This window comes from Streptomyces sp. UF-297, from assembly GCF_058245575.1.
Map to the genome: position 1 here is coordinate 1 of NZ_JBSIBZ010000067.1, position 56,339 is coordinate 56,339.

Annotated in this window: 49 protein-coding genes and 1 pseudogene (1 of these 50 running past the window's edge); 23 read left to right on the top strand and 27 right to left on the bottom strand. The window is 73.0% G+C overall.

Annotation, left to right across the window (positions count from 1 at the left end):
- Positions 1-45: 45 nt before the first annotated feature.
- The 3 genes from AC4IJH_RS30285 to AC4IJH_RS30295 all read right to left on the bottom strand — a co-directional run bounded on the left by AC4IJH_RS30285 (position 46) and on the right by AC4IJH_RS30295 (position 3,941).
- Positions 46-618 (bottom strand): Rieske (2Fe-2S) protein, encoded by a 573-nt coding sequence (locus AC4IJH_RS30285; RefSeq protein WP_490855102.1) that lies wholly within the window; start codon positions 616-618, stop codon positions 46-48.
- A gap of 155 nt (positions 619-773) precedes the next feature.
- Positions 774-2,957 (bottom strand): S9 family peptidase, encoded by a 2,184-nt coding sequence (locus tag AC4IJH_RS30290; protein ID WP_490855103.1) that lies wholly within the window; start codon positions 2,955-2,957, stop codon positions 774-776.
- A gap of 87 nt (positions 2,958-3,044) precedes the next feature.
- The gene (locus AC4IJH_RS30295) at positions 3,045-3,941 is read right to left on the bottom strand and encodes a LysR substrate-binding domain-containing protein (RefSeq protein WP_490855104.1); all 897 of its coding nucleotides are present in this window, start codon (positions 3,939-3,941) and stop codon (positions 3,045-3,047) included.
- Positions 3,942-4,079: 138 nt separating this feature from the next.
- On the opposite strand from AC4IJH_RS30295, the gene AC4IJH_RS30300 reads away from it, so the two are divergent.
- The 11 genes from AC4IJH_RS30300 (at position 4,080) to AC4IJH_RS30350 (ending at position 13,634) form a co-directional block, all read left to right on the top strand.
- On the top strand, positions 4,080-4,817 hold the full coding sequence (locus AC4IJH_RS30300) for an acetoacetate decarboxylase (RefSeq protein ID WP_490855105.1): 738 nt from the start codon (positions 4,080-4,082) through the stop codon (positions 4,815-4,817).
- Between the two features lie 68 nt (positions 4,818-4,885).
- Positions 4,886-5,857 carry a 3-hydroxyacyl-CoA dehydrogenase family protein gene (locus tag AC4IJH_RS30305; protein WP_490855106.1) on the top strand — a complete coding sequence of 324 codons (972 nt, stop codon included), beginning with the start codon at positions 4,886-4,888 and terminating at the stop codon, positions 5,855-5,857.
- Between the two features lie 81 nt (positions 5,858-5,938).
- Complete coding sequence (locus AC4IJH_RS30310) at positions 5,939-7,426, top strand: CoA transferase (RefSeq protein WP_490855107.1); 1,488 nt, start codon at positions 5,939-5,941, stop codon at positions 7,424-7,426.
- A 119-nt stretch (positions 7,427-7,545) separates the two neighbouring features.
- A complete protein-coding gene (locus AC4IJH_RS30315) occupies positions 7,546-8,370 on the top strand; it encodes a HipA family kinase (RefSeq protein ID WP_490855108.1) in 825 nt (274 codons plus the stop codon).
- A 23-nt stretch (positions 8,371-8,393) separates the two neighbouring features.
- A complete protein-coding gene (locus AC4IJH_RS30320; protein ID WP_490855109.1) occupies positions 8,394-8,798 on the top strand; it encodes a DUF3037 domain-containing protein in 405 nt (134 codons plus the stop codon).
- 192 nt (positions 8,799-8,990) lie between these two features.
- On the top strand, positions 8,991-9,752 hold the full coding sequence (gene fabG, locus AC4IJH_RS30325) for a 3-oxoacyl-ACP reductase FabG (RefSeq protein ID WP_490855110.1): 762 nt from the start codon (positions 8,991-8,993) through the stop codon (positions 9,750-9,752).
- Between the two features lie 17 nt (positions 9,753-9,769).
- Positions 9,770-10,540: an SDR family oxidoreductase gene (locus AC4IJH_RS30330; RefSeq protein ID WP_490855111.1), complete on the top strand. Its 771-nt coding sequence runs from the start codon at positions 9,770-9,772 to the stop codon at positions 10,538-10,540.
- Positions 10,541-10,674: 134 nt separating this feature from the next.
- Positions 10,675-11,640 (top strand): aldo/keto reductase, encoded by a 966-nt coding sequence (locus AC4IJH_RS30335; protein ID WP_490855112.1) that lies wholly within the window; start codon positions 10,675-10,677, stop codon positions 11,638-11,640.
- A gap of 71 nt (positions 11,641-11,711) precedes the next feature.
- Positions 11,712-12,314, top strand: coding sequence for a hypothetical protein (locus tag AC4IJH_RS30340; RefSeq protein WP_490855113.1), 603 nt, complete (start codon positions 11,712-11,714; stop codon positions 12,312-12,314).
- Positions 12,315-12,367: 53 nt separating this feature from the next.
- Entirely contained in the window at positions 12,368-13,048 is a 681-nt protein-coding gene (locus AC4IJH_RS30345) for a uracil-DNA glycosylase (RefSeq protein ID WP_490855149.1), read from the top strand.
- A gap of 91 nt (positions 13,049-13,139) precedes the next feature.
- Positions 13,140-13,634, top strand: a complete 495-nt coding sequence (locus AC4IJH_RS30350; protein ID WP_490855114.1) for a hypothetical protein — start codon at positions 13,140-13,142, stop codon at positions 13,632-13,634.
- A gap of 25 nt (positions 13,635-13,659) precedes the next feature.
- Here the strand turns inward: AC4IJH_RS30350 and AC4IJH_RS30355 are convergent, their stop codons facing one another.
- Positions 13,660-14,118 carry a DinB family protein gene (locus tag AC4IJH_RS30355; RefSeq protein WP_490855150.1) on the bottom strand — a complete coding sequence of 153 codons (459 nt, stop codon included), beginning with the start codon at positions 14,116-14,118 and terminating at the stop codon, positions 13,660-13,662.
- A 181-nt stretch (positions 14,119-14,299) separates the two neighbouring features.
- Positions 14,300-14,905, bottom strand: coding sequence for a TetR/AcrR family transcriptional regulator (locus tag AC4IJH_RS30360; protein ID WP_490855115.1), 606 nt, complete (start codon positions 14,903-14,905; stop codon positions 14,300-14,302).
- A 122-nt stretch (positions 14,906-15,027) separates the two neighbouring features.
- Here AC4IJH_RS30360 and AC4IJH_RS30365 point away from each other — a divergent pair, with 122 nt between their 5' ends.
- Positions 15,028-16,239: an FAD-dependent monooxygenase gene (locus AC4IJH_RS30365; protein ID WP_490855116.1), complete on the top strand. Its 1,212-nt coding sequence runs from the start codon at positions 15,028-15,030 to the stop codon at positions 16,237-16,239.
- A gap of 138 nt (positions 16,240-16,377) precedes the next feature.
- The gene (locus AC4IJH_RS30370; RefSeq protein WP_490855117.1) at positions 16,378-17,283 is read left to right on the top strand and encodes a Gfo/Idh/MocA family protein; all 906 of its coding nucleotides are present in this window, start codon (positions 16,378-16,380) and stop codon (positions 17,281-17,283) included.
- Here the strand turns inward: AC4IJH_RS30370 and lnt are convergent.
- The 5 genes from lnt to AC4IJH_RS30395 all read right to left on the bottom strand — a co-directional run bounded on the left by lnt (position 17,255) and on the right by AC4IJH_RS30395 (position 23,636).
- Positions 17,255-18,793, bottom strand: coding sequence for an apolipoprotein N-acyltransferase (gene lnt / locus AC4IJH_RS30375; RefSeq protein ID WP_490855118.1), 1,539 nt, complete (start codon positions 18,791-18,793; stop codon positions 17,255-17,257). The two genes, AC4IJH_RS30370 and lnt, sit on opposite strands and share 29 nt — an antisense overlap.
- A gap of 145 nt (positions 18,794-18,938) precedes the next feature.
- Positions 18,939-19,409, bottom strand: coding sequence for a nuclear transport factor 2 family protein (locus tag AC4IJH_RS30380; RefSeq protein WP_490855151.1), 471 nt, complete (start codon positions 19,407-19,409; stop codon positions 18,939-18,941).
- Between the two features lie 61 nt (positions 19,410-19,470).
- Complete coding sequence (locus tag AC4IJH_RS30385; protein WP_490855119.1) at positions 19,471-21,375, bottom strand: ABC transporter ATP-binding protein; 1,905 nt, start codon at positions 21,373-21,375, stop codon at positions 19,471-19,473.
- Between the two features lie 141 nt (positions 21,376-21,516).
- A complete protein-coding gene (locus AC4IJH_RS30390) occupies positions 21,517-22,872 on the bottom strand; it encodes an NAD(P)/FAD-dependent oxidoreductase (protein ID WP_490855120.1) in 1,356 nt (451 codons plus the stop codon).
- 155 nt (positions 22,873-23,027) lie between these two features.
- Complete coding sequence (locus AC4IJH_RS30395) at positions 23,028-23,636, bottom strand: GNAT family N-acetyltransferase (RefSeq protein ID WP_490855121.1); 609 nt, start codon at positions 23,634-23,636, stop codon at positions 23,028-23,030.
- A 249-nt stretch (positions 23,637-23,885) separates the two neighbouring features.
- Here AC4IJH_RS30395 and AC4IJH_RS30400 point away from each other — a divergent pair, with 249 nt between their 5' ends.
- Positions 23,886-25,058 (top strand): L,D-transpeptidase, encoded by a 1,173-nt coding sequence (locus AC4IJH_RS30400; RefSeq protein WP_490855122.1) that lies wholly within the window; start codon positions 23,886-23,888, stop codon positions 25,056-25,058.
- Between the two features lie 172 nt (positions 25,059-25,230).
- Here the strand turns inward: AC4IJH_RS30400 and AC4IJH_RS30405 are convergent, their stop codons facing one another.
- Positions 25,231-26,922 (bottom strand): sensor histidine kinase, encoded by a 1,692-nt coding sequence (locus AC4IJH_RS30405; RefSeq protein ID WP_490855123.1) that lies wholly within the window; start codon positions 26,920-26,922, stop codon positions 25,231-25,233.
- 431 nt (positions 26,923-27,353) lie between these two features.
- Between AC4IJH_RS30405 and AC4IJH_RS30410 the strand changes: the two genes are divergently transcribed.
- Complete coding sequence (locus AC4IJH_RS30410; protein WP_490855124.1) at positions 27,354-27,749, top strand: STAS domain-containing protein; 396 nt, start codon at positions 27,354-27,356, stop codon at positions 27,747-27,749.
- 42 nt (positions 27,750-27,791) lie between these two features.
- Here AC4IJH_RS30410 and AC4IJH_RS30415 read toward each other — a convergent pair whose 3' ends face one another.
- Complete coding sequence (locus AC4IJH_RS30415) at positions 27,792-28,280, bottom strand: glutathione peroxidase (RefSeq protein WP_490855125.1); 489 nt, start codon at positions 28,278-28,280, stop codon at positions 27,792-27,794.
- A gap of 202 nt (positions 28,281-28,482) precedes the next feature.
- Between AC4IJH_RS30415 and AC4IJH_RS30420 the strand changes: the two genes are divergently transcribed.
- Positions 28,483-29,250 carry a PE-PGRS family protein gene (locus AC4IJH_RS30420; protein ID WP_490855126.1) on the top strand — a complete coding sequence of 256 codons (768 nt, stop codon included), beginning with the start codon at positions 28,483-28,485 and terminating at the stop codon, positions 29,248-29,250.
- Between the two features lie 211 nt (positions 29,251-29,461).
- On the opposite strand, the gene AC4IJH_RS30425 is transcribed toward AC4IJH_RS30420, so the two are convergent.
- Entirely contained in the window at positions 29,462-29,809 is a 348-nt protein-coding gene (locus AC4IJH_RS30425; RefSeq protein WP_490855127.1) for a zf-HC2 domain-containing protein, read from the bottom strand.
- 50 nt (positions 29,810-29,859) lie between these two features.
- Between AC4IJH_RS30425 and AC4IJH_RS30430 the strand changes: the two are divergent.
- Positions 29,860-30,393 (top strand): annotated as a pseudogene (locus AC4IJH_RS30430) (sigma-70 family RNA polymerase sigma factor); the annotation flags it as partial.
- A 389-nt stretch (positions 30,394-30,782) separates the two neighbouring features.
- Here the strand turns inward: AC4IJH_RS30430 and AC4IJH_RS30435 are convergent.
- The gene (locus AC4IJH_RS30435; RefSeq protein ID WP_490855128.1) at positions 30,783-31,289 is read right to left on the bottom strand and encodes a copper chaperone PCu(A)C; all 507 of its coding nucleotides are present in this window, start codon (positions 31,287-31,289) and stop codon (positions 30,783-30,785) included.
- Entirely contained in the window at positions 31,289-33,721 is a 2,433-nt protein-coding gene (locus tag AC4IJH_RS30440; protein WP_490855129.1) for a heavy metal translocating P-type ATPase, read from the bottom strand. The genes AC4IJH_RS30435 and AC4IJH_RS30440 overlap by 1 nt, the downstream gene beginning before the upstream one ends.
- 47 nt (positions 33,722-33,768) lie before the next feature.
- Here AC4IJH_RS30440 and AC4IJH_RS30445 point away from each other — a divergent pair, with 47 nt between their 5' ends.
- The 5 genes from AC4IJH_RS30445 (at position 33,769) to AC4IJH_RS30465 (ending at position 40,565) form a co-directional block, all read left to right on the top strand.
- Complete coding sequence (locus tag AC4IJH_RS30445; RefSeq protein WP_490855130.1) at positions 33,769-34,005, top strand: hypothetical protein; 237 nt, start codon at positions 33,769-33,771, stop codon at positions 34,003-34,005.
- Positions 34,006-34,463: 458 nt separating this feature from the next.
- Positions 34,464-35,957, top strand: coding sequence for an MFS transporter (locus AC4IJH_RS30450; protein ID WP_490855131.1), 1,494 nt, complete (start codon positions 34,464-34,466; stop codon positions 35,955-35,957).
- Between the two features lie 69 nt (positions 35,958-36,026).
- Positions 36,027-37,874 carry an asparagine synthase (glutamine-hydrolyzing) gene (gene asnB / locus AC4IJH_RS30455; RefSeq protein ID WP_490855132.1) on the top strand — a complete coding sequence of 616 codons (1,848 nt, stop codon included), beginning with the start codon at positions 36,027-36,029 and terminating at the stop codon, positions 37,872-37,874.
- 75 nt (positions 37,875-37,949) lie between these two features.
- Entirely contained in the window at positions 37,950-39,245 is a 1,296-nt protein-coding gene (locus tag AC4IJH_RS30460) for a cytochrome P450 family protein (RefSeq protein ID WP_490855133.1), read from the top strand.
- 66 nt (positions 39,246-39,311) lie between these two features.
- Positions 39,312-40,565 (top strand): L-tyrosine/L-tryptophan isonitrile synthase family protein, encoded by a 1,254-nt coding sequence (locus AC4IJH_RS30465; protein WP_490855134.1) that lies wholly within the window; start codon positions 39,312-39,314, stop codon positions 40,563-40,565.
- A 66-nt stretch (positions 40,566-40,631) separates the two neighbouring features.
- Here the strand turns inward: AC4IJH_RS30465 and AC4IJH_RS30470 are convergent, their stop codons facing one another.
- The 7 genes from AC4IJH_RS30470 to AC4IJH_RS30500 all read right to left on the bottom strand — a co-directional run bounded on the left by AC4IJH_RS30470 (position 40,632) and on the right by AC4IJH_RS30500 (position 49,337).
- The gene (locus AC4IJH_RS30470) at positions 40,632-42,278 is read right to left on the bottom strand and encodes an FAD-binding oxidoreductase (protein ID WP_490855135.1); all 1,647 of its coding nucleotides are present in this window, start codon (positions 42,276-42,278) and stop codon (positions 40,632-40,634) included.
- A 189-nt stretch (positions 42,279-42,467) separates the two neighbouring features.
- A complete protein-coding gene (locus AC4IJH_RS30475; protein ID WP_490855136.1) occupies positions 42,468-43,295 on the bottom strand; it encodes an ABC transporter ATP-binding protein in 828 nt (275 codons plus the stop codon).
- 61 nt (positions 43,296-43,356) lie between these two features.
- Positions 43,357-44,499: a FecCD family ABC transporter permease gene (locus AC4IJH_RS30480; protein WP_490855137.1), complete on the bottom strand. Its 1,143-nt coding sequence runs from the start codon at positions 44,497-44,499 to the stop codon at positions 43,357-43,359.
- On the bottom strand, positions 44,500-45,612 hold the full coding sequence (locus tag AC4IJH_RS30485; protein ID WP_490855138.1) for an ABC transporter substrate-binding protein: 1,113 nt from the start codon (positions 45,610-45,612) through the stop codon (positions 44,500-44,502).
- 125 nt (positions 45,613-45,737) lie between these two features.
- Complete coding sequence (locus AC4IJH_RS30490) at positions 45,738-46,874, bottom strand: bifunctional 2-methylcitrate synthase/citrate synthase (RefSeq protein ID WP_490855139.1); 1,137 nt, start codon at positions 46,872-46,874, stop codon at positions 45,738-45,740.
- Positions 46,875-46,902: 28 nt separating this feature from the next.
- Entirely contained in the window at positions 46,903-47,808 is a 906-nt protein-coding gene (gene prpB / locus AC4IJH_RS30495; RefSeq protein ID WP_490855140.1) for a methylisocitrate lyase, read from the bottom strand.
- Positions 47,808-49,337 (bottom strand): MmgE/PrpD family protein, encoded by a 1,530-nt coding sequence (locus AC4IJH_RS30500; RefSeq protein ID WP_490855141.1) that lies wholly within the window; start codon positions 49,335-49,337, stop codon positions 47,808-47,810. Before AC4IJH_RS30500 ends, prpB begins: the two co-directional genes overlap by 1 nt.
- Before the next feature lie 177 nt (positions 49,338-49,514).
- Here AC4IJH_RS30500 and AC4IJH_RS30505 point away from each other — a divergent pair, with 177 nt between their 5' ends.
- On the top strand, positions 49,515-50,972 hold the full coding sequence (locus AC4IJH_RS30505; protein WP_490855142.1) for a short-chain fatty acyl-CoA regulator family protein: 1,458 nt from the start codon (positions 49,515-49,517) through the stop codon (positions 50,970-50,972).
- 46 nt (positions 50,973-51,018) lie between these two features.
- Here the strand turns inward: AC4IJH_RS30505 and AC4IJH_RS30510 are convergent, their stop codons facing one another.
- The 5 genes in view from AC4IJH_RS30510 to AC4IJH_RS30530 are tightly spaced (at most 7 nt apart) and all read right to left on the bottom strand, a layout consistent with a single transcriptional unit that may run on beyond the window.
- Positions 51,019-51,801: an enoyl-CoA hydratase gene (locus AC4IJH_RS30510; protein ID WP_490855143.1), complete on the bottom strand. Its 783-nt coding sequence runs from the start codon at positions 51,799-51,801 to the stop codon at positions 51,019-51,021.
- Positions 51,798-52,760 (bottom strand): 3-hydroxyisobutyrate dehydrogenase, encoded by a 963-nt coding sequence (mmsB, locus tag AC4IJH_RS30515; RefSeq protein WP_490855144.1) that lies wholly within the window; start codon positions 52,758-52,760, stop codon positions 51,798-51,800. Before mmsB ends, AC4IJH_RS30510 begins: the two co-directional genes overlap by 4 nt.
- Positions 52,757-53,836, bottom strand: coding sequence for an enoyl-CoA hydratase/isomerase family protein (locus tag AC4IJH_RS30520; RefSeq protein ID WP_490855145.1), 1,080 nt, complete (start codon positions 53,834-53,836; stop codon positions 52,757-52,759). Before AC4IJH_RS30520 ends, mmsB begins: the two co-directional genes overlap by 4 nt.
- On the bottom strand, positions 53,836-54,972 hold the full coding sequence (locus tag AC4IJH_RS30525; protein WP_490855146.1) for an acyl-CoA dehydrogenase family protein: 1,137 nt from the start codon (positions 54,970-54,972) through the stop codon (positions 53,836-53,838). The genes AC4IJH_RS30520 and AC4IJH_RS30525 overlap by 1 nt, the downstream gene beginning before the upstream one ends.
- A gap of 7 nt (positions 54,973-54,979) precedes the next feature.
- On the bottom strand, positions 54,980-56,339 hold the 3' portion of the coding sequence (locus AC4IJH_RS30530) for a CoA-acylating methylmalonate-semialdehyde dehydrogenase (protein WP_490855147.1). Its footprint extends 140 nt past the window's final position; 1,360 of the gene's 1,500 nt are visible here — the last part of the coding sequence; its start codon lies off the right edge, out of view — the gene reads right to left on this strand; it ends in the stop codon at positions 54,980-54,982.

Genomic DNA, 56,339 nt, shown 5'->3' on the forward strand with positions numbered 1-56,339 from the left:
CGCTGACGGCGCCGCGCCCGCAGGAGGTCCGGGCACCGCCCCCGGTCAGTCGAGCTTCACGGTGCCGTTCTCGACGCGTACGTCGACCGCGGGCAGTCCCGACGTCGCCGGTCCCTTCTTCACACTCCCGTCGGTGATGTCGTACTTGCTGCCGTGGCAGGGGCAGTTGATGGTGCCGCCGCTGACGTCCCCGACGATGCAGCCCTGGTGCCGGCACACCGCGGAGAAGCCCTTGAAGGTGCCCGCGGTCGGCTGGGTGACCACCACCTTGCGGGCCTTGAAGACCGCGCCGCCGCCCACCGGGATCTGCCCGGCCCGCGCCAGCGCGCCGTCGTCCCGGCCGGTGCCGCCGTCGTCCCCGTCCCTGTCGCCGCCGTCGTCCCGGTCCTCCCCGTCCGGTGTGGGCGGCTGCCCGGACTGCGGGGGCGTACGGCCGTCCTGCGGCCCCTGCCCGTCACGGCCACCGTCGTAGCCGTTGCCGCCGTCCCCGTTGTCTCCCTCTCCGCCGTCGCCGCACGCCGCGAGCGCCGCGGCCAGTCCCGCCGCGCCCGCCGCCACGACCACGGCGCGGCGCGTGCTCCCCGCGCCGGCCCGCCCCCTGGATGCCTGATGCGTCATGGTGTGCCTCCGGATCCTTGCGTCTTACTGTTCCATGGGTGCCATGGACGCTGTGCAGGTTCCATACGGACCCAGCGGGGCGGGTATTCAACTCCGGCCATGCGTACGTGAGTTCAGTCACGCCACGTCCGTGCGCACGCGCACCGCCGGCCGCGTCACAGGTTCAACGCGCGGCGCAGATAGTCCCGCTGGAAGCGGAGCAGGTTCTCGTTGACCGCGTCGTCGGAGGGCGCGTGGCTGGAGCCGGGCAGCGGCAGGACGCTGTGCTGCTTTCCCGCCGCCAGCAGCTCGGCCGAGAATCGCAGGGCGTGCGCGGGCGCGACATTGTCGTCCGCGAGCCCGTGGACGAGCAGCAGCGGGCGGGTCAGCAGATGCCCCTTGCCGGCCAGGGAGGAGCGCGCGTAGTTCTCCGGTTCCCGGTCCGGGTGCCCCAGGAAGCGCTCCTTCCAGTGCGTGTCGTACAGCCTCTGGTCGGTGGGGGCCGCGCCGGCGACGGCCGCGTGGAAGACATCGGGGCGGTGCAGCACGGCGGCCGCGGCCAGGAACCCGCCGAAGGACCAGCCCCGGATGGCGACCCGCTCCAGGTCCAGCGCCGGGTGGAGCCGCGCCGCCGCGTGCAGGGCGTCGACCTGGTCCTCCAGTACGGGCGTGAGCTGGTCCCCGTGGATCTCCTTCTCCCACCGCGGGCCGCGCCCCGGAGTGCCGCGCCCGTCCACCACCAGCACCGCGAAGCCCTGCTCGGCGAACCACTGCGACACGCACGTGAACCACCCGCGCGCGGCCACGGCGAGCTGCACGCCCGGCCCCGCGTAGGAGTCGATGAGCACCGGCAGCTTCCCGCCACCGCGCGAGGCGTCCTGTGGGGCGTTCGCCCCGTACCACGACGGGAGATAGAGCGTGCCGCGCAACTCCCGCTCGCCGAGCGTGAGATGGGCGGGCCGCGGCCGGACGGACGGCTCCTCGGCGAGCGAGCCGATCTCCCCCGCGGGCCGGCCGCCGCGCACCACGCGCACCGTCGGTCCGTCCGGCGTCAGTCCGTTCAGCACGACCGTGTCCGCTCCGGCCACCGCCCCGTACTGCCCCGGTCCCTGGCTGAGTTGTACGGGCGCGCCGCCCGGCTCCCAGGACCAGACGTGCGTGTGGAGCGGGTCCTGGCTCGCGGTGAACAGCACCCGCTCGCCGTCGACGCCGAGGACCGCGCGCAACTGCAGGCCGGGCGGCGTCACCACATCACCGCCGACGCTCAAGTGCCGGGTGTCGCCCACGTCCGCGGGCAGCACCAGGGCCCCGGAGGCGGTGCGGGCGGGCGTGCCGGGGACGATCTCCACCCAGGCCGGGTCGGTGCGCTCGTGCAGCACCTCGGTCGCTCCGGTGTCCGGGTCGACGGCGAGGGTACGCAGGGTGCGCTGGTCGCGGCTCTGTACGGCGATGAGCGGCCCGTGCGCGTCCCACCCCGCGCTGACCAGGTACTCGTACCTCTCGCGGTCCCACGCCACCTCGGTCCGTGTGCCGTCCAGGGCGAGGACATGGGCGGTGACCTCGGCGTTGGCGGTGCCGGCCGCCGGGTAGGGCGTCATGCGCGGCGGCTTGGCGGGGTCGGACGGGTCGCTGATGTAGCGCCGCTGCACCGGAGTGGTGTCGACCCTGGCCACCAGCAGACGGCGGCTGTCGGGGGACCACCAGAAGCCGCGCAGCCGCCCCATCGACTCCGCCGCGGCGTACTCGGCCAGGCCGTAGGAGACCTCCGGGCCCTCGGCGGCGGCCAGCCGCCGGTCGGTGACCGCGTCCTGAGGGCCCTCGCCGAGCTCCACGACATGCAGCGAGCGGCCCGTCACATAGGCGATGCGGCGGCCGTCGGGGGAGGGGCGCGGGTCGGTCACCGGCCCCGCCGCAGGGACGGAGAAGGGCTCACCGCCCTGCGTACGCACCGCCCACAGCGCGCCCGAGAGCGCGAAGGCGGCCAGGGTCACCGCGCGGTCGGTGGCGTAGGAGACCACGCCCTCCGAGCGCTCGCGGGCCCGCTCCCGGCGCAGCCGCTCGGCCTCCGGCACCGCCCCCGACCCCGCACCCACCAGGGCCGTCGGGTCGGCGAGCAGCCGCTCCCCGCCGTCCTCGTAGGACCACAGGCCTCCTATGGGGTCGCGGCCCCCGCCGGTACGCGCGAACAGCACACGGCGGCCGTCGGGCGCGACGGTGAAGTGGTGCGGCACCCCCAGGGAGAAGCGGCGGGTGCGGGCGAACTGGCGGGGGAAGGCGGCGGACCCGGGGGATTGAGGGACTGCGGGGGACGCGTCGGGCCGTACGGGGACAGAAGCTCGGGTGGTGTCGGTGATCTCCATTGAGAACTCCTATCCCACTTCGCCCGCCGCCCGACAGTGGTTTTGGCGGGGCGGGGCGGAAGAGAGCAGGGCGGGAAGGGCGCGCGGTCACGGGTGCATGTGACGGGTTATCAGGTCGAGCAGGCGGTGGACGGCGGCGTCCGCGTCGGGGCGGTGCACGGCGGCGACGGTCGTTTCGAGATGAGGCGACGCTTCGCGCAGCGCTACGAAGGTGATGCCGGGGACGGGGAAGTCGCGCAGGTCTTCCGGCAGCAGGCTGACGCACAGTCCGGCGGCGACGTAGCCGAGCAGGCCGGTGAGGTCGTCGGCGTCGGCGCGGCATCGTGGGGTGAACCCGGCGCCGCGGCAGGCCAGTTGGGCCTGGTGGGCGAGGCCGGGCAGGGCTGCTGTGCTGGGGAGGACGAAGTCGTCGTCACCGAGGTCCTCCAGGCCGATCACGTCGGCTCCGGCGAGCCGGTGCTCATCGGGCAGGGCCGCGACGATGCGTTCCACGGCGAAGTCGTGGACGGCCAGGTCGTCCGATACGGGTGAGGGGTCCCGGACGAACGCCAGGTCCAGGGTGCCGGCCCGGAGCATTTCGGCGAGGGTGGCGGTGGTGTCCTGGTGCAAGTGGATGTGCAGACCGGGGAGTTCGCCGGCGGCCGCCCGCAGCAGCCGGGGCAGATGACGGTGGCTCAGGATGCTCACGTACCCCACCCGTACATCGCCCTCCAGGCCGTGCGCGACGCGCCGGACCCGTTCGACGGCCGCGGACTGGGCGTCCAGCAGCCGTCGCGCCTCCACCACGAAGGCCGCTCCCGCGGGCGTGGTGCGCACACCGCGGGGGCCGCGCTCCAGGAGGCGTACACCCAGGCCGCGTTCCAGTCGCTGGATGGCCTGGCTGAGCGGGGGCTGGCTCATCGAGAGGCGTTCCGCCGCCCGGCCGAAGTGCCTTTCCTCGGCCACGGCCAGGAACTGTTCGAGCAGGCGTTGAGGGAGTTCCATATGGCAGACCATATCGAATATGCCTGATCCATATATTGGACAGACATGCGCCCCGTGGAGTGCAGTGGTGGGCAGGCGCCGAGCGCAAGGATCCGCTCCCCGCCGGTACAGGTACAGGCATCTCCAAGGAAGCCACCCATGAACAAGCACGACGTCGCCCGGCTGTTCACCACCCCGCTGGACGCACCCGCTTTCGCCCCCACCCGATACCGGTTCACCGACCGCGAGTACCTGAACATCACCTACCGCACCGACCCCGAGACCCTGCGGCAGGTCGTGCCCGAGCCCCTGACGGTGCCCGAACCGCTGGTGCGGTTCGAGATCATGCGCATGCCCGACGTGACGGGCCTGGGCGACTACACGGAAGCCGGGCAGGTCGTCCCCGTCGAGTACGAGGGCGAGCGCGGCGAGTACAACCTGGCGATGTACCTCGACAGCGTGCCGGCGATCACCAGCGGGCGGGAGCTGAGCGCCTACCCGAAGAAGGCCGGCAAGCCCCGGCTCCACGTCGACTCCGACACCCTGGTCGGCACCCTCGACTACGGCTCGCTGCGGGTGGCCACCGCCACCATGGGCTACAAGCACCACCCGATGGACCCGGACGAGGCCCGCTCGGAGCTCTGCGTGCCCACGTACATGGTCAAGGTGGTGCCCGGATACGACGGCCGGCCGCGCATCTGCGAACTGGTCCGCACACAGATCACCGACATCACGGTCAAGAGCGCCTTTCACGGCCCGGCCCGTCTGGAGCTGTTCGCCCACGCGCTCGCCCCGCTCGCGGACCTGCCGGTGCTGGAGGTCGTCTCCGCCAGTCACATCCTCACCGACCTGACCCTGAGCCCGGCCGAGGTCGTCCACGACTACCTCGGCCACTGAGCGGCCTGCCGAGAAGACACCTGAGCAAGACCTCTGAGCAAGACCTCTGAGAAAGCGGTGTACGCACCATGAACGCACCCACCACGGACACCTCTCCCGTCTACCGGCGGGCCGCCGTCATCGGAGGCGGCGTCATCGGGATCTCGTGGACCGGCCTGTTCCTCGCCCACGGCCTGGACGTCACCGTCAGCGACCCGAGCCCCGACGCGAAGGACCAGGTCCTGGCGGGCCTGGCGGAGATCACCCCGGCCCTGGCGGAACTCGGCCTGCCCACCGAGGGCCTGACCGACCGCCTGCGCTTCGAGGCCGACCTGGCCACCGCGGTCGTGGACGCCGACGTCGTGCAGGAGAACGGCCCCGAGCGGCTGACGGTGAAGCAGGAGATCTGGAAGGTGGTCGAGCGGGCCGCCCCGGCCCACGCGCTGCTGGCCACCTCCACCTCCGGCATCCCCGCCACCGCGATCGCCGAAGCCCTGGAGCAACCCGAGCGGCTGGTGGTCGGCCACCCGTTCAACCCGCCGCATCTCGTGCCGCTGGTGGAAATCGTGCCGGGCGAGCAGACGTCCGCACAGACCCTCCGCCAGGCCCGTGACTTCTACGCGGCCATCGGCAAGAAGCCGCAGATCCTGCGCAAGGAGGTCCCCGGGTTCGTCGCCAACCGCCTGCAGTCCGCGCTCTTCCGTGAGTGCGTGCACCTGGTCGCCGAGGGCGTGGTGACCGAGGCCGAGCTGGACGAGATCGTCACCGCCTCCATCGGCCTGCGCTGGGCGGTCGCGGGCCCGTTCCGCACCTTCCACCTCGGCGGCGGGCCGGGCGGCCTGCCGCACTTCCTGCGGCACCTCGGCACCGCCATGGAGGCGAGCTGGCCGGGACTGGGCCGTCCCGCCTTCGACGAGCGCACCGTCGCCGTACTGACCGAGCAGGCCGAGGAGGCGTTCGCGGGCGGGACGGTCGGCGAACTCGCCGCCCGCCGCGACCGCGCGCAGATCGCTCTGATGCGCGCCCTCGGCACGACCCCGGACGCTGCCGCCCGCACCTGACCCGCTTCGCCGCCCGCTGCGCAGCACGTCGCAGTGCGTACTTCGTACTCGGAAAACGGAAGACTCGGAGAACGGAAGACCATGTCTCTCACCGACAAAATCAGCAGGGCGATCGCCGGCCCCGCCACCGACGACGCCTTCGACATCCACGCCGAGACAGCCGAGGTGCTGGCCGGCCTCGGGCTGCGGCCGCAGGACACCGGCGGCACGATCACTTTCCGGGGCGCGGACCCGGTGGTGCCCAGCACGCTGCGGCTCGGCGCCGCCTCCGGCATCGCCCTGGTCGCCAAGTCCGCCGCCGTCGCGGCGCTGTGGCGCGACAGGACCGGCCGGGGGCAGGACATCCACATGGACCTGCGGGTGGGGCCGCACCGGCTGTGCCCCTTCTACGAGCAGAAGTGGGAACTGCTCAACGGCTATCCCGGCGGTACGCCGTCCATCCCCAACATGGCCTACGCCAACGCCTTCTACCGCACGGCGGACGGCCGGTGGATGATGCCGTTCAACATCTATCCGAACATCAAGGACGCCGCCCAGAAGCTGCTGGGCGCCCCCGAGGTGCCCGAAGCGGTCGCCGCCGCCATCGCCAAGTGGAACGCCCGCGAGCTGGAGGAGGCCGGAGCCCGGGCCGGGGCGGTCATGCCCATGGTCCGCACACCCAGCGAGATCCTGACTGAGCGTCAGTACACCGACCACCTCGCCGATATGCCGCTGGTGGAGATCACCCGCGTCGGCGACAGCGACCCGGAGCCACTGCCCCAGGGCGCCACGGCCCCGCTCGACGGAGTGCGCGCGCTGGGCATGGGCCACATCATCGCCGGTGCCGGAGCCGGCCGAGCGCTGGCCCTGCACGGGGCCGACGTGCTCAACCTGTGGCGGCCCCAAGAGCTGGAGCACGACGTCACCTACCGCACCGCCAACGTCGGCGTCCGCTCGGCCACCGTGAGCCCGTACACCGCCGAGGGGCTGGCCCGTATCCACGCGCTCCAGGCCGGTGCCGACGTCTTCTTCGCCAACCGCCGCCCCGGCTACCTGGAGTCCATCGGCCTGTCGGAACAGGAAGCGATCGGCCGCCGGCCGGGCCTGATCCACGCCACCGTCTCGCTGAACGGGCGCAGCGGCCCGTGGGCCCACCACCTCGGCTTCGACCAGACCGCGGGCGCGCTGACCGGTCTGCTGCACCTGGAGGGCGACGGCGACCGGCCCGCCCTGCCGCCGATCACGGTCGTCAACGACTACCTGGTCTCGTGGTTCCTGACCGCCGGCATCACGGAGGCCCTGCGCCGCCGCGCCGTCGACGGCGGCAGCTACCGGGTCCATGTCTCCCTGTCCCGGGTCGCCCTGTGGATCCTCGGCATGGGCATCTTCGACCAGGCGTACGCCACCGAGATCGCCGGCACCGGCGGGGAGCACGCCTACCCCGACCCGGAGACCTTCACCGCCCAGACCCCGCTCGGCCACTACCAGGGCATCACCGATCAGGTGCGGATGTCCGACACCCCGGGCGCCTACCGCCACATCCTCCTCCCGCGCGGCGCCTGCCGCCCGGAGTGGCTGCCCCTCACCTGACGCGACACCCGGGAAACTCCCCGGGTTCTCCCCGGGGTTGGTCGCGGAGTTTCCCGGGCTGTACGCGCCTGGCCCCGGACGCCGGATGACCAGGGCATGAGGCCGTATAGCCTGGGAAAATGCTCACAGAAGTCATTGCGACCCGCTACGTCACGCCCCTGCGGGAGGGCGGATCGCTGCCGGGGATCGTCGAGGCCGACGATCTCGGGACCTATGTCATGAAGTTCACCGGGGCGGGGCAGGGCCGCAAGACCCTGGTGGCCGAGGTGATCTGCGGGCAGCTGGCCAGGCGGCTGGGGCTGCGCGTGCCCGAACTGGTGCGGATCTGGCTCGATCCCGTCATCGGGCTGAGCGAGCCCGACCACGAGGTGCAGGGACTCCTCAAGGCCAGTGGAGGGCTCAACCTCGGCATGGACTATCTGCCCGGCTCGCTCGGCTTCGACCCGCTCGCCTTCGAGGTGGGCGCGAAGGAGGCCGGGCAGGTGGTGTGGTTCGACGCGCTCATCAACAACGTCGACCGCTCCTGGCGCAACCCCAACCTCCTGGTCTGGCACGGCGAACTGTGGCTCATCGACCACGGCGCCACCATGATCTGGCACCACAACTGGCCCGGCGCCCAGGGCGCCGCCGCCAAGCCGTACGACGCCTCCGACCACGTCCTGGCCACCTTCGCGCCGGACATCGCCGCCGCGACGGCCGAGCTGGCGCCGCGGGTCACCGAGGAGCTGCTGACCGAGGTCGCGGCGGACGTGCCGGACGAGTGGCTGGTGGACGAGCCGGGCTTCGACTCCCCCGACGCGGTGCGCCGGGCCTATGTGGAGACGCTGCTGGCCCGCGCGCGGACCATCGGTGAGCGGATCACCATCGGGGAGCACACCAAGGACAAGCCGTCGCAGGCGCCGCAGTGGGTGGCGGAGCGGATGCCGCGGAGGGCAGTGAAGTGAGCGGGCAGCACCACGGTCTCGATATGCACCACGGTCGCGATACGCGCCACGGTCTCGACATGTACGAGTACGCGCTGCTGCGGGTCGTCCCCCGGGTCGAGCGCGGCGAAATGATCAACGCGGGGGTGGTCGTGTACTGCCGTGCCCGCCGCTTCGTACGGGCGCTCACGCACCTGGACACCGCACGGCTCCTCGCGCTGGACCCGAAGGTGGACGTGGCGGGCGTACGGTCCGCGCTGGCTGCCGTCGAAGGGCTCTGCGCGGGCGGCGAGGCGGCAGGCCAGGCGGCGGGCGACGACCCCGGACGGCGCTTTCGCTGGCTGATCGCACCGCGCAGCACGGTCGTGCAGCCGGGCCCCGTGCACACCGGGCTCACCGCCGACCCCGAGCGGGAGGCCGAGCGGCTGCTGGACCTGCTGGTCAGATGAGGGGCCGTGGCACGGCGGGGCGTTGACAGCGGGTGGCCGGGCTTCTAGCGTCTCGTCTGCTGAAGCTACTAAGCGGTTGCTCACCGTCGGGGACAGGCTGGTGGGGCCGCTTCCGGGGCGTCGGCCACGGCGCTGACCGCGGCCGCGCACAAGGCGATATCCGCTGCGATATCCGAGGCGAGGAGAACCCGCATGTCCACCACCGAGCAGCGCGTAGCCGTCGTGACGGGCGCGGCCCGCGGCATCGGCCGGGCCACCGCTGTGCGCCTGGCCGCCGAGGGCCGCGCCGTCGCCGTCCTCGACCTGGACGAGGCGGCCTGCGCGGACACCGTCGAGGAGATCACCGCGGCGGGCGGCAAGGCCCTGGCCGTCGGCTGTGACGTATCGGATTCGGCGCAGGTGACGGCGGCGGTCGCGCGCGTCGCGGCCGAACTGGGCGCGCCGACCATCCTCGTCAACAACGCCGGGGTGCTCCGCGACAACCTGCTGTTCAAGATGAGCGACGAGGACTGGGACACCGTCATGAACGTGCACCTGCGCGGTGCGTTCCTGATGTCCAGGGCCTGCCAGTCGCACATGGTGGACGCCGGATTCGGCCGGATCGTCAACCTCTCCTCCTCCTCGGCGCTCGGCAACCGCGGCCAGGTCAACTACGCGGCCGCCAAGGCCGGGATGCAGGGCTTCACCAAGACCCTGGCCAAGGAGCTCGGCAAGTTCGGCATCACCGCCAACTCCGTCGCGCCCGGCTTCATCGCCACCGACATGACCGCCGCCACCGCCGAGCGCGTGGGCATGGAGTTCGAGGAGTTCCAGGCCGCGGCCGCCACCCAGATCCCCGTCCAGCGCGTGGGCACGCCCGAGGACATCGCCAACGCGATCGCCTTCTTCACCGGCGAGCAGGCCGGTTTCGTCTCGGGCCAGGTCATGTACGTGGCCGGCGGCCCCCTCAACTGACGAGAAGGACAGCGGACATGAGCGAGCACAACGCAGCGCTCCCGGCGCCGTCCGGGAAGGTCGCGCTGGTCACCGGCGCCAGCCGCGGCATCGGCTACGGCATCGCCGAGGCCCTGGTCGCCCGCGGCGACCGGGTCTGCATCACCGGCCGCAACGAGGACGCCCTCAAGGAGGCCGTCGACAGGCTCGGCGCCGACCGGGTGATCGGCGTCGCGGGCAAGGCCCACGACGAGGCCCACCAGGCGCACGCCGTGGAGCGCGTGATGGAGGCCTTCGGGCGCGTCGACTACCTCGTCAACAACGCAGGCACCAACCCGGTGTTCGGCCCCATCGCCGATGTGGACCTGGCCGTGGTGCGCAAGGTCTACGAGACCAACGTCATCTCCGCGCTCGCCTTCGCGCAGCGCACCTGGCACGCCTGGCAGAAGGACAACGGCGGCGCCATCGTCAACATCGCCTCCATCGCCGGGGTCACCGCCTCACCGTTCGTCGGCGCGTACGGCATGAGCAAGGCCGCGATGGTCAACCTCTCGCTCCAGCTCGCCCACGAGTTCGCGCCCGTGGTGCGGGTCAACACCATCGCCCCGGCCGTGGTGAAGACCAAGTTCGCGGCCGCTCTGTACGAGAACCGCGAGGCCGAGGTCGTGGCGGGCTATCCGATGGGGCGCCTGGGCACCCCGCGGGACATCGGGGGCGCGGCCGCGTTCCTGCTCTCGGACGATTCGGGCTGGATCACCGGCCAGACGCTGGTGGCGGACGGCGGGCTGTTCCTCAACGCCGGGGTGTAGGCAGCCGGGATGCAGGCAGGGGTGCAGGCACCTGCCCAAGGGGCTTGCCTTGGTGTGCACTTCAACAGGCAGGGTGCCGGTGGCGCCGGTCCGCGGAGGCCGGCGCCACCGACGCTCAGCCGAGGAGTCGCGCCATGCGCTACCGCACACTCGCCGCGGGCCAAGGGCCCGAGGTCAGCACCCTGTGCCTGGGGACCCTGCCGTTCGGCACCACCGTCGACGAAGCCACGTCCTTCGCCATCCTGGACCGCTTCGCCGAGGCCGGCGGGACGTTTGTGGACACCGCCGACAACTACGCCTGCTGGGTGCCGGGCGCGACCGGCGACGAGAGCGAGCTGCTGCTCGGGCGCTGGCTGCGCAGCCGTGGCGCCCGGCAGCGCACGGTGCTGGCCACCAAGGTCGGCGCCCGGCCCGACCCCGCCCGCGGCCCCCAATGGCCCGGCAACCTCGAAGGACTGGGGGAGAAGGCGATACGGCGCGGCATCGAGGGCAGCCTGCGCCGCCTGGGCACCGACCACGTCGAGGTCTACTACGCCCACGTCGAGGACCGCTCCGTACCGCTGGAGGAGACCGTGCAGGCGCTGGGCGGGCTCGTACGGGAGGGCTCGGTGGAGGTCCTGGGGGTGAGCAACCACGCCACCTGGCGGGTGGCCGAGGCCCGCCGCGCGGCGCTCGACCTCGCCGTGCCCGGCTACCAGGCCGTACAGCAGCGGCACACCTATCTGCGCCCCCGCCACGATGCCGAGCCGGGCCTTGAGCAGGAGACGGACGAGGGGCTGCTCGACTACGCCCACGTCCACCGGGACGTGACGCTGCTGGGCTATTCGACCCTGATGCACGGCGGCTACGCCCGGCCCGAGCGGCCGCTGCCGGAGCGCTACGACCACCCCGGTTCGGTGGCGCGGCTGCGGGTGCTCCAGGAGGTCGCGGCGGAGACCGGGGCCACCGCCCACCAGGTCGTGCTGTCCTGGCTGATGGGCGGCCGCATCCCGGTGATCCCGGTGCTGGGCGTCAGCTCGCCGGCCCAGCTGGACGAGTGCCTGGCCGCCCTGGACCTCACGCTGGACGTGGCACAGCGGGCCCGGCTCGATACGGCCTGAGCGGGGTCACGGGTCCGTCGGCGAGCGAACCGCCGCTTGCCGCAGGAGAGTTGCGGGGTGACGCTGAGGGGATGACTCACCGGTCCTTGTCGTCGTCCTGGCGGGTACGGAGTGCCGGCGCGCTGGCGCTGCTGCTGGCCGTGGGCTGTACGTCGAGCCCCGCGACGCAGGAGCGCGGCGCCACGGAGGGGCGCACGCCGCCCGGCGGCTCCGCCACCCGTCCGGCGCCGGGCGGCGGCCCGGGCTGCCGCCCGCCCGTGGCCGTGCACCGCGCCCCCAACGGGTCCCCCGAACTGCGGGCCGAGGGCAGTGGAGGGGTGCGTACGTGGGGCCTGGTGTTCGGTGGCCAGGAGGCGGTCGCACGGGCCGGGAAGGACGCGGTGAAGATCGTCTGGCGGGTCACGGGGGAGGGGCCGCTGCGGGTGCGGATCACCGGGCCCGACGGCGCTCATCGGCCGCTCGCCTGGGGCCCCACCGCGCACGGCTCCTCCACTTACAACCGCCCGGGAGACGAGTGGGGGACCGGCATCCACTTCGCGGCGCCCGGCTGCTGGAAGGTGCGTCTGGAGCGGGACGGCGGCGGGGCGGACATCTGGCTCCGTATCGGCGCGGCCGGGGCCGGCGGTGCCGCGCGGCCCGGGCCCGTGGACGGCGATGTCAGTGGGCGCCGGTAGGTTCTCCCGTGAGAACGGATCGTTTACCGGAGGTTGTTGACGTGCTGACCGACATGCTGCCCGAGTCCTGGCGCGGCGTCCTCGGCGAAGAGCTGGACAAGCCCTACTTCAAGGAGCTGACCGAGTTCGTCGAGCAGGAGCGGGCGAACGGGCCGGTCTACCCGCCCCGCGAGGAGGTCTTCGCGGCGCTGGACGCGACGCCGTACGACCGGGTGAAGGTGCTGATCCTGGGCCAGGACCCGTACCACGGCGAGGGCCAGGGGCACGGCCTGTGCTTCTCGGTGCGGCCGGGCGTCAAGACCCCGCCGTCGCTGCGGAACATCTACAAGGAGATGAAGGAGGAGCTGGGCCACCCCGTCCCGGACAACGGCTATCTGATGCCGTGGGCCGAGCAGGGCGTGCTGCTGCTCAACGCGGTGCTCACGGTGCGCGCCGGTGAGGCCAACTCCCACAAGGGCAAGGGCTGGGAGAAGTTCACCGACGCGGTGATCCGCGCGGTGGCCTCGCGGCCCGACCCCGCCGTCTTCGTGCTGTGGGGCAACTACGCCAAGAAGAAGCTGCCCCTGATCGACGAGGAGCGGCACGCCGTCGTGCAGGGCGCCCACCCCTCCCCGCTGTCGGCGAAGAAGTTCTTCGGCTCCCACCCCTTCACCCAGATCAACGAGGCGGTCGCCGCGCAGGGCCACACCCCCATCGACTGGCGCATCCCGGACCTGGGCACCGACCGGGCCTGAGCAACTGCCGCACACCGCGCGGCGGCCCCCGCCTGCGGTTAGCGTCGGGACAAGCGCCGCAACGGCGGCGCACCGAGCGCGGGAGAGTGCGGTGGGCGAGCAGTGGCAGGGACGGACGTCCGGGGACGCCGTCCTGACCAGGATCGGCCAGGCGATCATGCTGCACCGCGCGGGCGACCGGGAGGAGGCCCGCAACCGCCTCCTGGCCCTGTGGGCCGAGGTCGGCCCGCAGGGCGACCCCTTCCACCGCTGCGCGCTGGCCCATTACATGGCCGACACCCAGGACGACCCGATGGACGAGCTGGACTGGGACCTCAGGGCGCTGCGGGCCGCGTATCCGGCCGACGGCGCGCGGCGGCCGGATACGCGGCCCTCGGCGGCGCTGCGCGCCTTCTTCCCCTCGCTCCATCTCAACCTCGCCGCCGACTACGCCAAGCTGGCCCGGCACGGCGAGGCCCGCGCCCAGCTGGTACGCGCCCGCGAGGCGGTGGGCGAGCTGCCCGACGATGCGTACGGCAGATGCCTGACCGAGGCCATCGAGCGGCTGGAGCTGCGGCTGGACGGGGCCGCGGGGCAGTTCCCGTAAGCCCGCCGGGACGGTCCTGCGCCCGTCAGAACCCGGTGGCGCCGTCGATGCGCTCGCGCAGCAGGTCGGCGTGGCCGTTGTGGCGCGCGTACTCCTCGATCATGTGGACGTAGATCCAGCGCAGGTTGTACGCGCGGTCCCGCGCCCGGTCGTGCCCCACATGCTCCAGCGACCGCCCGGCCGCGGCCCGCCGGGCCCGCTCGATCTCCGAGCGCCACGTGGCCAGAGCCTCCTGGGAGCTGTCCCGGCCGGTGATGTGCCAGTCGCGGTCGGGGTCCTCACGGGTGCAGTAGTGGCTCGTCGTGGGCTCGCCGGTCAGGATGCGGCCGAACCAGTGCAGCTCGCAGTCGGCCATGTGCCGTATCAGGCCGAGCAGCGTCATCCCGGACGGCTCGGCGGAGGCCGTGCGCAGCTGTGCGTCGTCCAGGCCCGCGCATTTGTCGGCCAGGGTGGCGCGGTGGAAGTCCAGCCAGTGCTCCAGCATCGCGCGCTCGCCGGCGATGCCGGGCGGGACGATGCGCGAGGAGCCGGGGACGCGGTCCACGCCGCCGTCGGGGGAGGCGGTGGGGCCGGGGAGGTCTGTGGGATCGGTGGTGCGGGAAGTCGTCATGCGCGCCAGCATGGCCGGGGCGGCGCCGTCGGGCCAGTGCCCATGGCGGCGGGTTTCAGCCGGACACCGCTGCCCGTGAGCCGAGCATGCCGTCGAGCAGCTCGTGGCAGCCGGTGCGCAGGTCGCCGCGGCTGGGCCGCGCGGTGTGGAACTGGCCCGCCGTACAGGAGAAGAGCACGCCGTCCAGCCAGCCGATCAGGTTCAGCGCGTGCCGCTCGGGCTCGGCGGACCCGGCGGCCGCCAGCATCTGCTCGACCGGCTCCCGGAAGGTGCGCCCGGCCCGGTCGAAGATCTCGCGCAGCTCGGGGCGGCGGGTGGCCTCCAGGGCCAACTCGTACCGGGCGATGGCCAGTTGGCGGTGCCGGGTCAGATAGCGGTGCATGGCCAGGGAGAGCGCGTCCGCCAGGCCGTGGGTGCCGCCGGTTGCGGCGGCCGGCATCTCCTCGGGCGTCAGGACCTGGGCGTCCCGCTCGGCCAGGCGCCGTACCGCGGTCTCCAGCAGCGCCGCGCGGGTGCGCGCGAGGTTGGAGGTGGAGCCCTGTGGCAGTCCGGCCGCCTCGTCCACGGCGCGGTGGGTCAGCCCGCGCATGCCGCGCTCGGACAGCAGGGCCAGGGCGGTGTCGGCGATGAGCTCGTGGCGGGGAGTGGTCCGGGCGTCCATGGCCGGTCACCCTATCGCGTCGACTACGGCTGTAGTAGCTTGAAACTACGCCTGTAGTTCGAGGGGCGCGCCGCGGCCGGCCGGGACGGCGGCGGCCACGCCTGCGCACATCCGGAGGAGACATGCAGCAGCACACCGCGCTCGTCATCGGCGGCGGCATCGGCGGACTGACCGCCGCCGTCGCCCTGCACCGCCGGGGCTGGGACGTCACCGTCCTGGAGCGGGCCAAAGCCCTGGAAGAGGTGGGCGCCGGCATCGGGCTGGCCCCCAACGCCCAGCGCGCCCTGGACGCCGTCGACGCCGGGGACGCGATCCGCGCCATGGCCGCCTGGCACACCCAGGGCGGGCTGCGCACCCCCGGCGGACGCTGGCTGGCCCGTACGGACAACTCCGCCGCCGTCGCCCGCTTCGGCGGCCCCCTCGTCGTCGCCCACCGCGCCGACGTGATCGGCCTGCTGGCGGCCCGCCTGCCCGAGGGGGCCGTACGCACCGGCGCCGCGGCCCGCCTCACCGACCCCGGGGACCCGGCCCCCGGCGGCCGCCCGGCCCGCATCGCCCTGGAGGACGGCCAGGAGCTGACCGCGGACCTCGTCGTGGCCGCCGACGGCATCCACTCCGCCGCCCGCCGCACCCTCTTCCCCGGCCACCCCGCCCCGCGCTACGCCGGATTCACCGGCTGGCGCTTCGTCGTCCCCGCCCCCGCCGCCGCCCACCGGGTCCTGCCGCACGAGACCTGGGGGCGCGGGCAGCTCTGGGGCACCCAGCCACTGCGCGACGGGCGGCTGTACGCGTACGCCACCGCCGTGTGCCCGCCCGGCGGCCGCGCCCACGACGACGAACGCGCCGAACTGCTGCGCAGGTTCGGCACCTGGCACCGGCCCATCCCCGACCTGCTGGCCGCCGCCGACCCGGCCGCCGTCCTGCGCAACGACATCCACACCGCGGCCCGCCCGCTGTCGGCCTACCACCGGGGCCGCGTCGCGCTCCTGGGCGACGCCGTCCACCCCATGACCCCGCACCTGGGCCAGGGCGGCTGCCAGGCCGTCGAGGACGGCGTGGTCCTCGCGCACCTGGCCACCCCCGAGGCGGACCTGCGCCGCGCCCTGGCGGCGTACACGGCACAGCGGCTGCCGCGCACCATGGACGTGGTCCGCCGCTCCGCGCGCATCGGCAGGGCCACCACCTGGACCTCCTACCCGGCCTACCTCCTGCGCTGCGCGCTGTTCGCGGCCGGCGCCCGGCTCGCCCCGGACCTCCCGCTGCGCGGCATGACCGGCATCGCCGACTGGCGCCCGCCGGCCGGCACGTATGCTTCCGGCACGACGGTTCGGTGAGGCGCCCCCCGGTGGGAGGCCGCTGCCGAACGGCCCGGAAGCCGAGCGCCCGACGGGTGCGGTGTCCCCGCTGACGCCGCTGCGCCCGGCCCGGCCACGGCCCCGGGCGCCCGGTTTGCGACGCGAGGAGAACCCCAGGTGAAGGTCGGCTGCATCGGACTCGGCGACATCGCCCAGAAGGCCTACCTGCCGGTGCTCGGCGCCCAGCCCGGGGTGGAGCTGCACCTGCAGACCCGCACGCCGGCGACCCTGGAGCGGGTCGCCGCCGCCCACCGCCTGCCCGCGCGCCAGTGCCACACCGACCTGGACTCGCTGCTCTCGGCGGGCCTGGACGCGGCCTTCGTGCACGCGCCCACCGCGGTCCACCCCGAGATCGTCACCCGGCTCATCGAGGCGGGAGTAGCGACCTACGTCGACAAGCCCATCGCCTACGAACTGGCCACCACCGAGCGGATCGTGCAGCTGGCCAAGGAGCACGACGTCAGCCTGGCGGTCGGCTTCAACCGCCGCTACGCGCCCGGCTACGCCCAGTGCCTGGAGCACGCCCGCGATCTGATCCTGATGCAGAAGAACCGCGTCGGGCTGCCCGAGGACCCGCGCACCCTCGTGCTGGACGACTTCATCCACGTCGTGGACACCCTGCGGTTCCTGGTGCCCGGCGAGGTCGAGCACGTGGACGTACGCGCCAGGATCCGCGACGGCCTGATGCACCACGTCGTGCTCCAGCTCTCCGGCGACGGCTTCACCGCGATCGGCACCATGAACCGCCTCAGCGGCTCCAACGAGGAGATCCTGGACGTCTCGGGCCAGGACACCAAGCGGCAGGTCGTCAACCTCGCCGAGGTCATCGACCACAAGGGCCAGCCGAGCGTGCGCCGCCGCGGCGACTGGGTGCCGGTGGCCCGCCAGCGGGGCATCGAGCAGGTCGCGCTGGCCTTCCTGGACTCCGTGCGCGCGGGCCGTCCGCTCTCGGCCGAGGACGCGCTGCGCACCCACGAGCTGTGCGAGCGGGTGGTCAACGAGGCCGTCGCGCACGCCGGTTGAGGCCACCGGCCAGGCGCGTCGCCTCCACGGCGCAGAAGACGGCCACCGCGGCCAGCGCCGCGTACAGCGCCCAGTCGCCGAAGCGGACGTAGAGGCTGGTGCCGCGGGCGAGCGGGATGTCGTACACGGCGGTCGCGCTGCGGTCGGTGCCCAGCCGCCCGCCCACCGGCTCGCCCGACGGCCCGTACACCGCGCTGACCCCGGTGAGCGTGGCGTGCACCATCGGGCGCCAGGTCTCCGCGGCGCGCAGCGCGGCCAGCGAGGCGTGCTGGCCCGGCGCCCAGCTGTTCTGGAACGTCGAGGTCGAGGACTGCGCGACCAGCAACTGCGCGCCCTGGCCCGCCAGATGGCGGCTCATGTCGGGAAAGGCCGTCTCGAAACAGACCAGCGGTCCGATGCGCAGCCCGCCCGCCGAGGCGACGGGCATCAGCACCTGTCGGGTGCCGCGCATCCGGTCCTCGCCCGCGGCCCGGCCCACACGGGTGGCCCACCCCAGCACCGAGCGCAGCGGTACGTACTCGCCGAAGGGGACCAGGCGCATCTTGTCGTAGCGGTCGCCCGTCGGCCCCTCGGGGCCGATCAGCACGGAACTCTTGTAGATGCCCGGGCGGTTGCCGTGCCGGGCGTCCACATTCACCAGCAGGCCGGCGCCCACCTCCCGGGACAGCGCGGTCAGCCGGTCGCGCACGGCCGGATGCCGGGTCAGATCGCTGGCGACACTGCTCTCGCCCCAGACGACCAGCTGGGCGCCGCTGCCCGCCAGCGGGGCGGTGAGCTGCTCGCCGCGGTCCAGCCGCGCGCTGGGGACCGGGAGGTCACCGGGCTGGACGACGGCCACCCGTACCGTGCCGGACACTGTCGGCCGCGGGGCCCACACCCAGCACGCCCCCGTCAGCAGCGCGCAGGCCAGCAGGCCCGCCACCGCGGGGATACGGGCGGCGCGCAGCGTGACCAGCTCGGCCAGCGCGGTGTTCACCGCCACCACCAGCAGGCTCACCAGCCACACCCCGCCCACCGAGGCCAGCCGGAGCGCGGGCGGCACCTGCCACTGCCCGGCGCCCAGCAGTCCCCACGGACCGCCCAAGTACTCCCAGGAACGGGCCAGTTCGACCATCAGCCAGCCCGCGGGGACCACGGCCAGCGCCGCCGCGCAGCGGCCCGCACCCGGCGCGCCGCGCAGCAGGGACCGCACGAGCAGCCCCCACGGCGCCCACAGCAGCCCCAGCAGGGCGGCCACCACGAGGGTGAAGACATGGAGGTTGGGCAGCAGCCAGTGGTGGACCGCCAGCATGAAGCCGGTCCCGCCCAGCCAGCCGTCCAGCGCCGCCCGGCCCGGCGTACGCGCCGTACGGGTCAGCGCGATCCACGGGACGAGGGCCACATAGGCCAGCCACCACAAGGAGGGCGCGGGGAAGGACAGGGCCGGCAGCGCACCGGCCGCGAGCGCGGCGCCGCCGCGCCACCAGGGCGCAGCGAGCAGCCGCCGCTGTCTGCCGGCCGGGTCGTCCATGCCGCCGCTCCCTCCTGCCGCTGATCACCGCGGCCCCGGTCGGCGCCGCCGGGCGCAGGACCAGTGTGCGCGAGCGGACCGATCACGGACAGCGCACGGCGGGCCGGTGCTCCACCCGGCCCAGTGCCCGCGGCACCCGGGCGGCTCACGGGGCCGCCGGGAGCAGTCGGCGCCACATCTCGTGCACCACCACCGAACTCAGCCGCCACCCCTCGCCGGTACGGCGCGCGGTGAAGACGTAGCGGCCCCCGCAGGTGATCTCCGGAGCCGCCGCGGTGCGGCTCCCGTCCGTGCGGCGCATCGGATTGAGGTAGTCGGCCCGTACGGAGGCGGTGTCACCGGGCGCGCCGTCGCGGGTGGCCAGTTCGATCCGCCGGTTGACGATCAGATGCTGGCGTACGGGAAAAGGGCGCAGCGCCTGGGACAGCCACTGCGCGATGGTCTCGCAGCTGCCCGCTGCGCCGCCCGCCGAGCGGTAGTCGGCGCTGCCGTCGGGGGTGAACAGGCTCCGGTAGGCGTCCCAGTCGCCGTCGTCCACGGCGATGGCGTATCCGGTGACGAGATCGTCGATGGCGAGGCGGTCCATGACAGTGGAGTGTTCCGCGCGCTGCGTCATCGCCTCAGTCTTCGGCATGCGAAGGTCCCCGCCAAGAGGCGGGGACCCGTCGGAAGGCCGGTCAGTGTGCCCCGGCCGGCTCCTTGACGAGCGTGGTGGCCGGGGTGTTCTCGGCGAACTGGGTGCGGTACAGCTCCTCGTAGCGCCCGCCGGCCGCCAGCAGCGACTCGTGGGTGCCGCGCTCCACGATCCGGCCCTCCTCGATCACCAGGATCAGATCGGCGGCCCGCACGGTGGACAGCCGGTGCGCGATCACCACCGACGTACGGCCCTCCAGGGCTTCCGTCAGGGCCTCCTGCACCGCCGCCTCGGAGGTGTTGTCCAGGTGGGCGGTGGCCTCGTCCAGGATCACCACCCGGGGGTGGGCCAGCAGCAGCCGGGCGATGGTCAGCCGCTGCCGCTCGCCGCCGGACAGGCGGTAGCCGCGCTCGCCCACGACGGTGTCCAGCCCGTCGGGCAGAGAGGCGATCAGCCCGTCCAGGCGGGCCCGGCGCAGCGCGTCCCACAGCTGCTCCTCGGCCGCCTCGGGCCGGGCCAGCAGCAGGTTCTCGCGGATGGTGTCGTGGAAGAGGTGGCCGTCCTGCGTGACCATGCCCAGGGTCTCGCGGATCGAGGCGGCGGACAGGTCGCGTACGTCCACGCCCGCCAGCCGTACGGTCCCGGCGTCCGCGTCGTACAGGCGCGGCAGCAGCTGCGCGATGGTCGACTTGCCCGCGCCCGAGGACCCCACCAGGGCGACCATCTGGCCCGGCTCGGCGCGGAAGGAGACCTCGTGCAGGACCTCGGCGCCGCCGCGGGTGTCCAGCGCCGCGACCTCTTCGAGGGAGGCCAGGGAGACCTTGTCGGCGGAGGGGTAGCCGAAGCGCACGGAGTCGAACTCCACCGACACCGGGCCCTCGGGGACCGTGCGGGCGTCGGGCTTCTCGGCGATCAGCGGCTTGAGGTCGAGCACCTCGAAGACCCGCTCGAAGCTGACCAGCGCGCTCATCACCTCGACATGGGCGCCGGACAGGGCGGTCAGCGGCGAGTACAGGCGGGTCAGCAGCAGGGCGAGGGAGACCACGGCGCCCGGCTCCAGGCCGCCGCCCAGCGCCAGGGTGCCGCCCAGGCCGTAGACGACGGCCAGCGCCAGGGCGGAGACCAGGGTCAGGGTGGTGACGAAGGAGGTCTGCACCATGGCCGTACGGACCCCGATGTCACGGACCCGGCGCGCCCGGGAGGCGAACTCGGCGGACTCCTGCTCCGGGCGGCCGAAGAGCTTGACCAGGGTGGCGCCGGGCGCGGAGAACCGCTCGGTCATCTGCGTGCCCATGGTGGCGTTGTGGTCGGCGGCCTCCCGCCGCAGCGCGGCCAGCCTGCGGCCGACCCGGCGGGCGGGCAGCACGAACACCGGCAGCAGCACCAGCGAGATCAGGGTGATCTGCCAGGACAGGCTGAGCATCACCACGAGGGTCAGCAGCAGGGTGGCGAGATTGCTCACCACGCCGGAGAGGGTGTCGCTGAACGCCCGCTGCGCTCCGATCACATCGTTGTTCAGGCGGCTGACCAGGGCGCCGGTGCGGGTGCGGGTGAAGAAGGCGACGGGCATCTTCTGTACGTGGTCGTAGACGGTGGTGCGCAGGTCCAGGATCAGCCCCTCGCCCAGCCGCGCCGACAGCCAGCGGGTCAGCAGCCCCAGGCCCGCTTCGGCCAGGGCGATGGCGGCGATGAGAGCGGCCAGTACGAGGACGGTGCCCGCGGCCCCGCCGTGGGTGATCACATCGACGACCCGCCCGGCGAGCAGCGGGGTGGCCACCGTCAGCATCGCCAGCAGGGTGCTCAGCACGAGAAACCACGCCAGGTGCCGCCGGTAGGGGCGGGCGAAGCCGCCGATCCGGCGCAGGGTGCGGCGGGAGAAGGGCCGCCGGTCCTGCTGGGCGTTCAGCGTGGTGTGCATCGCGTGCCAGGCGGTGACTTCCATGTCCATCGCGGTCCTCCAGGCGGTCCGGCTCGTGTCACGGTCTCGCGGGCCGTGATCGGCCGGCGACGTAACAGGAACCTAGGACCTCAACCAATCTTGAGGTCAAGGCATTCCTGGAGGGAGGCGATTGCCGGAAGCGGGGGACGGTCAGGAGCGCTGGTCGGCCGAGGTCCGCTGCCGGATCTCCTCCTGCGAGAGATACGACTGTGCGCTCGCGAAGTCGCGCAGGGTGGCGGCCTGGCGCGCGAGGAAGCCGGTACGGACGAAGTCGTCGCCCGCGGTGGCGTGCAGCAGCCAGTTCGCGGCGGTGCGGAACTTGGCGGCACCGGTGCGCAGCGCCATCAGGTGATAGCCGCGGGCGACCGCCTGGGCCGGGAGGCCGTGCAGCTCGACGCCGAGCGGCTTGGAGACCGCGTCGATGCCGCCGAGGTCCACGACCAGGCCGAGGTCCTTGTGGCTGTAGGGCGTGACGGGGCCGCCGCGGAGGGCCGCGACGATGTTGCGGGCCGCGTGCTTGCCCTGGCGGGCGGCGTGCTGCGCGGTGGGCGGGCACACCGCGCCCGCCTCCTTGGTGACGTCGGGGACGGCCGCCGCGTCACCGCAGGCCAGCACCCCGTCCATGCCGGGGACCGTCAGATCCGCGTCGACCACCAGACGGCCGCGTACGGTCTCGGCGCCCAGCGAGCCGATCAGCGGGCTGGCCGCCACACCCGCGGTCCAGATCAGGGTGCGGCAGGGCAGCAGCCGGCCGTCGGTGAAGCGGACGGTGTCCTCGGTGACCTCGGAGACCGACACCCCCAGCGAGACCTCGGTGCCGTGCCGCTCCAGCAGGTCCAGCGCCTTGGCGCCGAGCCGGTCGCCGAGTTCGGGCATCAGCTTCGGGGCGATGTCGATCAGATGCCACTTGATCTGCGCGGGGTCCAGCCGCGGATAGCGCCGGACCGCCGCGTTGGTCAGCCGCTGGAGGTAGGCGACCGTCTCCGTGCCCGCGTACCCGCCGCCCACCACCACGAACTGCAGCCGGGCGGCCCGCTCGGCCGCGTCGGTGGAGGCCGAGGCGATATCGAGCTGGGCGATGACGTGGTCGCGCACGTACACCGCCTCGGCCAGCGTCTTCATGCCGCGCGCGTGCTCGCTCAGGCCGGGGATGTCGAAGGTGCGGGTGATGCTGCCCGGGGTCAGTACGAGGTGGTCGTAGCGGATGTCGCTCAGCTCGCCGGTGATCAGCCGTACGACACACACCTTCGCCGCCGGATCGATGCCGATCACCCCGCCCGGCACGATGCGGGTGCGGCGCAGGACGCGGCGCAGCGAGGGGGCGATGGACTGCGGGGTCACGACCCCGGCGGCCACATGCGGCAGCAGCGGGAGGTAGAGCGCGTAATTGATGGGGGTGACGAGCGTGATCTCCGCGTCGCGGGCGGGGAGTTGGCGCTCCAGCCCCCTGGCGCACTCCACGCCGGCGAAGCCGCCGCCCACGATCAGGACTCTGGGTCGTTCCATGCCGGTCCTCGCAACGGTCGGAAACAGTCGGCCGGCTGATCGCGCCGCCCGCCCCTTCGTCACGCTGGCACGCGGGTGGGGGCCCCGCCACCGCGCCCGGTACGGCCCTGGTGCGACCGGGTGAGAGATGGCGGGACTTTACGCAAACTCCCGCGTCAGCGGCCGTCGCGATGGGTGGGGCGGGGCCGCCCGGTGCGCGCGAAGTGCGGCAGGGAGATCCCGCCGGTCTTGGGGGTCTGGCCAAAGCCGGGGCGGACGAACAGGGTGACGGTGACGCCCTCGGTGAAGCCGTTACGGCGCATCAGCGTCGCCGAGGCCACGTTGTTGACCTCGACATCGGTGACCACCGACGCCGCGCCCGCCGCGGTCAGGGCCGCGCAGCACTCCTGGACGAGGCGGCCCGCCACGCCCCGGCCCTGGAAGGCCGGGTCCACCGCGATCCACTCCATGTACCCCCAGTCCTCGCGCTGCTCGAAGGTCATCGAGCCGAGCACGAAGCCCGCCAGCCGCTCGCCCGCCATGGCGACCCGGCACGCCGGCACCGAGGCGTCCAGATGGGTCGCGACGGCGGTCAGGGACCAGCCGGTGTACGGCTTGCTGTCGGTGTCGTACACCCGGGTACCCAGGTCCAGGACGGCCGGGAGATGCCCGATGTCCAGGGGGTGGAGGGTGATCTCGGGGAGCGAGGGGTCCGCGGGGCCCGAGGGGGGCGTCGCCGCCGGTTCCGATCCTGCCGCTGCCGCATCCGGTCCCGCTGCCGTCATGGTGGCTCCCATTGCTCTCGTAACTGTCTAAACCACCCTAAATGTGCCCTCGAATACCGGTGTGAGCGGGGTGACGGACGCGGACGAGCGCTATGAGGTTGCTTACACCTGTATTTATGTCGGTTTCCTGGGGCAACCCTGGACGGGTTCCGAACCGTCTGCATATGCGGCGGAAGTGAGGACGGGCCTGTCACGGGGGCAGGCCGGGCTCCGCCAGCGAAGGTTTCGCCGCTTTGGAGGTCGACCCACGTGCACGCCGGAACGGGCAAGCGCCCGGCTCTGCTGATATCCGCCCTGGTGGGGGGAGCTGTGTTGCTCACCGCGTGTGGCGGCGGCGCCGATGCCGCCACCAACGCGCCCGATGCCAAGGTCACCGTTGATCCGGCGAGCGGCAACAAGGACGTCAAACTCGGTTCCTCGATATCGGTCAAGGCCCAGGGCGGCAAGCTGACCTCGGTCGAGGCCAAGGACGACAAGGGCGAGAAGGTACCGGGCAAGCTGTCCGGCGACGGCTCGTCCTGGAAGGCCGACGGCAAGGTCAAGCCGCAGACCACCTACACGGTGGAGACCAAGGCGAAGTCGGAGGGCGGCAAGGAGACCACCTCCAAGGCCTCGTTCACCACGCAGAAGGCCGACAAGGTCAACAAGCTCACCAACACCCCCTCGCAGGGGCAGACCGTGGGCACCGGCATGCCGGTCTCCTTCCTCTTCGACGACCCGATCGACAAGGACAAGCGCGCCGAGATCGAGAAGTCGCTGAAGGTCACCAGCACGCCGAAGGTGGAGGGCGCCTGGGGCTGGGTCAAGGACTGGTCGGGCAAGGACCGCATCGACTACCGCCCCAAGACCTACTGGCCCTCGGGCACCAAGGTCTCCGTCAAGGGCGGCCTGGCCGGCGTCAACTCCGGCAAGGGCGGCTGGTTCGCCCGTGACTACGACTTCAGCTTCACCGTCGGCAAGGACCGCAAGGCCGTCATCGACGTCCCCTCGCACTCCATGGCGCTGTACGAGGAGGGCAAGCAGGTCGCCACGATCACCGGCTCCGCGGGCTCGCCCGAGGCGCCCACCCGCGGCGGCGTCCACACCGTACGCAGCAAGAACGCCGCCGAGACGATGGACTCCGCCACCATCGGCTACGGCAACCAGTGGATGCTGGACTCCAAGTGGGTCACCCACCTCACCGCGTCCGGCACCTTCCTGCACTCCGCGCCCTGGAACAAGCAGCTCGGTGTGGTCAACAACAGCCACGGCTGCTTCGGCATGACCACCTCCGACGCCAAGCGCGCCTACGACTTCCTGACCATCGGCTCCACGGTCGAGGTCAAGGGCACCACCAACAAGGAGATCACCGACCCGGGCAACGGGCTGGAGGTCTGGCAGGAGTCCTGGCAGCAGTGGCAGAAGCGCAGCGCGCTGAAGTGACGCCGGTCTGCTGAAACGCGGCGGGCGGGGAGGTGCCGAGGGGCACGTCCCCGCCCGCGGGCGTTTTCACCTGCCGTGGGGCGAGCTGGGCGCCGACATCGTGGCACGTCCCCGCCCGCGGGCGTTTTCAGGACCTCCTGCGGGCCCGACGTGTACGGGCCTAAATACGGGCCTAAAGGGGCGCTTCCCACACCACCGGCGTGCGGACGCCGCCCGTCTCGCCGTCCCCGCCGTCCCGCTCGTCCACGCGCCGCACTGTCAGCCGGACCCCGGCCTGCCCGTCCACCAGCGTCACGGTCGCGTCCACCGTCACCTCGATGCGCCGCGCCGGGCCGCGCGCCGCCCGTGCCGCTTCGCTGTTCAGGGCCTCGTGCAGCGCCTGGACCAGGGCCCGGCCGCTGCTCTCGCCCACCCGCGCGTCCACCGGGCCGATGAACTGCACCGACGGCCGGGTGCCCAGCGTGGCCACGGCCGCACCGGCCTCCTGGAGTACCCGGGTGCGCAGCCCGGCCGGGGCCTCCGCAGGGCCCTGCTGGAGGGCGATGATCGCCGTACGGATCTCCTGGATCGTCGCGTCCAGCTCGTCCACCGCCTTGCCGACACCCTCCTTCACCTCGGGTATCACCGCCTTGCGCTGGGCGCTCTCCAGCATCATCCCGGTGGCGAACAGCCGCTGGATGACCAGGTCGTGCAGATCGCGGGCGATGCGGTCGCGGTCCTCGAAGACCGCCAGGCGCTCGCGGTCGCGCTGCGCGTCGGCCATCACCAGCGCCAGCGCGGCCTGCGCGGCGAACTGCGTGGCCAGCGTCCGCTCGCTGTGGGTGTAGCGGCGCCCGCCGGACAGCCGGCACAGGGCGAGCGCGCCCAGCACCCGCCCGTTGCTGCGCAGCGGCAGCAGCATCGTGGGGCCGTAATAGCGGGAGACGGGGGAGATGGAGCGGGGGTCGGCCGCGAAGTCCTCGGAGAAGACCGCGAGTCCGGCCTGTATCTGGTGCACGACCGGGCTCTGCGGCGGTATCCGGTTGTGGTACGCCTCCTCGCGTACCTCCTCGGAGAGGCTGGTGGAGACCGCCACGATCTCCAGGCCGCCCTCGGGGTGCGGCAGCAGTACGGCACCGGTCGCCGCCTCCGCCAGCTCCCGGCCCTTGTCCGCGACGACGGTCAGGGCGCGCTCGGTGGTGGAGCGGGTCTGCGCTCCCGCCAGCAGCGCCGTGGTCAGCGAGGCCGCGCCGTCGATCCAGCGCCGGCGCTGGCGGGCCGCGGAGTGCATCCGGGCGTTGCTGATGGCGATGCCCGCCTCGGTGGCCAGCACCCGTACGAGATGGAGGTCCTCGGCGGTGAACTCCCCGCCGGACTCCTTCTCCGCCAGGTAGAGATTGCCGAAGACCTCGCCCTGGACCTGGATGGGGACGCCCAGGAAGGCCTGCACCGCGGGGGAATCGGCCGGCAGCGGCCCGCCGGAGCGCGGCTCCTGGGCGACATCGGCGATCCGCATCGCGTCCGCGCCCCGCAGCAGCGCGCCCAGCACTCCGCTGTGCCCGTCCGGGATCCGCCCGATCAGCTCGCGCTGCTCCTCGGTGACTCCGTAGGTCAGCAGGTCGGCGAGGCCTTCCTTGTCCTCGTTGAGGACGCCGACGGCGGCGTAGCGCGCGCCGGTGAGGGTGGCGGCGGTCTCCACGATGCGGTCCAGGGCGCTGCCCACGTTCAGGTCGGAGCCGACCGCGACCATCGCTTCGAGGAGTTCGGGGAGCCGGGAGATGGGGCCGTCGGGCAGCTCGCGCAGGCTCTGCGCGGTGCGTTCGGCCAGGTCGGCGGCCTGGCCGTGCGAGTCGGCGGGGCGGGGGCTGTTCGAGTGCTGCGGCATCGCGCCCAGTCTAATTCGCACAAAAGGATGGAATTCCAGCGCATTGGCGGTGATTGGCCGTGTTTCTGCTCACTGCCGATGGCGGCGAACGGGTGTTCGTGGGCGGCCGCTGCTGTCTGCCGTACGGCTGCCGGGACGGTGGGGCGAGATTGAGCCAACCTCTTTGTGTGTTCCCGGTATTGACTGACACGGGGGCCAGTGGGTATGCCGTAGACACGTAACGGCGCAGCCTACGACCCGGACCCCGCCGGAGGCTGGAACCGCGCGGGCAGCAGCGCGCAGGCGAAGGCCATTGCCACCCGGTCCGTCCGTACCCGGGCACCCCCGACTTCCGTCAGCCTGCGTCCCCTTCGCTGTCCATCCTGCCGGGCACGGCAGGCGGGGTTTCGGACGACAGGACCTAGCGCCCAGGGCAGGGAAGTGGGGACGGCATGGTGGACCAGGGGAAGAGTTTTGGTGGCCGTGAGCGGGCGCTGGGCACGGCCACCGTGATCGAGCTCAGTGGCGAGCTGGACATCCTCGCCACGGCCGCGCTCGGCGGCCTCGTCGACGAGGTGACCGGCCAAGACCACCCCGATGTCGTACTGGACCTGAGCTCGGTCACCTTCATCGACTGCGGCGGGCTGTCCCTGCTGTGCCGGGCCCGCAGGCGTACGGAGGAGAGAGGCGGCCGCCTGCGGCTGGCGGGTCTGCGGCACAGCCCCCGCGTGCTGCTGCTCCTGCGGCTGACCGGCATGACCCGGTCCTTCGAGTGCTGGGAGGGGCCGCTGCCCGGCGCGGAACGGGAGGCGGAGGCCGACTGTACGCGAGGGAGCGCGATCGCCTGACGGGGCACCGCGCGGGCGGATGCGCGCGGTGCCCGGCGGCCGTCAGCTGGGCAGGACCGCCTCGATCGCCTGGACGACCTCGTCGGCCTCGGGCTCGGTGCGCGGGCGGAACCGCCCCACGACCTGGCCGGACGCGTCGATCAGGAACTTCTCGAAGTTCCACTGGATGTCGCCGGCCTCGCCCGCCGCGTCCGGGGTGTCGACGAGCTCCGCGTACAGCGGGTGCCGCCCGGCGCCGTTGACATCGACCTTCTCGGTCATCGGGAAGGTCACACCGTACGTCGCCGAGCAGAACTCGGCGATGTCCTGCGGCGAGCCGGGCTCCTGGCCCATGAACTGGTTGCAGGGGACTCCGAGGACGGTGAAGCCGCGCGCGGCGTACCGCTCGTGCAGCCGCTCCAGCCCGGAGTACTGCGGGGTCAGGCCGCACTTGGAGGCCACGTTGACGATGAGTACGGCCTTGCCCTTGTACTGGGCCAGGTCCGCGGAACCGCCCTGGAGGGCGTCGATCTCTACTTCGTGAACAGACATACGTCCGGATCGTAGTGGGGCACCCCTGGCCTCGTAACCGGGCACATGTCCCTAGGACCACGGGCGGAGGCCGGATGGTGCCCCGGGCCTGCGGCGGGGGCCCTTCGGGAGCGGTGCACCGGTGACTTCGGGGGAGCTCGCGGGCGTTGAGCGAGCCCCTCCCGTCTCCCGCGGAACGCGGGGTGCGACGATGGGCCCCGTCATGGATGCGGGGCACATTCTCAGAGGGCTGCGGGCCGCGGTGTTCGCGGCGGTCTGTGTGCTGCTCGCGGCGCTGGGGCATGTGGCCATGTCCGGTACCGCGGTGCCCTGGTGGATGCTGCTGGCGGCGGTGGCCGGCACGGCGGGCGCGGCATGGTGCTGCGCGGGCCGGGAGCGCGGGCCCGTAGTGGTGGGGGTGCTGACGGTCGGCACCCAGTTCGCCCTGCACAGCGCGTTCTCCTTCGGGCAGGCGGTGGCCGACTCCGGCGGCGAGCGGATCTCGCTCGCGCGGCAGTGGGCGAACACCTGGCTCTGCAACGCGGAGGGCATGTCGCTCGCCGACATCGACGCCGCGCGGGCGCTGCACGAAGCGGGCGGCCTGCCGAGCGGCATCGGCGGCGCGAGCGGCGAGATGGCCGGCGGCATGGCGCACGGCATGGCCGGTGGCATGGCTGACGGTATGTCCGCTATGTCGGCCGGGATGCACGGCAGCGCCGGCGGCATGCTCGCGGCGCACCTGCTCGTCGCGCTGCTCAGCGCGTGCTGGCTGTGGGGCGGTGAGCGGGCGGCGTTCCAGGTCGTACGAGTGGTGTCGGCCCTGTCCGTCCGGCTGTTCGCGCCCCTGGTCGCCGTCCTCAAGGGCGTACTGCCCGCTGCTCCCCCCAGGGGTCGTCCCCGGCGCCAGGAGCCGCGCCGCGCGGTGCGCGATCTCCTGCTGGCACATGTCATTTCCTTGCGTGGTCCGCCGCGTGGACCGGCTGTCGGCTGACAGCACGGTGCACATCACAGGTCGCCCGCGGGCGCCGGTCCTTGGTGCCGGCGGCGCTGTGGGCCCTGACTTCACCGGTCCCGTACGCCACGGTGACCGGACCACGCGAAGGACTTCAGATGATGACTCCTGTCCGGGATGCCCGGGTTGGCCGGGATTTCTGGGATCTTCGGGATCTCAGGGACCAAGGGCCGCCACTGCTCGGAGGCGGTCAACCCGCCTGTCTTCCCCGTTCGTCGGAGGCGCTCGGCCGGTCCGGGCCCGCGGACGGCGACGGCGGTGGCTGCCGATGGGCGCGCAGGCTCGCGAGCAGCGCGTCGACGGCCGTATCCGTAACTCCCGCATCCGTACCGCCCGTATCCGTATTTCCTTCCGCAGCCCCGTCGTTCCCGGCGAGGCGGGCGGTGGCCTCCTTCAGGCGCCGCGCCTGTGCCTCCCAGGCGCGACAGGCCGCGCACCCCGCGAGATGGTCCGCCAGCTGCCGGTCGGTGACCTCCGGCGGAGAGTGCTCCCCGTCCAGGCGGGCGGAGAGTGCCGTACGGATGCGCGAACAGAGCATGGGTCCATCCTCCCCGAACGCCGCGGCGCGCGGCGAGGGGAGGCGGCGGGATGCGTGACGACGCAGCGGTGACGGCCTGGGCGCTGGCGGCCAGGACCGGCGACGAAACCGCCGTCGACCGTTTCGTACGGGCCACTCAGCTCGACGTGCGCCGGTACGTGACGCACCTGAGCGGCGACGCACAAGCGGCGGACGACCTGGTGCAGGACACCTATCTGCGCGCGCTGCGCAGCCTGCCGGGGTTCGAGGGGCGGTCCTCGGCCCGCACCTGGCTGCTGACGATCGCGCGCCGGGTGGTGGCCGACCGCATCAGGGCCGATGCGGTCCGGCCGAGGCTGGCCGGTACCGACGACTGGCAGGCCGCGGCCGAACGCGTCCAGCCGCGCGGCGTACCGGGCTTCGACGAGGGCGTCGCCCTGGGCGAACTGCTCTCGGCCCTGGTACCGGTGCGCCGTGAGGCGTTCGTCCTGACACAGCTGCTGGGCCTGCCCTACGCACAGGCCGCCGAGGTCGCGGGCTGCCCCGTCGGCACGGTCCGCTCCCGGGTGGCCAGAGCCCGCGAGACGCTGGTCGCCCTGCTGGAGGCGGCGGACACCGTCCCCGGAGAGGGGATGGATACAGCACTGCCGGGCTCAGTGGCGGGTGCCGCCGGAGCGAAGCCGACGGGTGAGCTGCCGGGGGCGAGGGCCGGTGGCCACCCGGTCGTGGGGATGGCCGGTGCCATGGCGCCGGGGGCGGCCGGGGTGGTGCCGGTCTCCGCGCCCGGCGGGTCCGTGCCCGGCGGGTCCGCGCCCGGCGGGTCCGCGCCCGTCGCAGGGCGCAGGAGGCGGGCGTTGGTGGCCATGGCGGGGTGAGGGGCGTCCGGCCGGGCCGTGGGTCTTCGGGGCTCGCGGCCCGGCCGGAGTGCCGTGCCGTACGCCGATGGGTGTTGCGTCCAGGGGGTGGCGCGCCGATCTGCGACCCACCCCCTGAGTTATTCGCCGGGGCGTACCGCCACCGCCCGGGCGGTGATCGGCGGGCTGTGGCGGAAGTGGAAGGTGAAGGTGAGGCGGTCGCCGGGGGAGAGGGGCGGGGGCGGGCTCATCATGACGTCCAGGGTGCTGGGCGACATCCGCAGTTCGCCGCCCGCCGGGACCGTGGCGGCGGAGACCATCGCCATGCTGTGCGCGTTCGGGCCCACCTCGACGTCGCGGCTCAGCATCGTGCTGCGCCCGGCCGGACCGGTGACGCCGGTCAACTGGTCGTCCGAACCGCCCGTATTGCGCAGGGTGAAGAACGCCGCGTTGGCCTCCGGGTTGGTGGGGACCAGCACCCGGCCGTCGGTGACGGTGATCTCGGCGGGGGACCCCGCCTGCCCGGCCGTCGTCCAGGCGGTGAGCGCGCCCAGCGTCACCAGGCACGTCAGCAGAGGGACGGCGGCGGCGCGCAGCGGGGCGGGGACGGCGGAGGTACGAAGGGGCACGGAGGTACGAAGGGGCATCAGGCCGTCTCCTTGCGGGGGCTCGTACGGGGGCGGCGCGAGCGGGACGCCGTACGCGACGGTGCGTCCGTACGCGCCGCGCGGACCGGCTGCCAGGCGCGCAGCCGCAGGCTGTTGCCCACCACGAGCAGTGAGCTGACCGACATGGCGGCGGCCGCGAGCATCGGGTTGAGGCGTCCGGCGGCGGCCAGCGGCACGGTGACGAGGTTGTAGCCGAAGGCCCAGATCAGATTGGCGCGGATGGTGCCCAGGGTGCGGCGGGCCAGGCGTACGGCGTCGGCGACGGCCCGCATGTCCTCGCGGACCAGCGTGACATCGGCGGCGCCGATCGCGACGTCGGTGCCGCCGCCCATGGCGATCCCGAGGTCGGCGCGGGCCAGCGCGGCCGCGTCGTTGACGCCGTCGCCGACGACCGCGACCCGGCCGCCCTGCTGCTTCAGGGACGTCACCAGCTCGGCCTTGTCCTCGGGCAGGGCGGGGGCGTGGATCTCGGTGATGCCCAGGTGCCCGGCCACGGCGCGGGCGGTGGCCGCGCGGTCCCCGCTGGCCAGGACCGGCCGCAGGCCCAGCCGGCGCAGATGGTCGACGGCGCGGTAGCTGTCCGGGCGCAGGCTGTCGCCGATGGCGATGACGGCCTGCGGGGCGGCGTCGACGGTGACGAGGACGGCGGTGTGGCCCGCGCTCTCGGCGGCGCGTACGGCATCCGCCAACGGCTCGGGGAGCGCGGCCAGTTCACCCGGCCGCACGACGCCGACCCGATGCCCCTCGGCCTGCCCGTGCACGCCCACCCCAGGGGTGGCGGCGAAGTCGCGGACCGGCGGGAGGGGCGTTTCGGGCCGCTGGTGGCGGGCGTGCGCGGTCAGGGCGCGGGCCAGCGGGTGCTCGGAGCCCTGCTCGACGGCGGCGGCCAGCCGGAGGACGCGCTCGGCGTCCGGGCCCTCGGGGCGGGCGGTGATCTGTACGACGCTCATCCGTCCGGTGGTGAGGGTGCCGGTCTTGTCCAGGACGACGGTGTCGATGCGGCGCAGCCGCTCCAGGGCGCGCGGACCGCTGACCAGGATGCCCAGTTGGGCGCCGCGGCCGGTGGCGGCCAGCAGCGCGGTCGGGGTGGCCAGGCCCAGCGCGCACGGGCACGCCACGACCAGGACGGCGACCGCCGCGGTGACCGCGGCCTGCGGGTCGGCGCCGGCGCCCAGCCAGAAGCCGAGCACGGTGACGGCGATGGTCAGCACGGCGGGGACGAAGACCGCCGCCACCGCGTCGGCCAGCCGCTGTGCGGAGGCCTTGCCGGTCTGGGCGTCCTCGACGAGCTGGGTGATGCGCGCCAGCCGGGTGTGCGAGCCGACCGCGCTCGCCCGTACCTCCAGCAGGCCGCCGGAGTTGACCGCGCCGCCGACCACCGCCGCGCCGGGGCCGACCTCGACCGGGTGACTCTCGCCGGTGACCAGGGACAGATCCAGGGCGGAACTGCCGTCGGTCACCGTGCCGTCGGTGGCCACGCGCTCGCCGGGACGCACGAGGAAGAGATCGCCGACCCGCAGGTCGGCCAGCGGGATACGGCGCTCCTCACCGCCGGTGCGTACGGCGACGTCCTTGACGGTGAGCTCGGCCAGGGAGCGCAGCGCGGAGCCGGTGCCCCTGCGGGCTTTGGCCTCCAGCCGGCGCCCCGCCAGCACGAACAGCGGCACACCGACCGCCGCTTCGAGATACAGATGGGCCGCCCCGCCCCCGGAGTCCGGCAGCAGGCTGAAGGGCATGGTCATGCCGGGCTGCCCGGCGCCGCCCCAGAACAGCGCGTACGCGGACCAGGCGAAGGACGCGGCCACGCCCAGCGAGACCAGGGTGTCCATGGTCGCGGAGCCGTGCCGCAGCCCGCGCAGCGCACGGATGTGGAAGGGGCGGGCACCCCATACGGCGACCGGCGCGGCGAGCACGAAGCACAGCCACTGCCAGTTGCGGAACTGCCAGGCCGGGACCATGGAGAGGACCAGCACGGGGACGGAGAGCAGCGCGGTGACGAGCAGCCGGGTGCGCTCTGCGCGGGCTTGGAGGTCTTCGGGGGAGGGGGCGGTTTGGGTGGGTTGGGCGGACCGGTTGGACTGGTTGGACTGGAGAGATTGGGGGGATTTGGGGGTTTCGGTGGAGGTCGCGGGTGCCGTGGGTGCTGTGCGGGGCTCGGGGTCTGCGGGGGGCGGGGTGGGGGCCGGGGCGTGCAGCTCGGCGGTGTAGCCGGCGGCTTCGACGGTGGCGATCAGGTCGTCCACGGGGACCGAGGCGGGGTGGCTGACCTTGGCACGGCCGGTGGCCAGATTGACGGAGGCCGTCACGCCCTCCATGCGGCCGAGCTTCTTCTCCACCCGGCCGACGCAGGCGGCGCAGGTCATGCCGCCGACGGTCAGGACGCTGGTGAGGGCGGGGGGTTGAGTGGTCATCGCGGACCACCCGGGGTCACGACGCGGGACTCGGGGGCACGCATGCCATGCACACCACCCATACCATCCATGCCACCCATATCGCCCATGTCCTCGTCGTCGGCGGGGCCGGAGCCGTCCGTGCCGCTGCCGCTCGCGGGGCGCATCGCGGGGGCCACCGGGCCGACGAGCGCCCCGGCGCCGTACGACAGCCCGAACAGTACGGCGAGGAGGAGGGCAAAGCCGACCACCGACCGGGCGGGCAGCAGGCGTTGCAGCTTTTCGACAAGGACGGGTCGGCGTGAGCCGGCCGGTGGGGAGAACATCGCCGCTCCAGTACGCAGAGATTGAGGAGACAGGGGTGGGGCGCGCCGCGGAATAGACGAGGTCGGGAGTGGGGGATGGGGAGAAGACGGGGCGGTGGACAGACCGCGCGGCGCTGTCATCGTGGCAGCCCGGTCCCTGGGGGACGGGCAAAATCGCACTCCGTTCCCACGTGAGGTTTGTCCTTCGCGGGCGCCGGAACTGCCGGGGACGGCCGGACGACTAACTGGGTTTACGGGAGGTGCCGTTCGCCGCCCCCTGCCCTCACCGCGCTCGTACCCCCACATTCCCCCTCTCCTCACCCTCCCCTTCTCCCCACCCTCCCGAAATTTCTCCGATTCTGAGCGCGGGGCGGGAACTCAATGCCTTCCGCTCCCGACCTCTCACACACTGCGCCACTCCGGCGCGGATCCGTGACGTGTGGGAGAGGGCCAGGGCGATGCCGCAGGACATAGCGCGGGCGGGGGAGCGGCAGGCGGGCGAGGACCGGTGGAGTCTGGTCGGCGTCGCCGGGATCTGCTCCTTCCTCGCCATGCTCGACATGAGCGTGGTGACCGTCGCCGTACCCGGCATCGGGGCCGACCTCGGCGTTCCGGTCTCCGTCGCCCAGTGGGCGGTACTCGGCTATCAACTCCCGGTGGTCGCACTCCTGCTGCCCGCCGGGCGCAGGCTGGACCGGGCGCCGATCCGCCCGGTGGTCCTGCTGGCGCTGGCGGGGTTCGGGGTGTGTGGCGTCGTCGCCGCCCTGGCGCCGTTCGCGGCCTGGCTGATCGCGGCCCGGGTCGGCCAAGGGGCGTTCGCCGCCGTCCTGTTCGTACTCATGCCGGTGCTCGCCGCGAAGTCCGTACGCCCCCAGATGCGCGGCCGGGCCATGAGCGTCCCGGCCACCCTCGGCCCACTCGGCGCCGTCACGGGACCGGCCCTGGGCGGCATACTCCTGGACCACTGGGGCTGGCGTTCCGTCCTCCTGATCAAGCTGCCCCTGTGCCTCCTCGCCTGGGCCCTCACCCGCGCCACCCCACTGCCACCCGGCTGGCCGAACCACCCCGCGCCAGGACGGGAACCGGCAGGGCCAGGACGGGAAATGGGCGCGGAAGGCGGACAGCCGCCTGCGGCAGTTGGACGGCTGCGTGTGTCGGGTGGTGGGCAGTGGTGGGACGCCGTGCTTGTCGGGTCGGCCACCGCGGCTGTGCTGCTCGCGCTGAGTCTGGTGGGTGAGGGGCGGGGCTGGCTGCTGCTCTGTGCGGTGGCCGTTCCGCCTGCTGTGGTGTGGGTGCGTGGTGCGGGTGGGCGGCGGGTCCTGGAGGTACTGCGGGGAGCGCGTACCGGCGGAATTCACGGTGCCGTGCTGGCGCTGGGCGTGGGTTTCGCGACGGTGCACTACCTGCTCTCTCTTCATCTGCAGCGCGCGGACGGGTTGTCCGCGTCGGCCACCGGCGTCGCGCTGCTTGCCTTTCCGGCGGGTATGGCGCTGGCCGGGCCCGTCGGTGGGCGGCTGGCCGACCGCTGGGGCGCGGGCGCGATCGCGGCGGGCGGAGCCGTACTGGTCACCGTCGGATTCGCTCTGCTCGCGGTGGCGCCGGAATGGACGCCGGGCGGTGTCGCCTGGCGGCTCGCCCTGGCCGGCGCGGGCATGGGGCTGTACGGCGGCCCGGCCCAGCTGCTGGTCTTCGCCGCAGTCGGCCCGGAGCGCATGGCGACTGCCGGGTCCAGCGTGCAACTCGCCCGCAGCCTGGGCTTCACGCTCGGTCCCGCCATCGGCACCACCCTCTGGACCCTCTCCGGCCCCGGTCCTGAGGCCATCCGCACCGGCCTGGTCTTGTCCGCCGCAGTTGCCTTCTCCGCCGTTGGTCTCCTGGCCGTCGCCTGGAAGGCGCAGGTCCGGCGCGGGACGTCGGACGGGCGGGACGGGGCGGGTGGGGCGGTGGGCTGAGCGGCGGAGCTCGGGGGTCGGTGTGTGTCCGGGGGCTTGCGGTGGTTTTCGTTGTGAGAGGAGAGGCGTGTGTGTGGGATTGCCGGATGGGTTGAGTTCGGTGGAGATGCGCGGGAGAGGGGGGCGGTTGTCGAGGGGATGACCGGGGCGCTGGCGCTGCGGGGGCCGGACGCCTCGGGGGTTTGGTGTGGAGCGCATGCCGCGATCGGGCATCGGCGGTTGGCGGTGCTGGATGTTGAGGGTGGGACGCAGCCGATGGTCGCGGGGGAGGAGGGGGACGAGGTCGTACTGAGTTTCAGTGGTGAGGTGTACAACCACCATGCGCTGCGCGGGGAGTTGCGGCGGCGGGGGCATGCGTTTCATACCCGGAGCGATACCGAGGTGGTGCTGCGGGCCTACCAGGAGTGGGGGGAAGAGCTGGCCCGGCATCTGGAGGGGATGTTCGCCTTCGCGGTCTGGGACGCGGAGCGGCAGCGGCTGGTGCTGGTCCGGGACCGGCTGGGCGTCAAGCCGCTGTTCCACGCCCGCACACCGGACGGCGGTGTGGTGTTCGGGTCCGAGCCGAAGGCGCTGTTCGCGCACCCGGACTGCCGGCCCGCCGTGGACGCGCAGGGGCTGCGGGAGGCGTACAGCCTGCTCTTCAACACCGGCGCCACCTTGTGGAGCGGGGTGCGGGAGGTGCAGCCCGGGGGAGTGCTGACCTTCGACCGGGACGGGGTGCGCGAGCGGTTGTACTGGCGGCTGGAGGCGCGTGCGCATGCGGACGGGGACGATCTGGCAGGCACGGTCCACGGCGTGCGGTCGCGCCTGGAGCGCGCCGCCCGCGGCCAGCTGGAGGCCGATGTGCCGCGCTGCTCGCTGTTGTCCGGGGGCATCGACTCCACGGTGCTGACCGCGCTCTTGGCCGATGAACTGCGGGTCAGGGAAGGCCAGGAGGCCACCCTGCGCTCGTACGCGGTCGACTACAGCGACCAGGCCGAGAGCTTCACCGGTGATGTGCTGCGCACCGGCCACGACACCCCCTTCGCCGCCGAGGCGGGGGAGTTCATCGGCACCGAGCACCACACCGTGGTCCTGGACCCCCGGGCGCTGCTGGACCCGGAGCACCGGCGGGCCGTGGTCGCCGCCCGCGACTCGCCGATCGGCGTCGGGGACATGGACACCTCGCTCTACCTGCTCTTCGGCGAGATCCGGCGGCATTCGACCGTGGCGCTCTCCGGCGAGGCCGCCGACGAGGTCTTCGGCGGCTACCCCTGGTTCCACAGCCCGCGGGCGCTGGCCGCCGACACCTTCCCGTGGCTGCTCGTCACTCAGGACGAGGCCGCCATGCCGATGCACCCCGATCTCGAAGGCGTGCTGCGGATCGGGGAGTTCCAGCGCGACACCTACCGCTCGGCGCTGGCCGCCGTACCGCACCTGGAGGGCGAGAGCCCCGACCAGCACCGCTGGCGCGAGATGCAGCACCTGTCCCTGACCCGCTGGCTGCGCCAGCTGCTGCACCGCAAGGACCGGCTGAGCATGGCCCAGGGGCTGGAGGTACGCGTGCCGTACTGCGACCACCGGCTGGTCGAGTACGCCTTCAATGCGCCCCGTGGCATGCACCGCCACGACGGGCGGGAGAAGAGTCTGCTGCGCGCGGTGGGGGAGGGGCTGGCTCCGCACTCGGTGCTCCACCGGCCCAAGAACCACTACCCGGCCACCCACCACCCCGACTACAACCGCGGCCTGCAGGACCTGGCCCGCGATGCGCTGGCCGGGCACGGCGGGCGGGTGCGCGACCTCGTCGACGAGCGCGCCGTCAAGCCCTGCCTGGACGCCGATCCGCGGCACCTGGAGTGGGGGCACCGGCTGCGCCTGGAGCGCGTCGTGGACCTCGGACTGTGGCTCGACCACCACCGTCCCTCGATCGCCCTGTGAGCGAGTAGCCCCGCCCGGCCGAGCGGATGGGTTCCGCCGATCGGCCATGAGATCAACCCCGTTGAGGAGTACGAGATGAACGGCCCCCTGCCCGAGCCCGTCGAGTTGTACGGCGCCGACTACAAGCGCGACCCCTATCCGCTGTACCGCGAGCTGCGCGAGCGCGGTCCCGTGCACCGCGTCCGCTTCCCCAGCGGGGTGTGTGCCTGGCTGGTCACCGGATACGCCGCCGCGCACCGGGCCCTGAACGACCCGCGGCTGGGCAAGCACCACTCGCGCGGCAACGACGCCTGGCGGGCGCGTGCCTCGATCATGCCCGAGCCGCAGCACTCCCAGCTCCAGGTGCATCTGCTGCACCAGGACCCGCCCAAGCACACCGTGATGCGGCGGCTGGTCACCGACGCCTTCGCGCCCCGACGCGTGACCGAGCTGTGGCCCCGCTTCCAGCACATGGCCGATGACCTGCTGGACGAGCTGCCCGCAGCCGGGACGGCGGATCTCGTGGAGGCCTTCGCCGCACGCTTCCCCTTTCAGGTACTGGCCGAAGTCATCGGCCTGCCGGGGGAGTTCGCCCAATCCTTCGACCGCGACTGGGGCAAGGTCGTCCAGCCCGTCGGCCCCGAGGACCCCGGGCGCCCGGCGTACGAGGCCAGGCTGCGCGGGCTCCAGAGCTATATCGCCGATCTCGTCGCACACAAGCGCGCGGCGGGTGGCACCGATCTGCTGGCCCGGCTCGTCGCCGCGCGCGACGCCGGACGGATCAGCGCGGAAGAACTCGACTCGATGATCTTCCAGCTGCTGGTCGCGGGGCAGGAGCCGGTCACCAACCAGATCACCACCGCACTGATCACGCTGCTGCGCCACCCCGCGCACCTCGCCCGGCTCGCCGCCGAACCGGCCCTGCTGCCCCGGGCCGTCGAGGAACTGCTGCGCCACGACAGTGCCTTCGAGCTGACCACCTGGCGGTTCTTCGCCGAGGACGCCGACCTGCACGGCACCAGGGTGCCCGCGGGGGACTCGGTGATCGTGTCGCTGTGCGCCGCCAACCGCGACCCGGCACGCTTCCCGGACGCCGACACCCTCGACTTCGACCGCGAGGCGGGCCAGCACCTCGCGTTCGGCCATGGCATCCACTTCTGCCCCGGCGCGGCCCTGGCCCGCGCCGAGCTCCGGATCGCGCTGGGCACCTTGCTGCGCCGCCTGCCCGGACTCCGGCTCGCCGTCGAGGAGGGCGAGTTGGAGTGGATCCCGGCGGTATTGGCCCGCGGAGTCAATCACCTTCCCGTTACCTACGGCCCCGGCGCGGGCATGCCCGCTGTCTGCCCCGTCACCGGGCACTCGGCGCCCGTCGGCGACGCGACCGCCCGCTGATCCGGCCCCGCCCCGCCCCCGTCGGCACCGACTCCCCTCGCCCTTTCCGTCCCAGGAGCCCCGCCCATGACTGCCGCGCCCGTCACGCTGCCCAGCCCGCCGCTGTCCGACGCCGACCGCGCGACCTGCGCCGCGATCCTGTCCGTGCTGCTGCCCCACCGGCGCACGCTGGACCGCGCGCGCCCGACCGAGCCCGCAGGCCCGGCCAACACCCCGCACCCTGCGCACTCCCCGCACCACGAAACCCCCGCAGCGGCTGACGACCGGCCGCACCCGGCGTGCTGCGTACGACCTGAAGAAGGCGCACGACCTGAAGACGGCGCTCGACCCGAGGGCGGCGTACGCCTCGAAGAGCGCGTATACCATGGCCGCTCCCCGCACCCGGGACGCCCCGCTCGCTCCGTATCTCCCGCTCGCCCTGAAGAACACCCCGGCACCCCCGACATCGACCCGTCCGATTCCCGTGACGCTGTTGATACACCGGAGCATCCGGATGGGTTCCCCCATCAACTCCGCGTCCTGGAACGCTTTGTCGCCGCCGACGACCCGGTGCTGTTCACACTGCCCGGCTTCCCCTGCAAGTCGCCCAACCCGGCCAAGGTGCTCGGGCATCTGCCCGACGAGGGCGAGCGGCTCGCGCTGCGCTTTCTCGACGAGCTGTGCGCGCGGATCTCCGAGGTGTACGCGCCCGGCGCACGGGTCCTGATCTGTTCCGACGGGCATGTCTTCGGCGACCTGATCCACGTCCCCGACACGCATATCGATGCCTACAACGACGCCCTGCGTGCCATGATCCGCGAGCTGGGGCTGGCGCATCTGGACACCTTCGACCTGCGGGACGTGCACGGAGACCGGCCGGCCGCGGAGAAGCGGGCCCGGGTGCACGAGCGATACGCCCCCGCGCTGGAAGACCTGCGCGCCCAGACCCGTACGGACGAGGAGACCGCGCGCCTGTACCGGGGTATCACACGGTTCCTGTTCGAGGACACCGCGTCCTTCGACGGTTCGCGGTCGGCGCTGCAGCGCGACTGCCGGCGGCGCGCGTACGGGGTCATACAGCGCAGCCGGGCCTGGGGCGAGCTGATCGACGCGCACCACCCCGGCGCGTTCCGGCTGTCGATCCACCCGCAGCCGCGCGGCGCGGCCAAGTTCGGGATACGCCTGCTGCAGGCGCCGGACGTGTGGATGACGCCCTGGCACGCCAGCGTGCTGCGCGGCGCCGACGGGCAGCCGCGGCTGATGCGGCGCGCGGACGCCGAACGGCTCGGCCGCCTGGTGCTGCACCAGGGACGGCCGAGCCATTTCGAAGCCGTGGTGTGAGTGCGCAGGACCCGCCCTCACGTCCCTCGGTACGCGCCCCGCGCACTCACTCCGGCCGCCCGATCGTCACTCCGGCAGGCGGATCGACAGCGCGTGCCGGAACTCGTCGCGCGGGTCCCACCGGGCCTTGATCTTCTGCAGCCGCGGGTAGTGCCCCTTGTAGTAGAGCGTGTGCCAGGGCACGCCGGAGGTGTTCAGGGCGGGGTCGGCGAGGTCGGCGTCCGGGTAGTTGATGAAGGCCCCGTCGCTGACCGCGCCCGGTACGGGCACGCCGCCGCTGTCGGCGTACATGGCGCGGTAGAAGTCGCGGAGCCAGGCCAGCTGCGGGCCGCCGTCCTGCGCCGGGTCGTCCCAGCCGTTCATGTAGATCGCCTTGAGGATCGAGTCGCGCTGTGCGACAGCGGTCTCGCCCACGGGGACGGTGTTGACCTTGCCGCCGTAGGAGACCAGCCACAGCATGGCGTTCGGCTGCTCCGCGGCCTTGCCCGATCCACCGTCCCCGCCTTTGTCGCCCGACAGATACTGGTAGGCCACGGAGAGCTGACGGTCCGTGTACCGCTTGCGGAGATAGGACGCCTTGATCTTGTACGCCGCCGGTGGGGACTCCTGGATGTTGGCCACGGCCTGCAGCCACGGCACGCTGCTGTGCGAGCGGACGGGCTGCGCGCCCACCCCGCGGCCGACGGCGCCGACATAGTCGTCCACCAGCCGCTGCGCGCCGGGCTCGGTGTCGTCGATCATCCCGATCAAGGTGATGGCGCCCATCGCGCGGGAGCCGGCCATCAGCACGCCGAACATGCCGTCGTAGCGCGAGCCGGCGCCGCTGTTGTGCTCGTACCAGGTCCCGTGGTTGCGCAGCAGACGGGTCGTGGAGCGCTCGTCGAGGTCCTTCCAGGACCAGGTGGCCGAGAAGGCGAGCATGGTCGCCGGTGCCCTGGGCAGCAGCCGGGCCGGGTCGTTGCCCTTGGCCGCCGGGTCGCGGAACCAATAGCGGGTGACGATCCCGAAGTTGCCGCCCCCGCCGCCGGTGTGCGCCCACCACAGGTCGTGGTGCGGGTCGCCTGGCTCCCGGGTGGCCACCACGCTGCGGGCCTTGCCCGAGCGGTCCACCACCACGACCTCGACGGCGTGCAGATGGTCCACGGACAGCCCGTACCGCCGCGAGAGCGTGCCGTAGCCGCCGCCGAGCACATGCCCGCCCACGCCGACCTCGGAGGTCGCGCCCGCGGGGATGCTCACGCCCCAGCCCAGGAACAGCGTGCGGTACACCTCTCCGAGCAGGGCGCCCGGTTCGACCGCGAACGCCCGGCGCCCCGCGTCGTAGTAGACGGCCCGCATGGGGGAGGTGTCGATCAGCACACGGACCGCGGGGTCGTCGACGAAGTTCTCGAAGCAGTGCCCGCCGCTGCGCACCGCGATGCGCTTTCTCTCGCGTACGGCCTGCTGTACGGCGGCGACGACCTGCTCGGTCGTGCTCACCACGCGTACGTAGTCCGGTGTGCCGACGAAGCGGGCGTTGGTGCCGCGGTGCGTCAGGGAGCGGTAGCGCGGGTCGCCGGGGCGGACCAGGACCGGGCCCGGCGGGGGCGGTCCGCCGGCGGCTGTCGCGGCCTGCGCCGCCGGGGCCGGCATGCCCTGGGCCGTCAGACCCGTGGCCGCGCCGCCCAGCACCGCCGCGCCCGCCAGTACGCCGCGCCGCGTCATCTCTGCCATGGTCCGCCTCCGTAGTCGCACATTGCCGAAGAGAGCTCATCCACCTCCTCAGCATCGGCGCGGGAAGCCCAGGGGGCATCGTCCGCGGTGACCAACAGGCCCTGCCTCGAAGGAAGGAGGGGCGGTCCTCCCCAGGGAGGGGGCGGCGGGTCCGTGCGTCCGGTAGTGGGTACGGCGGTGGCGTGCCCTTCAGTGCCCGGCCACGGGCAACGCCCCGGCCGGCGCGCCGTGTTGGCCATCACGGGCCAGCGGTCGGCGATGGTCGAAAGCGATCAACGGGTCTCCGGTGAGCGGGTGTTCGGTTACCGCGGCCCGTACGCCGAACACCTCCGCCAGCAGCGCGGGCGTCAGCACCTCGCGCGGTGTCCCGGACGCGACCACCGCCCCTTCGTGCAGGACGTGCAGCCGGTCGCACAGTGACGCCGCCGCGTTCAGGTCGTGCAGCGAGATCAGCGTCGTACGGCCCTGGGCGCGCAGCAGCGCCAGCAGCTCCACCTGGTGCAGCACATCGAGGTGGTTGGTCGGCTCGTCCAGGACGAGGACGTCCGGGTCCTGCGCGAAGGCCCGGGCCAGCAGCACCCGTTGGCGCTCGCCGCCGGACAGCGCGGAGAAGCGCCGCCGCGCCTGCCCGGCCATGCCCACATCCGCCAGGGCGCGGGCCACGGTGTCCCGGTCGGTGCGGTCCTCGGCGGCGAAGGCCCGCTTGTAGGGGGTACGGCCCATGGCCACCACCTCGTGCACGGTCAGTTCGAAGTCGCCCCCGCGCTCCTGGGGCAGCGCACCGACGTGCCGGGCGGCGCGCGCCGGGGACAGCTCGCGCAGATCGGTGCCGGCCAGCAGCACCCGCCCGGCCGTGGGGCGCAGATGCCGGTAGACGGTCCGCAGGACGGTGGACTTGCCGCTGCCGTTGGGCCCGACCAGCCCCGCGATCTCGCCGGGCGCGGCGATCAGCTGGACCCCGGCCACGACGGTACGGCCCGCATAGGCCACCTCCAGGCCTTCGATGGTGACCTTCATCGGTCCGCCTCCCACTCGACGGGGGTCTCCATCGGTCCGCCCCCGTGCTTCACGGTGATCGTCATCGTCCTGCCCCCAGCCGCCGGTCCAGGACGAACAGCAGGGCAGGCGCGCCGATCATCGCGGTCACCACGCCGACCGGCAGTTCCTGGGTGTCCATGGCCGTACGGCACAGGATGTCGACCACGACCAGCAGCAGCGCCCCGGTCAGCGCGGACAGCGGCAGCATCCGGCGGTGGTCGCCGCCCACGACCAGACGGCACAGGTGCGGCACCATCAGGCCGACGAAGGCGACTGCTCCGGAGACGGAGACCAGGACGCCGGTCAGCAGGCTGGTGACCACGAACAGCTCGCGGCGCAGCCGGGTGACGTCCACGCCCAGCCCGGCGGCCGTCTCGTCGCCCATGACCAGGGCGTTCATCGCGCGGGCCCGGGCCAGCAGGGCGGGCAGCCCGGCCAGGACCGCGAGCGCGGGCAGCCACAGCACGTCCCACGTGGCGCCGCTGAGGCTGCCCATCAGCCAGAACAGCACACTGCGCGTCTGCTGCTCATCGCCCGCCTGAAGGACCAGATAGCTGGTGAACCCGGACAGGAACTGCCCGATGCCCACCCCCGCCAGCACCAGCCGCAGCGGCGAGAATCCGCCGCCGCGCCGGGCCATGAACCACACCAGCGCGAACGCGGCCAGCGCTCCGGCGAACGCGGCGGCCGACATGCCCAGCCCGGCGACGCCGCCCGCGCTCGCGCCCAGCACGATCGCGGCGACCGCGCCGAGCGAGGCGCCGTTGGAGATGCCGAGCAGATACGGGTCGGCCAGCGGATTGCGTACCAGGGCCTGGGTGGCGGTGCCCACCAGGCCCAGCCCGGCGCCGACCAGCGCCGCCAACAGGGCCCGGGGGACGCGCAGTTGCCACACGATCAGGTCGCTGGTGCCGGGCCGGGGCGCCTCGCCGGCCAGCCGCCGCAGCACCACCGACCACACCTGGTCCGGGGGGATGTCGGTGGAGCCCAGCGACACCGCGCCGGTCAGGGCCAGGACCAGCGCGGCGCCGAGCACCGCGGCGAGCAGCCCGGGCCGCACGCCGCGGCCGGACGGCTCGCCCTCGGCAGACGGGGCGGGGTCGACGGATGCGCCGGACCGCTCACCGCCGCCGGACCGCTCACCACCGTCGGACCGCTCGCCGGTGGCGGAGACGGCCCCCATCTACTGCCCCGCCTTGGACTCGCCGGACCGGCCGGACCCACCGGAGCCGTCCGAGGCGCCGAACTTGCCGGGGTAGAGCGTCCGCGCGATCTTCTCCACCGTGTCGGCGTTGCCCACGCCCGCGATGGTCGTCCGCTCGGACCCGATGCGCAGGAACTTCTCCTCCCGTACGGCCTTCAGGCCCTTGGTGCCGGCGAAGCCCTTGAGGAAGTCCGCGGCCTGGTCGAACGCCTTCTCATTGGCGGCGGCGCTGCCCCGGTCGCGGACCGCGAGCTGGATCCAGTCGGGGTTCTTGGCGGCCACGTCCTCCCAGGAGACGGGCTTGAAGTCGCCGTCGCAGCCGGCGAAGACGTTGCGCGCCCCCGCCTGGGTGATCACGGCGTTGGCGACCTGCTTGCCGCACACCGCGATCGGCTGCTTGGTGCCCGCGTCGTAGTCGAAGAGGAAGTAGGAGGGCCGCTCCTTCTCCGGTACGTCCCCGACGGCCTTGCGGACCGCGCCGACCTTTTCACGCATCCCCGCGACCAGTTCACGGGCCTTGGGCGCGGTGCCGGTCACCTGCCCCAGCCGGTTCAGATCGCCCTCCACGCCCGACAGGTCCCGCTGCGGGCCCTTGGCCAGCGGGGCGCAGGCGGTCGAGGCCAGGTACAGGTGCTTGATCCCGGCCGCCGTGAACTCCTCGGCGCTCGGCGCGTCCCCCATGCCGCCCATGTTCTGCATGGAGGCGAAGGTGTCGATGTAGAGGTCGGCGCCGGAGCCGAGCAGCTTCTCCTTGGGGATCACCATCTTGCCCAGCACCGGCACCTTCTGGGCCTGCGCGTCCAGGGCGCCGGGCAAAGTGCCCTTGCCGGGCGGGAAGCCGGTACCGATGACCTTGTCGCCCGCGCCGAGGCGCAGCAGCATCTCCAGGCTGGAGGCGTTGCTGGTGACGATCCTGCGCGGGGGCTCGGTGAAGGTGGTCGGGCGGCCCTCGCAATCGGCGACCTTCACCGGGAAGCCCGCGGCGGCGCCGCCCGCGCTCTTCGCGGCGCCGTCGCCGCCGCTGCCACCACCGCACGCCGTGGCCGCCACTACGACGAGCACCGCCAAAGAGCACAACTTCCCAGAGCGCATCAGACTTCTCCCAACTCACCACACGTTCACGGGCCGAAGATCCGGTCCGGCAGAGGTAGTCGGGGCGATGCGCGGTTCGGTTCCCGCGGATGCCGCCGAATCGGACAGCGGCGGCATCCCGCGCCTCAGCTGCCCGCGGGCACCTGCCGCTGCCCCGGCCCCGTATAGGCGCCCAGCGGCCGGATGAGGGTGTTGGCCTGGAGCTGCTCGACGATGTGCGCCGTCCACCCGGTGATCCGGCTCATCACGAACAGGGGAGTGAAGACGGGGATGTCGAAGCCCATGAGGTGGTAGGCCAGGCCCGAGGGGTAATCCAGGTTGGGGTGGATGCCCTTGCGGCGCAGCATGGCCTCCTCCAGGGCCGTGTAGAGCGCGGCCAGCCGCTCGGTGTCCGCCCCGCCGTGCTGCGCGACCAGTTCGTCCAGCGACCGGCGCATCAGCGGTACGCGGGAGTCGCCGTGCTTGTACACGCGGTGCCCGAAGCCCATGATCTTGCGCTTGGCGGCCAGCGCCTCGTCCAGCCAGCCGGCCGCGCGCTCCGGGTCCCCGATTTCCTGGAGCATGTGCATCACGGCCTCGTTGGCACCGCCGTGCAGCGGACCCTTGAGGGCGCCGATGGCCGCGGTGACGGCGCTGTAGAGGTCGGAGAGGGTGGAGGTGACCACCCGGGCGGTGAAGGTGGAGGCGTTGAAGCTGTGCTCGGCGTACAGGATCAGGGAGATCTCGAAGCAGCGCACGACCTCGGGGGCCGGTACGGAGCCGAAGCACATGTGGAAGAAGTTCTCGGCCAGGCCGAGGGAGGGGTCGGGCTGGATGGGGTCCAGGCCGCGGCGGCGGCGCTGGTCGGCGGCGACCACCGTGGGCAGCTTGGCCAGCAGGGACAGCGACTTGCGGCGGTTGGCCGCCTCGGAGCCGTCGTCCTCGGCCTGGTCCTGGGCGCCGAAGTAGCTCACGGCGGTGCGCAGCACGTCCATCGGGTGGCAGGTCTCGGGCAGCCGCGCGAGCAGTGCCTGTGTGGTGCGGTCCAGCGGACGCAGCGCTCGCTCGCCCGCACAGAAGTCGCGCAGCCGCTGCGGCCCGGGCAGTTCGCCGTACCACAGCAGGTGGGCGACCTCCTCGAAGGAGCAGCGGGCCGCCAGGTCCTGCACCGGATAGCCGCGGTAGGTCAGCGAGTTGGTCTCCTCGATGACGGTGGAGATGCCGGTGGTGTCGACGACCACGCCGTTCAGGCCGCGGTGCACCTCGGGGGAGAGGGTGGTCATGGTGGTGACCTCCAGATCAGTGGCCGGTTCAGTCGCCGGGCGGGAGGGTGAAGTCGTGCACGCCGGAGTCGAAGGCGCCGTACGCCGGGTAGTCCAGGAGTTCGTAGAGCCGGGAGCGGGTCTGCATGCGGTCCACCAGGGCGGCCTGGGTGCCGTCGGCGAGCAGGGCGCGCAGGCCGTCCTCCACGGCGCCCATGGCCAGCCGCAGCAGGGTGACGGGGTAGATGACGGCGTTGTAGCCCAGGGAGCTGAGCGTGTCGGCGTCCAGCAGCGGGCTCTTGCCGAACTCCGTCATATTGGCGATCAGCGGTACGTCGACGGCCGCCCGGAAGGCCGCGAACTCCTTCTCGTCCGCCAGCGCCTCGGGGAAGATCATGTCGGCGCCGGCGTCCGCGTACGCCTTGGCACGCTGGATCGCCGCGTCCAGCCCGTCCACGCTGCGGGCGTCGGTGCGCGCGCAGAGGACGAAGTCCGGGTCGCGGCGCGCGCTGACGGCGGCCCGGATGCGGCGCACCATCTCCTGGGCGGGCACCACGGCCTTGCCGTCCAGGTGCCCGCAGCGCTTGGGGTTGACCTGGTCCTCCAGGTGGCAGCCGGCCAGGCCCGCGTCCTCCAGAAGCTGGACGGTGCGCGCGGCGTTCATCGGCTCGCCGAAGCCGGTGTCCGCGTCGACGAGGGCGGGCAGGTCGGTGACCCGGGCGATCTGCCCGGCCCGGGAGGCGACTTCGGTGACGCTGGTCAGCCCGATGTCGGGCAGCGCGAGGTCCGCGGAGAGCACGGCTCCGGAGACGTAGACGCCGTCGAAGCCCAGCTCCTGGACGAGGGTCGCGGTCAGCGGGTTGAACGCGCCGGGCATCCGCAGCAGCCGGCCCGAGGCCAGGCCGTCGCGGAAGGCACGCCGCCGCTGCTCGGCGGTGGTGCGGGTGTGCAGCATCAGAACAGCCCCCTCGGGAGCGCCGCGTCCACCGCGGCGAGGGAGGCGTGGTCGACGGCGGGGAAGAGGCCGTCCAGAGCGGCCGTGTCCAGCTCGCCCAGGCGTACGGCGGCGTCCAGGAAACGGTCCTGCGCCGCGCCCTGAACGATTCCTTCGGCCAGCGTGCGGAACTTGGCGGTGTAGCCCTCGCGGCCGAAGGGGCGGGCGCCCTGCGGGTGCGCGTCGGCCACGGCCAGCTCGTCCTCGATCACCGTCCCGTCCTCGAAGGTGATCACCGCCCGGCCGCCGAAGGCCCGCCGCTCGGGGTCGGGGTCGTGATAGCGCTCGGTCCACTTCTCGTCCTGGACGGTACGGATACGGCGCCACAGCTCGACGGTGTCCTGGCGCCGGGCCCGCTCGGGCGCGTAGGAGCGCTCGTGGTGCCAGCTGCCGTCCTGCAGCGCCACGGCGAAGATGTAGGGCACCGAGTGGTCCAGGGTCTCCCGCGCCGCGTGCGGGTCGTACTTCTGCGGGTCGCCGGAGCCCGAGCCGATGACCTGGTGGGTGTGGTGGCTGGTGTGCAGCACGATCTCCCGCACCCGGCCCACCGCCTCGGCGCCCTTGAGCGGCCCGGCCTTCTCGCGCAGCCGCCGGGCCAGGTCGATGACGGCCTGCGCCTGGTACTCGGCCGAGTGCTCCTTGGTGTACGTCTGCAGGATGGCCCGGTGCGGCTCGTCGGCGGCGGGCAGCGCGACGGTGTAGGAGGCGTCGGGGCCGTCCAGCAGCCAGGCGATGACACCGTCCTCGCCCTCGTAGATGGGCGAGGGGGAGGTCTCGCCGCGCATCGCCCGGTCCACCGCCTCGATCGCGGCCTTCCCGGCGAAGGCCGGGGCGTACGCCTTCCAGCTGGAAATCTCGCCCTTGCGGGACTGGCGGGTGGCGGTGGTGGTGTGCACGGCCTGCTGCACCGCCTGGTAGACGGTCTCGGTGGGCAGGCTCAGCAGCGCGCCGATGCCGCAGACCGTGGCCGCGCTCAGGTGCGCGACATGGTCGATGCGGTGCGCGTGCAGACAGATCGCCCGGACCAGGGCGACATGCACCTCGTAGGCGGTGGTGATGCCGCGCAGCAGGTCGGCGCCGGAGCGGCCGGTGTGCTGCGCCACGGCCAGCAGCGGCGGGATGTTGTCGCCGGGGTGGGAGTAGTCGGCGGCCAGGAACGTGTCGTGGTAGTCCAGTTCGCGCACCGCGGTGCCGTTGGCCCAGGCCGCCCACTCCGGGGAGACGCGCACCGCGGGGTCGGTGCCGAAGACCGAGGCACCGGGGGCGGCCAGATGTGGCAGGGCCTGGGCGCGGGCCACCGCCGCGGGGCGCCGGCGCAGCGAGGCCAGCGCGACGGCCGCGTTGTCGATGACGCGGTTGGCGGCCATCTCGGCCGCCGCCGGGTCCACTTCGGCGCTTGTGGCCGCTACGGCCGCCAGTTTCCAGGCCAGTTGGTCCTCGCGCGCCAGCGCATCGGCACTGCGGCTCACACGGACGACATGGTCGATCACTATGGCTCCTTCCAGGGCGTACCCCTCAAGGCTCACCCCGGCAAGGCGCTCGCGTCGACCGTGCCACGCTGCGAAATACCTCCAGCTCAGCGGCGTGAAACTGCGAAAGTTGCGAAAACTGCGGATGCTATCTTCGCAAGCGGCCGAGCAGTTTCGGACCTCGGAAAGGGGGCCGCCATGAGCCGTACACCGGGCCGCAAGATCTACGCCCACGCGCGGCTGCGCAGGCTGCGCCGCGAACACGGCCTCAGCCAGGTGGAGCTGGCCCGCCGCCTGGGCATCTCCACCAGCTACCTCAACCAGATCGAGCACAGCCAGCGCCCGCTGACCGCTCCCGTACTGCTGCGCATCGCCGAAGTCCTGGGCGCCGACCCGGAGTTCTTCTCCGGCGCCGACGAGGGACGGCTGATCACCGACGTACGCGCCACCCTGGGCGACGAGGCCTGCGGCGAGGCGCTGCCCGAGGACGAGATCGCCGAACTCGTCCGCGACCACCCGGCCGCCGCGCGCGCCCTGGTGGCGCTGCACCGCCGCTACCGGGACGCCGCCGAGCAGGCCGCGGCGCTCGCCGGGCCCGGCGAACACGGCGCGGCGGCCCGCTACACCGCCGAACCGCACGACGAGGTACGCGACTTCTTCTACGAGCACCACAACCACTTCGCCGCCCTGGACGCCGCGGCCGAACGCACGGCCCAGGAGATCGGCGTGGTCCCGGGCCGCGCCGCGCACGCCCTCGCCGCCCACCTGGAGCGCCGGCACGGCGTCCAGGTCATCGACGCCCCCTCCGCGGCCCCGCCGGCCGCCGACGCCCGCCGCTACGACCCCGACACCCGGCTGCTGTTCCTGTCCCCGTGGCTCACCGACGGCCAGCGCGCCTTCCAGATGGCCACCCAGCTCGCCGTCCTGGAACAGCACGCCCTGCTGGCCGCCACCGCCGAGGCGGCGGGCCCGCTCCCGCCGCGCTCGGCGGCGCTGGCCCGCATCGGCCTGGCCAACTACTACGCGGGCGCGCTGCTCATGCCGTACACCGCCTTCCAGGCGTGTGCCGAGGAGCTGAACTACGACATCGAACTGCTCCAGTCCCGCTACGGCGTCGGCTTCGAGACCGTCTGCCACCGCCTGAGCACCCTCCAGCGCACCGGCCTGCGCGGCGTGCCCTTCTCCTTCCTGCGGGTGGACCGGGCCGGCAACATCTCCAAGCGCCAGTCCGCCACCGACTTCCACTTCTCCCGCCTCGGCGGCACCTGCCCCCTGTGGACCGTCTACGAGGCCTTCTCCGCGCCCGGCCGCATCCTCACCCAGGTCGCCGAAATGCCGGACGGGCGCACGTACTTCTGGCTGGCGCGCACGGTCACCCGCGGCGGATACGGGCACGGCGCGGCCCGCTCCACCTTCGCCGTCGCCCTGGGCTGCGAACTGCGCCACGCCCACCGCCTGGTCTACTCCCAGGGCATCGCCCTGGACGACCCGCGCGCCGCCACCCCCATCGGTCTGGGCTGCCGCATCTGCGAACGCCGCGACTGCGCCCAGCGCGCCCGGCCGCCCGCCGGCGGCCTGCTCGCCATCGACGAGAACCGCCGTACGTACGTGCCCTACCCGGTGGACGGCGGGCAGGACACGCGCGCACGGCGGTGAGCGCCAGGGGCGGCGCGGCTCGGGTGAGGACCAGGAGCGGCGCGGCTCAGCGGTGGGTGAACTTCGGCTGCCGCTTCTCCACGAACGCCGCCATGCCCTCCTTCTGGTCGGCGGTGGCGAACGTGGCGTGGAAGAGGCGGCGTTCGAAGCGCACACCCTCGGCGAGGGTGGTCTCGAAGGCGCGGTTCACGCTCTCCTTGGCCATCATCGCCACCGGCGCCGACATGGAGGCCACCGTCTCGGCGACCGACAGCGCCTCGGAGGCCAGATCGGCGGCCGGGATCACCCGGGATACCAGACCGGCCCGCTCGGCCTCCTCGGCGTCCATCATCCGCCCGGTCAGGCACAGTTCCATGGCCTTGGCCTTGCCGACGGCCCGGGTCAGCCGCTGCGAGCCGCCGATGCCGGGGATGACCCCGAGCTTGATCTCCGGCTGCCCGAACTTCGCGGTGTCCGAGGCCAGCACGATGTCGCAGAGCATGGCCAGCTCGCAGCCGCCGCCCAGCGCGTAGCCGCAGACCGCCGCCACGGTGGGCGTGCGCAGCTGCGCCAGCCGGTCCCAGGCCGCGAACCAGTCTTCCAGGAAGACGTCCATGTAGGAGTTGGGCTGCATCTCCTTGATGTCGGCGCCCGCGGCGAAGGCCTTCTCGGAGCCGGAGAGCAGGACGCAGCCGATGTCCGGGTCGCGGTCCAGGGCGGTGGCGGCGTCGACGACCTCGCGCATCACCGTCAGGTTGAGGGCGTTGAGGGCCTTGGGCCGGTTGAGGGTGATCAGGCCGACCCGGCCCGTGCGCTCCAGCAGGATGGTCTCGTAGGCGGTCTCGCTCACCGGGTGTCGCTTCCTTCCGTGGCGGGCCGCGCCGAGCGGTCCCGTATCGCTTCGACGATCGCCGAGAAGTCCTTGTCCGCGCCGCCGTTCTCGGTGAACGCGGCGAACAACTCGGCGGCGTGCAGACCCAGTTCGGCCGCCACCCCGCCGGTCTTGACGGCGTTGGCGGCCAGGCCCAGGTCCTTGGACATCAAGGCGGCGGCGAAGCCGGGCCGGTAGTCGTGGTTGGCGGGGCTGGCCGGGACCGGCCCGGGGACCGGGCAGTTGGTGGTCAGCGCCCAGCACTGCCCGGAGGCGGTGGAGGCCACGTCGTACAGCGCCTGGTTGCTCAGCCCCAGCTGCTCGCCCAGGACGAACGCCTCACTGACCGCGATCATCGAGACGCCCAGGATCATGTTGTTGCAGATCTTCGCGGCCTGCCCGGCGCCGGACGGCCCGCAGTGCACGACCTTGCGGCCCATCGCCGACAACACCGGCTCCACCAGCGGGAATTCCTCCGCGCCCGCGCCGACCATGAAGGTCAGCGAGGCCGCCGTGGCACCGACCACACCGCCGGAGACCGGCGCGTCCACCGCGCGGTGCCCGGCCTGGACCGCCGCCTGATGGGCGGCCCGCGCGTCGGCCACGTCGATGGTGGAGCAGTCCACGAACAGCGTGCCGGGCGCCGCGGCCCGCAGCAGTCCCTCTTCGCCCTGATAGCAGTCCAGGACGTGCCGCCCGCTGGGCAGCATCGTGATCACCAGGTCGGCCCCCGACGCCGCCGCGGCGGCCGAGGCCGCCACCCCTACGCCGTCCCGCTCGGCCCGCCGCAGCGCCTGCGGCGCCAGGTCGAAGCCGGTGACCGCGAAGCCGGCCGCGGCCAGGTTGGCGGCCATCGGACCGCCCATGTTGCCCAGCCCGACGAAGCCGATCGTCTTGATCTGCCCGGCCCCGCCCGTCTGCCCGCCCGCCTCGCTCACCGCGACTCCTTCGTCCGTACGGTTGCCCCGAGCCCCAGTTCGTCCGCGCCCAGCGGAGCGAAGAACCGCGCCACGTCCTCGTCGGTGACCGCCTCCAGCCGCGGCGGCGACCAGCGCGGACTGCGGTCCTTGTCGATCACCTGCGCGCGGATGCCCTCCACCAGGTCCGGCGCGGCCAGCGCGGCGCACGAGATGCGGAACTCCTGGTCCAGCGCCCGCTCCAGGGACCCCAGGGCGCGGGCCCGGCGCACCGCGCTGAGCGTCACCTTCAGCGAGGTGGGGGACTTGCCCAGGATCTGCTCGGCGGCCTCCTTGGCCTGCGGGACACCGCTGTCCAGCAGCCGCTGGACGATCTCCTCGACGGTGTTCGCGCTGTAGCAGGCGTCGATCCACTCCCGCTGGGCGGCCAGTTCGCCCTCGGGCGCGGGCCCGGCGACGGCGCGTACCGCCTCCTCGGGCCCGTCCTGCGACAGCGCGCGCAGGAGCTCGGGCAGCCGCTCGGACGGTACGAAGTGGTCGGCGAACCCGCACAGCAGCGCGTCGCCCGCGCCCATCCGGCCCGCGGTCAGGGCGAGATGGATACCCAGCTCACCGGGGGCCTGCGCCAGCAGGTGCGTACCGCCGACGTCGGGGACGAAGCCGATGCCGGTCTCCGGCATGGCCAGGGTGGAGCGCTCGGTGACGATCCGCACGCCGCCGTGGGCCGAGACGCCGATCCCGCCGCCCATCACCACACCGTCCATGACGGCGACATACGGCTTGGGGTAGCGGGCGATCCGGGCGTTGAGGCGGTACTCCGCGCGCCAGAAGTCGCGCGAGGCCGTGCCGTCCCCCTGGGAGGCGTCCTGGTGGATGGCGCGGATGTCACCGCCCGCGCACAGACCGCGCTCCCCGGCCCCGGTGATGACCACCGAGGCCACCTGCTCGTCGTCCTCCCACGCGCTCAGCGCGGCGTCCAGCTGCCGGACCATGTCGTGGGTCAGGGCGTTGAGCGCCCTGGGACGGTTGAGGGTGAGGTGCCCGGCCCGGCCCTCCGTGCGTACCAGTACCGCGCTCTGGTCGTTGTCCGTGCTCATCAGGCCGCTCCGGTCAGTTTGCGCGCGACGATCACGCGCATGATCTCGTTGGTGCCTTCCAGGATCTGGTGCACCCGCAGGTCTCGGACGATCTTCTCCACCCCGTATTCGGACAGATAGCCGTAGCCGCCGTGCAGTTGCAGCGCGCGGTTGGCGACGGTGAACCCGGCGTCGGTGGCGTACCGCTTGGCCATCGCGCACAGCTGGACGGCCTGCGGATCGCCCTCGTCCAGCGCGGCGGCGGCCCGCCACACCAGGGACCTGGCCGCCTCCAGCTCCGTTGCCATGTCGGCCAGTTCGAACTGCAGCGCCTGGGCGCCCAGCAGCGCGGCGCCGAACGCCTCGCGGGAGGCCAGGTAGGCCAGGCCGCTGTCCAGCGCGGCCCGCGCCCCGCCCAGCGAGCAGGCGGCGATGCCCAGGCGCCCGCCGTTCAGGCCGCTCATCGCCATCCTGAAGCCGTCGCCCTCGGCACCGAGCCGGTGCGCGGCCGGCACCCGCACGCCCTCCAGCACGACCTGCCGGGTGGGCTGCGCGTTCCAGCCCATCTTCTTCTCGTTGGGCCCGAACGACAGCCCGGGGGTGTCCCGTTCGACCACGAAGGCGGAGATGCCGCGCGGCCCGTCCTCGCCGGTGCGCGCCATCACGATGTAGACCTGGGAGGTGCCGGCCCCGGAGATGAACTGCTTGACCCCGGTCAGGACATACTCCTCGCCCTCGCGCACCGCCTTGGTGCGCAGCGCCGCCGCGTCCGACCCGGCGCCCGGCTCGGTCAGGCAGTAACTGCCCAGGCTCTCCATCGAGCACAGCTCGGGCAGCCAGCGCGAGCGCTGCTGCTGGTCGCCGTAGCGGTCGATCATCCACGCGACCATGTTGTGGATGGAGAGGTATCCGGCGATGGAGGGACAGCCGGTGGCCAGCGACTCGAAGATCAGCGCGGCGTCCACCCGGGACAGCCCCGAGCCGCCCTCCTCCTCGCGTACATAGATCCCGCCCATGCCCAACTGGGCGGCCTTGCGCAGCACATCGACGGGGAAGTGCTTGTCCTGGTCCCAGGCGACGGCGTGCGGAGCCAGGTGCTCGCGGGCGAAGTCCCGGGCCACCTCGGCGATCGCCTGCTGGTCGGCGCTCAGCTTCATCGCGGCCTCAGCTCATCGTCGGGATGGTGAAGCTCGCGCCCTCCTTGACCCCGGAGGGCCAGCGCGAGGTGACGGTCTTGGTGCGGGTGCAGAAGCGGATCGAGTCCGGGCCGTGCTGGCCCAGGTCGCCGAAGCCGGAGCGCTTCCAGCCGCCGAAGGTGTGGTACGCCACCGGCACCGGGATCGGCACGTTCACGCCGACCATGCCGGTGTTCACCCGCCGGGTGAACTCCCGGGCGGTGTCGCCGTCCCGGGTGAAGATGGCCACGCCGTTGCCGTACGGGTGCTCGCTGGGCAGCCGCAGGGCCTCGTCGAAGTCGGCGGCGCGCACGACCGAGAGCACCGGGCCGAAGATCTCCTCCTGGTAGATGCGCATGTCCGGGGTGACCCGGTCGAAGAGCGAGGCGCCGATGAAGAAGCCGTCCTCGTGCCCGGGGAGGGTGAAACCGCGCCCGTCCACGACGAGTTCGGCGCCTTCCTTCTCGCCGACGCCGATGTAGTCGTGCACCCGCTGCAGCGCGTCCTTGCCCACCAGCGGGCCGAAGTCGGCCGCCTCGTCGTGCGAGGGCCCGATGCGCAGCGCGCCGATCCGCTCCTTGAGCTTGGCCACCAGCGCGTCCGCGGTCCGCTCACCGACCGGTACGGCCACCGAGATCGCCATGCAGCGCTCGCCCGCCGAGCCGTAGCCCGCGCCGATCAACGCGTCCGCCGCCTGGTCCAGATCGGCGTCCGGCATGATCACCATGTGGTTCTTGGCGCCGCCGAAGCACTGGGCGCGCTTGCCGTGCGCGGTGGCCGTGGCGTACACGTACTGCGCGGTCTGGGTGGCGCCGACGAAGCCCAGCGCCGCCACCCGCGGGTCCTCCAGCAGCGTGTCGACCGTCTCCTTGCCGCCGTTGACGACATTGAGCACACCGGCGGGCAGCCCGGCCTCGGCGAACAGCTCGGCCAGCCGCAGCGGTACGGAGGGGTCGCGCTCGGAGGGCTTGAGGATGAAGGCGTTGCCGCAGGCCAGCGCGGGCGCGGCCTGCCACAGCGGAATCATCGCGGGGAAGTTGAACGGGGTGATGCCGGCGATCACGCCCAGCGGCTGGCGCAGCGAGTGGACGTCGATGCCGGTGCCCGCGCTGTCGGTGAACTCGCCCTTGAGCAGGTGCGGGATGCCGGCCGCGAACTCCACGACCTCCAGGCCGCGCTGCAGGTCGCCGTGCGCGTCCGGCACGGTCTTGCCGTGCTCGGAGGAGAGCAGCCGGGCCAGGGAGTCCCGCTCGGACTCCACGAGTTGGAGGAAACGCATCAGGACGCGGGCGCGCTTTTGCGGGTTGAAGGCGGCCCACTCCTCCTGGGCCCGCGCGGCATCGGCGATC

Bases quoted from the DNA above. Each gene is read 5' to 3' on its own strand.
- AC4IJH_RS30285 (WP_490855102.1), bottom strand. From the start codon at position 618: ATGACGCATCAGGCATCCAGGGGGCGGGCCGGCGCGGGGAGCACGCGC.
- AC4IJH_RS30290 (WP_490855103.1), bottom strand. From the start codon at position 2,957: ATGGAGATCACCGACACCACCCGAGCTTCTGTCCCCGTACGGCCCGAC.
- AC4IJH_RS30295 (WP_490855104.1), bottom strand. From the start codon at position 3,941: ATGGAACTCCCTCAACGCCTGCTCGAACAGTTCCTGGCCGTGGCCGAG.
- AC4IJH_RS30300 (WP_490855105.1), top strand. From the start codon at position 4,080: ATGAACAAGCACGACGTCGCCCGGCTGTTCACCACCCCGCTGGACGCA.
- AC4IJH_RS30305 (WP_490855106.1), top strand. From the start codon at position 4,886: ATGAACGCACCCACCACGGACACCTCTCCCGTCTACCGGCGGGCCGCC.
- AC4IJH_RS30310 (WP_490855107.1), top strand. From the start codon at position 5,939: ATGTCTCTCACCGACAAAATCAGCAGGGCGATCGCCGGCCCCGCCACC.
- AC4IJH_RS30315 (WP_490855108.1), top strand. From the start codon at position 7,546: ATGCTCACAGAAGTCATTGCGACCCGCTACGTCACGCCCCTGCGGGAG.
- AC4IJH_RS30320 (WP_490855109.1), top strand. From the start codon at position 8,394: ATGCACCACGGTCGCGATACGCGCCACGGTCTCGACATGTACGAGTAC.
- fabG (WP_490855110.1), top strand. From the start codon at position 8,991: ATGTCCACCACCGAGCAGCGCGTAGCCGTCGTGACGGGCGCGGCCCGC.
- AC4IJH_RS30330 (WP_490855111.1), top strand. From the start codon at position 9,770: ATGAGCGAGCACAACGCAGCGCTCCCGGCGCCGTCCGGGAAGGTCGCG.
- AC4IJH_RS30335 (WP_490855112.1), top strand. From the start codon at position 10,675: ATGCGCTACCGCACACTCGCCGCGGGCCAAGGGCCCGAGGTCAGCACC.
- AC4IJH_RS30340 (WP_490855113.1), top strand. From the start codon at position 11,712: ATGACTCACCGGTCCTTGTCGTCGTCCTGGCGGGTACGGAGTGCCGGC.
- AC4IJH_RS30345 (WP_490855149.1), top strand. From the start codon at position 12,368: ATGCTGCCCGAGTCCTGGCGCGGCGTCCTCGGCGAAGAGCTGGACAAG.
- AC4IJH_RS30355 (WP_490855150.1), bottom strand. From the start codon at position 14,118: ATGCTGGAGCACTGGCTGGACTTCCACCGCGCCACCCTGGCCGACAAA.
- AC4IJH_RS30360 (WP_490855115.1), bottom strand. From the start codon at position 14,905: ATGGACGCCCGGACCACTCCCCGCCACGAGCTCATCGCCGACACCGCC.
- AC4IJH_RS30365 (WP_490855116.1), top strand. From the start codon at position 15,028: ATGCAGCAGCACACCGCGCTCGTCATCGGCGGCGGCATCGGCGGACTG.
- lnt (WP_490855118.1), bottom strand. From the start codon at position 18,793: ATGGACGACCCGGCCGGCAGACAGCGGCGGCTGCTCGCTGCGCCCTGG.
- AC4IJH_RS30380 (WP_490855151.1), bottom strand. From the start codon at position 19,409: ATGACGCAGCGCGCGGAACACTCCACTGTCATGGACCGCCTCGCCATC.
- AC4IJH_RS30385 (WP_490855119.1), bottom strand. From the start codon at position 21,375: ATGGACATGGAAGTCACCGCCTGGCACGCGATGCACACCACGCTGAAC.
- AC4IJH_RS30390 (WP_490855120.1), bottom strand. From the start codon at position 22,872: ATGGAACGACCCAGAGTCCTGATCGTGGGCGGCGGCTTCGCCGGCGTG.
- AC4IJH_RS30395 (WP_490855121.1), bottom strand. From the start codon at position 23,636: ATGACGGCAGCGGGACCGGATGCGGCAGCGGCAGGATCGGAACCGGCG.
- AC4IJH_RS30405 (WP_490855123.1), bottom strand. From the start codon at position 26,922: ATGCCGCAGCACTCGAACAGCCCCCGCCCCGCCGACTCGCACGGCCAG.
- AC4IJH_RS30410 (WP_490855124.1), top strand. From the start codon at position 27,354: ATGGTGGACCAGGGGAAGAGTTTTGGTGGCCGTGAGCGGGCGCTGGGC.
- AC4IJH_RS30415 (WP_490855125.1), bottom strand. From the start codon at position 28,280: ATGTCTGTTCACGAAGTAGAGATCGACGCCCTCCAGGGCGGTTCCGCG.
- AC4IJH_RS30420 (WP_490855126.1), top strand. From the start codon at position 28,483: ATGGATGCGGGGCACATTCTCAGAGGGCTGCGGGCCGCGGTGTTCGCG.
- AC4IJH_RS30425 (WP_490855127.1), bottom strand. From the start codon at position 29,809: ATGCTCTGTTCGCGCATCCGTACGGCACTCTCCGCCCGCCTGGACGGG.
- AC4IJH_RS30435 (WP_490855128.1), bottom strand. From the start codon at position 31,289: ATGCCCCTTCGTACCTCCGTGCCCCTTCGTACCTCCGCCGTCCCCGCC.
- AC4IJH_RS30440 (WP_490855129.1), bottom strand. From the start codon at position 33,721: ATGACCACTCAACCCCCCGCCCTCACCAGCGTCCTGACCGTCGGCGGC.
- AC4IJH_RS30445 (WP_490855130.1), top strand. From the start codon at position 33,769: ATGCACACCACCCATACCATCCATGCCACCCATATCGCCCATGTCCTC.
- AC4IJH_RS30450 (WP_490855131.1), top strand. From the start codon at position 34,464: ATGCCGCAGGACATAGCGCGGGCGGGGGAGCGGCAGGCGGGCGAGGAC.
- AC4IJH_RS30460 (WP_490855133.1), top strand. From the start codon at position 37,950: ATGAACGGCCCCCTGCCCGAGCCCGTCGAGTTGTACGGCGCCGACTAC.
- AC4IJH_RS30465 (WP_490855134.1), top strand. From the start codon at position 39,312: ATGACTGCCGCGCCCGTCACGCTGCCCAGCCCGCCGCTGTCCGACGCC.
- AC4IJH_RS30470 (WP_490855135.1), bottom strand. From the start codon at position 42,278: ATGGCAGAGATGACGCGGCGCGGCGTACTGGCGGGCGCGGCGGTGCTG.
- AC4IJH_RS30475 (WP_490855136.1), bottom strand. From the start codon at position 43,295: ATGAAGGTCACCATCGAAGGCCTGGAGGTGGCCTATGCGGGCCGTACC.
- AC4IJH_RS30480 (WP_490855137.1), bottom strand. From the start codon at position 44,499: ATGGGGGCCGTCTCCGCCACCGGCGAGCGGTCCGACGGTGGTGAGCGG.
- AC4IJH_RS30485 (WP_490855138.1), bottom strand. From the start codon at position 45,612: ATGCGCTCTGGGAAGTTGTGCTCTTTGGCGGTGCTCGTCGTAGTGGCG.
- AC4IJH_RS30490 (WP_490855139.1), bottom strand. From the start codon at position 46,874: ATGACCACCCTCTCCCCCGAGGTGCACCGCGGCCTGAACGGCGTGGTC.
- prpB (WP_490855140.1), bottom strand. From the start codon at position 47,808: ATGCTGCACACCCGCACCACCGCCGAGCAGCGGCGGCGTGCCTTCCGC.
- AC4IJH_RS30505 (WP_490855142.1), top strand. From the start codon at position 49,515: ATGAGCCGTACACCGGGCCGCAAGATCTACGCCCACGCGCGGCTGCGC.
- AC4IJH_RS30520 (WP_490855145.1), bottom strand. From the start codon at position 53,836: ATGAGCACGGACAACGACCAGAGCGCGGTACTGGTACGCACGGAGGGC.
- AC4IJH_RS30525 (WP_490855146.1), bottom strand. From the start codon at position 54,972: ATGAAGCTGAGCGCCGACCAGCAGGCGATCGCCGAGGTGGCCCGGGAC.